This window comes from Corynebacterium sp. UMB0012 (genome assembly GCF_030216265.1).
Taxonomy (GTDB): domain Bacteria; phylum Actinomycetota; class Actinomycetes; order Mycobacteriales; family Mycobacteriaceae; genus Corynebacterium.
This window is the reverse complement of sequence record NZ_JASOKQ010000007.1, coordinates 57,672-115,004: the sequence shown is the minus strand read 5'-3', so window position 1 is coordinate 115,004 and position 57,333 is coordinate 57,672. Positions and strand designations below refer to the sequence as shown.

At 60.8% G+C, this 57,333-nt stretch carries 56 protein-coding genes and 1 pseudogene (1 of these 57 cut by a window edge); 17 read left to right on the top strand and 40 right to left on the bottom strand.

What is annotated here, in order from left to right; genetic code table 11:
• Positions 1–90: 90 nt before the first annotated feature.
• Both QP324_RS05375 and QP324_RS05370 read left to right on the top strand, forming a co-directional pair.
• Positions 91–1,181, top strand: a pseudogene (locus QP324_RS05375) (IS256 family transposase); the annotation flags it as partial.
• Positions 1,182–1,283: 102 nt separating this feature from the next.
• On the top strand, positions 1,284–1,967 hold the full coding sequence (locus QP324_RS05370; RefSeq protein WP_284814909.1) for a hypothetical protein: 684 nt from the start codon (positions 1,284–1,286) through the stop codon (positions 1,965–1,967).
• Positions 1,968–1,974: 7 nt separating this feature from the next.
• Here QP324_RS05370 and QP324_RS05365 read toward each other — a convergent pair whose 3' ends face one another.
• The 14 genes from QP324_RS05365 to hisD form a co-directional block, all read right to left on the bottom strand.
• Positions 1,975–2,865, bottom strand: a complete 891-nt coding sequence (locus QP324_RS05365) for a cation diffusion facilitator family transporter (RefSeq protein ID WP_049377580.1) — start codon at positions 2,863–2,865, stop codon at positions 1,975–1,977.
• 293 nt (positions 2,866–3,158) lie between these two features.
• On the bottom strand, positions 3,159–4,574 hold the full coding sequence (gene pyk, locus QP324_RS05360) for a pyruvate kinase (RefSeq protein ID WP_284814915.1): 1,416 nt from the start codon (positions 4,572–4,574) through the stop codon (positions 3,159–3,161).
• Positions 4,575–4,733: 159 nt separating this feature from the next.
• Positions 4,734–5,687, bottom strand: coding sequence for a prolipoprotein diacylglyceryl transferase (gene lgt, locus QP324_RS05355; protein ID WP_284814906.1), 954 nt, complete (start codon positions 5,685–5,687; stop codon positions 4,734–4,736).
• A 45-nt stretch (positions 5,688–5,732) separates the two neighbouring features.
• On the bottom strand, positions 5,733–6,563 hold the full coding sequence (locus QP324_RS05350; protein WP_179386685.1) for an indole-3-glycerol-phosphate synthase: 831 nt from the start codon (positions 6,561–6,563) through the stop codon (positions 5,733–5,735).
• An 84-nt stretch (positions 6,564–6,647) separates the two neighbouring features.
• Positions 6,648–7,286, bottom strand: a complete 639-nt coding sequence (locus QP324_RS05345) for a TIGR02234 family membrane protein (protein WP_239277390.1) — start codon at positions 7,284–7,286, stop codon at positions 6,648–6,650.
• Positions 7,283–7,645 (bottom strand): phosphoribosyl-AMP cyclohydrolase, encoded by a 363-nt coding sequence (gene hisI / locus QP324_RS05340; RefSeq protein WP_150851219.1) that lies wholly within the window; start codon positions 7,643–7,645, stop codon positions 7,283–7,285. Before hisI ends, QP324_RS05345 begins: the two co-directional genes overlap by 4 nt.
• Positions 7,645–8,412 carry an imidazole glycerol phosphate synthase subunit HisF gene (gene hisF, locus QP324_RS05335; protein ID WP_284814903.1) on the bottom strand — a complete coding sequence of 256 codons (768 nt, stop codon included), beginning with the start codon at positions 8,410–8,412 and terminating at the stop codon, positions 7,645–7,647. Before hisF ends, hisI begins: the two co-directional genes overlap by 1 nt.
• Positions 8,413–8,442: 30 nt before the next feature.
• Entirely contained in the window at positions 8,443–9,225 is a 783-nt protein-coding gene (locus tag QP324_RS05330; RefSeq protein ID WP_284814900.1) for an inositol monophosphatase, read from the bottom strand.
• 3 nt (positions 9,226–9,228) lie between these two features.
• On the bottom strand, positions 9,229–10,017 hold the full coding sequence (priA, locus tag QP324_RS05325; RefSeq protein ID WP_284814898.1) for a bifunctional 1-(5-phosphoribosyl)-5-((5-phosphoribosylamino)methylideneamino)imidazole-4-carboxamide isomerase/phosphoribosylanthranilate isomerase PriA: 789 nt from the start codon (positions 10,015–10,017) through the stop codon (positions 9,229–9,231).
• A 14-nt stretch (positions 10,018–10,031) separates the two neighbouring features.
• On the bottom strand, positions 10,032–10,664 hold the full coding sequence (hisH, locus tag QP324_RS05320; RefSeq protein ID WP_284765796.1) for an imidazole glycerol phosphate synthase subunit HisH: 633 nt from the start codon (positions 10,662–10,664) through the stop codon (positions 10,032–10,034).
• 3 nt (positions 10,665–10,667) lie between these two features.
• Entirely contained in the window at positions 10,668–11,918 is a 1,251-nt protein-coding gene (locus QP324_RS05315) for an MFS transporter (protein ID WP_284765795.1), read from the bottom strand.
• Between the two features lie 169 nt (positions 11,919–12,087).
• Positions 12,088–12,690, bottom strand: coding sequence for an imidazoleglycerol-phosphate dehydratase HisB (gene hisB / locus QP324_RS05310; RefSeq protein ID WP_284765794.1), 603 nt, complete (start codon positions 12,688–12,690; stop codon positions 12,088–12,090).
• The gene (locus QP324_RS05305) at positions 12,687–13,817 is read right to left on the bottom strand and encodes a histidinol-phosphate transaminase (protein ID WP_284814896.1); all 1,131 of its coding nucleotides are present in this window, start codon (positions 13,815–13,817) and stop codon (positions 12,687–12,689) included. The genes hisB and QP324_RS05305 overlap by 4 nt, the downstream gene beginning before the upstream one ends.
• The gene (gene hisD / locus QP324_RS05300; RefSeq protein ID WP_284814894.1) at positions 13,818–15,128 is read right to left on the bottom strand and encodes a histidinol dehydrogenase; all 1,311 of its coding nucleotides are present in this window, start codon (positions 15,126–15,128) and stop codon (positions 13,818–13,820) included.
• 126 nt (positions 15,129–15,254) lie between these two features.
• On the opposite strand from hisD, the gene QP324_RS05295 reads away from it, so the two are divergent.
• Positions 15,255–16,151, top strand: a complete 897-nt coding sequence (locus tag QP324_RS05295) for a YbjN domain-containing protein (RefSeq protein WP_284814893.1) — start codon at positions 15,255–15,257, stop codon at positions 16,149–16,151.
• A 9-nt stretch (positions 16,152–16,160) separates the two neighbouring features.
• On the opposite strand, the gene QP324_RS05290 is transcribed toward QP324_RS05295, so the two are convergent.
• Both QP324_RS05290 and QP324_RS05285 read right to left on the bottom strand, forming a co-directional pair.
• Positions 16,161–16,565 (bottom strand): hypothetical protein, encoded by a 405-nt coding sequence (locus QP324_RS05290; RefSeq protein ID WP_225746752.1) that lies wholly within the window; start codon positions 16,563–16,565, stop codon positions 16,161–16,163.
• 82 nt (positions 16,566–16,647) lie between these two features.
• Complete coding sequence (locus QP324_RS05285; protein WP_239277379.1) at positions 16,648–17,436, bottom strand: hypothetical protein; 789 nt, start codon at positions 17,434–17,436, stop codon at positions 16,648–16,650.
• 164 nt (positions 17,437–17,600) lie between these two features.
• On the opposite strand from QP324_RS05285, the gene QP324_RS05280 reads away from it, so the two are divergent.
• The 5 genes from QP324_RS05280 to QP324_RS05260 all read left to right on the top strand — a co-directional run bounded on the left by QP324_RS05280 (position 17,601) and on the right by QP324_RS05260 (position 23,412).
• Entirely contained in the window at positions 17,601–18,140 is a 540-nt protein-coding gene (locus tag QP324_RS05280; protein WP_239277377.1) for a TetR family transcriptional regulator, read from the top strand.
• 21 nt (positions 18,141–18,161) lie between these two features.
• Complete coding sequence (gene glgX / locus QP324_RS05275) at positions 18,162–20,360, top strand: glycogen debranching protein GlgX (protein ID WP_239277376.1); 2,199 nt, start codon at positions 18,162–18,164, stop codon at positions 20,358–20,360.
• A 13-nt stretch (positions 20,361–20,373) separates the two neighbouring features.
• Positions 20,374–21,705 (top strand): exonuclease domain-containing protein, encoded by a 1,332-nt coding sequence (locus tag QP324_RS05270; protein ID WP_284765787.1) that lies wholly within the window; start codon positions 20,374–20,376, stop codon positions 21,703–21,705.
• A gap of 80 nt (positions 21,706–21,785) precedes the next feature.
• On the top strand, positions 21,786–22,403 hold the full coding sequence (locus QP324_RS05265; protein ID WP_284814890.1) for a hypothetical protein: 618 nt from the start codon (positions 21,786–21,788) through the stop codon (positions 22,401–22,403).
• A 10-nt stretch (positions 22,404–22,413) separates the two neighbouring features.
• Complete coding sequence (locus QP324_RS05260) at positions 22,414–23,412, top strand: GTP pyrophosphokinase family protein (protein WP_239273611.1); 999 nt, start codon at positions 22,414–22,416, stop codon at positions 23,410–23,412.
• Between the two features lie 22 nt (positions 23,413–23,434).
• Here the strand turns inward: QP324_RS05260 and QP324_RS05255 are convergent, their stop codons facing one another.
• The 4 genes from QP324_RS05255 to ilvA are packed head-to-tail and all read right to left on the bottom strand — an operon-like array spanning position 23,435 to position 25,973.
• Positions 23,435–23,824 carry an RNA-binding S4 domain-containing protein gene (locus tag QP324_RS05255; protein ID WP_023021235.1) on the bottom strand — a complete coding sequence of 130 codons (390 nt, stop codon included), beginning with the start codon at positions 23,822–23,824 and terminating at the stop codon, positions 23,435–23,437.
• Complete coding sequence (locus tag QP324_RS05250; protein ID WP_284814888.1) at positions 23,825–24,064, bottom strand: hypothetical protein; 240 nt, start codon at positions 24,062–24,064, stop codon at positions 23,825–23,827. It lies immediately after the preceding gene.
• A gap of 2 nt (positions 24,065–24,066) precedes the next feature.
• The gene (locus tag QP324_RS05245) at positions 24,067–24,705 is read right to left on the bottom strand and encodes a YigZ family protein (protein WP_250409990.1); all 639 of its coding nucleotides are present in this window, start codon (positions 24,703–24,705) and stop codon (positions 24,067–24,069) included.
• Positions 24,705–25,973, bottom strand: coding sequence for a threonine ammonia-lyase IlvA (gene ilvA / locus QP324_RS05240; protein ID WP_284814886.1), 1,269 nt, complete (start codon positions 25,971–25,973; stop codon positions 24,705–24,707). The genes QP324_RS05245 and ilvA overlap by 1 nt, the downstream gene beginning before the upstream one ends.
• A 98-nt stretch (positions 25,974–26,071) precedes the next feature.
• Between ilvA and QP324_RS05235 the strand changes: the two genes are divergently transcribed.
• Together QP324_RS05235 and QP324_RS05230 are read left to right on the top strand one after the other, a co-directional pair.
• Positions 26,072–27,937, top strand: coding sequence for a choice-of-anchor I family protein (locus QP324_RS05235; protein ID WP_284814884.1), 1,866 nt, complete (start codon positions 26,072–26,074; stop codon positions 27,935–27,937).
• Positions 27,938–27,999: 62 nt separating this feature from the next.
• Positions 28,000–28,485 (top strand): hypothetical protein, encoded by a 486-nt coding sequence (locus QP324_RS05230; RefSeq protein WP_284814883.1) that lies wholly within the window; start codon positions 28,000–28,002, stop codon positions 28,483–28,485.
• A 50-nt stretch (positions 28,486–28,535) separates the two neighbouring features.
• Here QP324_RS05230 and QP324_RS05225 read toward each other — a convergent pair whose 3' ends face one another.
• Together QP324_RS05225 and dnaE are read right to left on the bottom strand one after the other, a co-directional pair.
• On the bottom strand, positions 28,536–29,726 hold the full coding sequence (locus tag QP324_RS05225) for a cobalamin-independent methionine synthase II family protein (RefSeq protein ID WP_284814882.1): 1,191 nt from the start codon (positions 29,724–29,726) through the stop codon (positions 28,536–28,538).
• A 72-nt stretch (positions 29,727–29,798) separates the two neighbouring features.
• Entirely contained in the window at positions 29,799–33,371 is a 3,573-nt protein-coding gene (gene dnaE, locus QP324_RS05220) for a DNA polymerase III subunit alpha (RefSeq protein ID WP_284814881.1), read from the bottom strand.
• 27 nt (positions 33,372–33,398) lie between these two features.
• On the opposite strand from dnaE, the gene rarD reads away from it, so the two are divergent.
• Positions 33,399–34,268, top strand: coding sequence for an EamA family transporter RarD (gene rarD, locus QP324_RS05215; RefSeq protein WP_284814879.1), 870 nt, complete (start codon positions 33,399–33,401; stop codon positions 34,266–34,268).
• On the opposite strand, the gene QP324_RS05210 is transcribed toward rarD, so the two are convergent.
• Genes QP324_RS05210 through lspA form a run of 5 tightly spaced genes read right to left on the bottom strand, consistent with a single transcriptional unit; the run spans position 34,255 to position 37,590 of the window.
• Positions 34,255–34,524 carry a permease gene (locus QP324_RS05210; RefSeq protein ID WP_284814877.1) on the bottom strand — a complete coding sequence of 90 codons (270 nt, stop codon included), beginning with the start codon at positions 34,522–34,524 and terminating at the stop codon, positions 34,255–34,257. The two genes, rarD and QP324_RS05210, sit on opposite strands and share 14 nt — an antisense overlap.
• 9 nt (positions 34,525–34,533) lie before the next feature.
• Entirely contained in the window at positions 34,534–35,577 is a 1,044-nt protein-coding gene (locus QP324_RS05205; protein ID WP_284814875.1) for an HNH endonuclease signature motif containing protein, read from the bottom strand.
• A 60-nt stretch (positions 35,578–35,637) separates the two neighbouring features.
• On the bottom strand, positions 35,638–36,174 hold the full coding sequence (locus QP324_RS05200) for a hypothetical protein (protein WP_239278932.1): 537 nt from the start codon (positions 36,172–36,174) through the stop codon (positions 35,638–35,640).
• Positions 36,171–37,097: an RluA family pseudouridine synthase gene (locus QP324_RS05195; RefSeq protein WP_284814872.1), complete on the bottom strand. Its 927-nt coding sequence runs from the start codon at positions 37,095–37,097 to the stop codon at positions 36,171–36,173. The genes QP324_RS05200 and QP324_RS05195 overlap by 4 nt, the downstream gene beginning before the upstream one ends.
• Positions 37,090–37,590, bottom strand: coding sequence for a signal peptidase II (lspA, locus tag QP324_RS05190; protein WP_284814914.1), 501 nt, complete (start codon positions 37,588–37,590; stop codon positions 37,090–37,092). The genes QP324_RS05195 and lspA overlap by 8 nt, the downstream gene beginning before the upstream one ends.
• Positions 37,591–37,622: 32 nt before the next feature.
• Here lspA and QP324_RS05185 point away from each other — a divergent pair, with 32 nt between their 5' ends.
• Positions 37,623–38,564: a hypothetical protein gene (locus tag QP324_RS05185; protein WP_284814870.1), complete on the top strand. Its 942-nt coding sequence runs from the start codon at positions 37,623–37,625 to the stop codon at positions 38,562–38,564.
• Here QP324_RS05185 and QP324_RS05180 read toward each other — a convergent pair whose 3' ends face one another.
• On the bottom strand, positions 38,565–39,215 hold the full coding sequence (locus tag QP324_RS05180) for a hypothetical protein (protein WP_049377625.1): 651 nt from the start codon (positions 39,213–39,215) through the stop codon (positions 38,565–38,567).
• 108 nt (positions 39,216–39,323) lie between these two features.
• On the opposite strand from QP324_RS05180, the gene QP324_RS05175 reads away from it, so the two are divergent.
• Positions 39,324–40,217, top strand: coding sequence for an asparaginase (locus QP324_RS05175; RefSeq protein WP_284814869.1), 894 nt, complete (start codon positions 39,324–39,326; stop codon positions 40,215–40,217).
• Here the strand turns inward: QP324_RS05175 and QP324_RS05170 are convergent.
• Positions 40,214–41,602, bottom strand: coding sequence for a DNA polymerase IV (locus tag QP324_RS05170; protein WP_284814867.1), 1,389 nt, complete (start codon positions 41,600–41,602; stop codon positions 40,214–40,216). The two genes, QP324_RS05175 and QP324_RS05170, sit on opposite strands and share 4 nt — an antisense overlap.
• A 304-nt stretch (positions 41,603–41,906) precedes the next feature.
• On the opposite strand from QP324_RS05170, the gene QP324_RS05165 reads away from it, so the two are divergent.
• The 3 genes from QP324_RS05165 (at position 41,907) to QP324_RS05155 (ending at position 44,468) form a co-directional block, all read left to right on the top strand.
• A complete protein-coding gene (locus tag QP324_RS05165) occupies positions 41,907–42,530 on the top strand; it encodes a metallophosphoesterase (RefSeq protein ID WP_239273598.1) in 624 nt (207 codons plus the stop codon).
• A 64-nt stretch (positions 42,531–42,594) separates the two neighbouring features.
• Positions 42,595–43,239, top strand: coding sequence for a GntR family transcriptional regulator (locus QP324_RS05160; RefSeq protein WP_198491687.1), 645 nt, complete (start codon positions 42,595–42,597; stop codon positions 43,237–43,239).
• Complete coding sequence (locus tag QP324_RS05155) at positions 43,236–44,468, top strand: MFS transporter (protein ID WP_239273597.1); 1,233 nt, start codon at positions 43,236–43,238, stop codon at positions 44,466–44,468. The genes QP324_RS05160 and QP324_RS05155 overlap by 4 nt, the downstream gene beginning before the upstream one ends.
• Before the next feature lie 71 nt (positions 44,469–44,539).
• Here the strand turns inward: QP324_RS05155 and ileS are convergent, their stop codons facing one another.
• Positions 44,540–47,710 (bottom strand): isoleucine--tRNA ligase, encoded by a 3,171-nt coding sequence (gene ileS / locus QP324_RS05150; protein WP_284814862.1) that lies wholly within the window; start codon positions 47,708–47,710, stop codon positions 44,540–44,542.
• A 288-nt stretch (positions 47,711–47,998) separates the two neighbouring features.
• Here ileS and QP324_RS05145 point away from each other — a divergent pair, with 288 nt between their 5' ends.
• Entirely contained in the window at positions 47,999–49,000 is a 1,002-nt protein-coding gene (locus QP324_RS05145; RefSeq protein WP_284814860.1) for an HNH endonuclease signature motif containing protein, read from the top strand.
• A 75-nt stretch (positions 49,001–49,075) separates the two neighbouring features.
• Here the strand turns inward: QP324_RS05145 and QP324_RS05140 are convergent, their stop codons facing one another.
• The 10 genes from QP324_RS05140 to murG form a co-directional block, all read right to left on the bottom strand.
• Entirely contained in the window at positions 49,076–49,297 is a 222-nt protein-coding gene (locus QP324_RS05140; RefSeq protein ID WP_049377639.1) for a hypothetical protein, read from the bottom strand.
• A gap of 99 nt (positions 49,298–49,396) precedes the next feature.
• Entirely contained in the window at positions 49,397–50,572 is a 1,176-nt protein-coding gene (locus QP324_RS05135; protein WP_239278942.1) for a DivIVA domain-containing protein, read from the bottom strand.
• A gap of 203 nt (positions 50,573–50,775) precedes the next feature.
• Positions 50,776–51,069 carry a YggT family protein gene (locus QP324_RS05130; protein WP_239278943.1) on the bottom strand — a complete coding sequence of 98 codons (294 nt, stop codon included), beginning with the start codon at positions 51,067–51,069 and terminating at the stop codon, positions 50,776–50,778.
• 76 nt (positions 51,070–51,145) lie between these two features.
• Positions 51,146–51,598, bottom strand: a complete 453-nt coding sequence (locus QP324_RS05125) for a cell division protein SepF (RefSeq protein WP_005324522.1) — start codon at positions 51,596–51,598, stop codon at positions 51,146–51,148.
• Between the two features lie 104 nt (positions 51,599–51,702).
• The gene (locus QP324_RS05120; RefSeq protein WP_284814857.1) at positions 51,703–52,401 is read right to left on the bottom strand and encodes a YggS family pyridoxal phosphate-dependent enzyme; all 699 of its coding nucleotides are present in this window, start codon (positions 52,399–52,401) and stop codon (positions 51,703–51,705) included.
• On the bottom strand, positions 52,401–53,132 hold the full coding sequence (gene pgeF / locus QP324_RS05115; protein ID WP_284814855.1) for a peptidoglycan editing factor PgeF: 732 nt from the start codon (positions 53,130–53,132) through the stop codon (positions 52,401–52,403). The genes QP324_RS05120 and pgeF overlap by 1 nt, the downstream gene beginning before the upstream one ends.
• A gap of 24 nt (positions 53,133–53,156) precedes the next feature.
• Positions 53,157–54,476, bottom strand: coding sequence for a cell division protein FtsZ (gene ftsZ / locus QP324_RS05110; protein WP_284768541.1), 1,320 nt, complete (start codon positions 54,474–54,476; stop codon positions 53,157–53,159).
• 313 nt (positions 54,477–54,789) lie between these two features.
• On the bottom strand, positions 54,790–55,461 hold the full coding sequence (locus tag QP324_RS05105) for a cell division protein FtsQ/DivIB (protein WP_239278948.1): 672 nt from the start codon (positions 55,459–55,461) through the stop codon (positions 54,790–54,792).
• Entirely contained in the window at positions 55,461–56,924 is a 1,464-nt protein-coding gene (murC, locus tag QP324_RS05100) for a UDP-N-acetylmuramate--L-alanine ligase (protein WP_239278950.1), read from the bottom strand. The genes QP324_RS05105 and murC overlap by 1 nt, the downstream gene beginning before the upstream one ends.
• Positions 56,925–57,333 carry the 3' end of an undecaprenyldiphospho-muramoylpentapeptide beta-N-acetylglucosaminyltransferase gene (gene murG, locus QP324_RS05095; RefSeq protein ID WP_284814852.1) on the bottom strand. 692 nt of this gene lie beyond the right edge of the window, so only the last 409 of its 1,101 coding nucleotides appear in the window; the start codon falls outside the window, past its right edge; it ends in the stop codon at positions 56,925–56,927.

Sequence of the window (57,333 nt, the reverse complement as noted above, 5' to 3'; positions counted from 1 at the left end):
TGAACTCGACGGAATACTTTCTAGGCATAGTTCAATCCTTCCTTAGCTGAGGTAGGAACTAAACCCAGGACGCTTCAAACAGACAATCACCGCAACGGATCGTATCCAAAGACCGTGGATTCTAACTACGGGCCAGTCACCGTTGATGTGCCAAGAGATCGGGCTGGCACATTCTTGCCGACTATGATCCCTAAAGGTTCTAGGCGCTTGACTGATGTCGATGACATGATAGTCAGCTTGTACGCCGGTGGGATGACAATTAGGGACATCCAGCACCATATGGCAACGGCGATGCGGGTCGATATTTCCCATGAGACGATTTCTGCGGTTACTGATGCCGTCTCGGATGAGGTCATGGTCTGGCAAAACCGCCAGCTAGACGAGTTCTACCCGGTCATTTTCCTGGACGCGCTGCGCATTAAAATCCGCGATGGCGGCCTAATGGTCAATAAGTCCGCGTACATGGCAATCGGCGTGGCTCTCGACGGTATCAAGCACATTTTGGGATTGTGGATTGCCAAAGAAGAAAGCGCTTCATCCTGGGCGCAAGTATGCGTCAATCTTTCTAACCGTGGGGTTAAAGACGTCTTTATCGTTTGCTGTAACGGGTTCAAAGGCTTGCCGGAAGAAGTAAAGGCAACCTGGCCGAACTCTATGGTGCAAACCTGTATCGTGCACCTGATTCGCGCAGCTAACCGATGGGTAGCCTACAGGGATCGTCGGGGTGTATCGGCCGCGTTGAAAAAGATTAAACCGCTAGAGACGAGCCCACAGCTCAGGCTGCTTTAGACGAACTTGAAGCCTCTGAATTGGCAGAAAAGTATCCACGCTCAGTCAAAGTCTGGCGGGATGCTTGGCAGCGTTTCGTACCGTTTCTGCAGTTCCCACCAGCAGCCAGCAAGGTCATTTACACGAAGAATTCGATTGAATCATTCAACAATGAACTGCGGAAAGCTACCCGCAACAGGGTGCAGTTCACTAACAATGAATCAGCGCTCAAGACGCTATGGCTCATGATCTGCAATATCGAAGACAGACGAGCTGCCAAGAGAGCGAAGCAGGGCAAACGAGTCTCAGCGACAACCGGCAGACTCATGGAAGGGACCCGAGTTTCCGGCTGGAAACAAGCCATTAACCAAATGGCCGTGGCCTACCCCGACAGCTTCGACAAATACCTATAAACCTAGCCCCACACACAAACAACTTGACACCCTCCGAACAGCAAGCATTGATAGATGCAGGTCTGCACTACATTTTGTCGGTGAAACCCCACCGTGCCTGAGGTGATTGAAACCTGGCGGCGGGAAATCCCTGGTGAAGCCTACGCCCACGGCCGGATCTGGACACAAGCCTCGGCAAGCGATGCGCGCAAACACACAACCCCGAATACGGTGACCCACTTCCAGTACTCCTATGATCGGGCCAGACACGGCCTGCGCGGAATCAAAGCGCAAGTCACAAAAGCCAAACGCGCTGTTGACGGCGAAATCGCCATTAAGCGCAACCGCTATTTCGATCTTTCCACCCCGAACAAGAAGGTCAACTACGCTCTTGCTGCCAAACACCGAGCCCTAGCCGGAATTAAAGGCTATGAAACCGACCTGACCGCTCTTCCCGCCCAGGAGGTTATCGGGCATTACCGCAGGCTATTCCACATTGAAAATGTCGTATCGGATGTCGAAATCAGACCTGAAAGCACGCCCAATCTATGCGAGGAAACAAAACTCGATCACAGCACATCTCAATATTGTGATGGCAGCACTAGCCGTGACCCACCTGATGGAGACCCGCAGTGGTCACTTCATCAAACGCCTCGTGAGAACACTCAAGAAATACCGCAGCTTTCAACTCGTCGTTGGCGGCGAAACCATTCACACCGCCGTACCATTCCCGCCCGACCTCACTGCCACCATCCAAGTAATCACCGGCCGCGAACTTCCGCACAAAATTGGCCTAAGTCAGGTTAGAAGGGAATCAGCACACCGTCTCGTGGGATTCGTGCTCTGGGTGCTCAATCTGGATGGTGGAGTGCTCGATACCGTGTTCGCGCAGGGCCTGCTGAGCGGCATCCAACAGCGGGCCGGTGCCGACGGTGCCGTCGCGCACGATATGCACGGTCGTGAGCACGTTCACGCCGTCCAGGCTCCACAGGTGCAGGTCGTGGATGTCAGCAACGCCCTCGACCTGCCGCAGCGCGGGCTCGATCGCACTGGCGTCGAAGTCCGCCGGGACTTGCTCGAGCAGCACGCTCGCCGAAAGCCGCATGAGCTGCCAGGCGCGCGGCAGCACCATCGCCGCGATCGCTAGGGAGGCGATCACGTCCGCCGCCACAAACCCCGTGGTCAGTACCACGATGCCGGCCACGATTACTGCGACCGAGCCGAGCATATCCACTAACACGTGCAAGAACGCGCCCTCCACGTTGATCGAGGATTTGCGGTGCCGGTTCAGAACCCACGCCGATAGCGCATTCGCCACCAGGCCGATCACCGCGATGATCAGCATCGTTTTTCCCTGCACTTCGGCCGGGCTCTGCAGGCGGCGCACCGCCTCGACGACAATCCACACCGAGATCGCCAGCACCATCACTGCGTTCGCCAGTGCAGCAAGCACCTCCACTCGTCGGTAGCCGTACGTGGCCTGAGCCGATGCTTGTCGGCGCCCAACCAACACCGCTAACACCGCGATGATCAACCCCGCAGCGTCGGAAAGCATGTGCATCGCATCCGCCATCAGCGCCATCGAACCCGCCAACCAGCCGCCGATCAGCTCCGCGAAGAAGACGGTGCCGGTAATGCCTAGCGCAATCAAGAGTGCGCGCAGCGGCGTGCTGGAGTGATCGTGGTCGTGGTGCTCGTGTGCCATGCACTCAGCCTACCCCCGTCGACGCTTATTGACAATTAAATGAAAATGAATGACGGTAAGCGCAGCCACTGAGGCCAAGTCGGCCTGATTTAGGTCATTGTGCAGTTGTCCTTTGAATGTGTAGAGAAGCTGAAACATGAACAACCAAAAAGTACTGCAGCCGCATGTCAGGAAAGCAACCGCTGAGTGTACACGAGGTAAATATAAATCTACATTTGTATAAATGTATATAGAAAAGCGCCGCGACCCGTGGAACATGTTAAAGGGTGGGTCGCGGCGCTCGTGCCAAAAATCTACTTCTTGGTTTCACCCAACAAGTGACACTGAATCATGTTGGTGTTGCCAGCAATTCCTGGAGGAGTACCAGCAATGACGACAATCATGTCACCTTCCTCGTACCTGTCCATCTCCAGCAATGCATCATCGATGGCTTCCATCATGTCATCGGTGGACTTAACGTGCGGGCTCAAGAAGGTCTCAGCACCCCACGTCAGAGCCAGCTGGGAACGAACCGCTGGGTCCGGCGTAAACGCCAACAGCGGAAGCTGGGAGTGCAGGCGAGCCACTCGCTTAGCGGTATCACCGGAGGTAGTAAAGGCTACGATAGCCTTTGCATTGAGGCGCTCGGCAATATCGCGGGCGGAATAGGACACCACACCACGCTTGGTGCGCGGAACGTGAGTCAGCGGTGGAACCTTGCCACCATCTTCAGCATTAGCCACGATCTTAGACATGGTGCGCACGACGTTCTGCGGGTCAATACCCACGGAAGTCTCACCAGAGAGCATAACGGCATCAGCGCCATCGAGAACGGCGTTAGCCACGTCGGAAGCCTCTGCACGGGTCGGGCGCAGGTTAGAAATCATGGAATCCAGCATCTGGGTAGCCACGATGACCGGCTTAGCGTTCTCGCGAGCAATCTGGATAGCGCGCTTCTGGAACAGCGGCACGCGCTCCAGCGGCACCTCAACACCGAGGTCACCACGGGCAATCATGATGGCATCGAATGCCAGCACGATAGACTCAAGTGCGTCTACCGCCTCAGGCTTTTCCAGCTTGGCAACGACCGGAACGCGGCGACCCTCTTCGTCCATAATCTCATGGACCTTATCCACATCTGCTGGGGAGCGGACAAAGGACAATGCCACGAGGTCAACGCCGAGATTCAAAGCGAAGCGCAGGTCAGCGATATCCTTTTCCGACAACGCCGGCACGGAGATATCCATACCAGGGAGGGAAACGCCCTTGTTATTGGAAACCGGGCCACCTTCGGTGACCTCACAGACGACGTCGTTGCCGTCGACTTCCTTGCAAACAACGGCAACCTTGCCGTCGTCGATCAGTAGGCGGTCACCTGGCTTGGCGTCCTTGGCCAGGCCCTTGTAGGTGGTGGAGACGCGGTCATGGGTGCCTTCGATATCGTCCACGGTAATGCGGACGATCTGGCCGTTATCCCATTGCTCCTCGCCGTTGATAAAGCGGCCAAGGCGAATCTTAGGGCCCTGGAGGTCCGCCAAGATACCTACGGCGCGGCCGGTCTTATCGGTGGCCTGGCGCACCCAGTTGTAATTCGCCTCGTGGTCTGCATGCTCGCCGTGAGACATATTCAGGCGGGCAACGTCCATGCCGTCCTGTACGAGGCGCAAGATGCCGTCCTCGCTAGCAACGGCAGGGCCGAGAGTACAAACAATCTTCGTTCTTCTATCCAGCATTATTGGCCTATTCCGTCGGGGGAAATTGAACACTCCCCAACCTACTCCTTCGAAAGGATTGGGGCCACAATTTCTCGGTTTCATTTTCCGAGCGGGCACCCCAAAATGCACCGTTTCCCACACAACCAAAACCAACCGGACATATTTGGGCGGTGTTTACGTCGATAAAGAACCCGGTTGCTGTCCATTAGATACCGCGTGCTCATCACTGTGCTCATCAGCATCCCGGCGCTCCGCCCAATATTTAGGATCCACCTCTTCGGGGGACTCTGGGCCCTGCCGGTGCCTATCAAGCACAAAGAAGACAATCGCGGCGATGATAAAAATCACAAGGGAGACGATGATATTTACGCGCACCCCAAAGATATGGGTTGCTTCATCGGAACGCATCCCTTCAATAAAGAAGCGCCCCAATGTATAGCCCATGACATAGAGGGCAAAGACGCGCCCGTGCCCCAACTTCCAGGCCTTGTGAGCCCACAAGAGGAAAAGGCAGACCAGGACATTCCACACGAGCTCGTACAAGAAAGTCGGGTGCACCGAGGTCATGACCTCACCCGTGGAGTGTCCGGAAACGGGAGCATAGCCGCCATTTTCATTGACACGATAATAGATGTCTAAAGCCCACGGAACGTCGGTCGGGCGCCCATAGAGCTCTTGGTTAAACCAGTTACCTAGGCGTCCAATCGCCTGCGCGAGGACGAGGCCTGGCGCCACCGCGTCAGCAAAGGGGCCGAGCGGCACCTTTTTCACTTTGAAAAGCACCCACAAAGCTAGTGCGCCCAAGGCTACGGCGCCCCAAATGCCCAGTCCGCCATTGGTGATCTTCAGCGCGTCCGCGGGATTGCAGCCATCGCAGAAGTACTTCTGGTTATCGGTAATGACGTGGTAGAGCCGCCCGCCAATGATGCCGGCTGGAATGACCACGATGGCGGCATCCCATACTGTGTCTGGGTTACCGCCGCGTGCGGTGTAGCGGCGTAAGGTCATTCGCAAGGCGACGATAATACCTACGATGATGCACAGCGCATAGGCACGAATGGGAATGGGCCCCAACTGCCACACGCCCTGCGGCGGAGACGGAATATTTGCAAGAATTTCTGTGTGCACGTAGCTAGTGTGCCTTATCCCCCACCACACCAGCTAGTTGGGGCCTTAATCTATCTTGCGCGCAGGGCACGCTGGATGCTGCCCGGCAGCCACCAAGGAACGCGCCAGCGCCGTAGGGTCCTGGGCCGCCATGACGGATTCGCCCACCAACACTGCATCGGCACCGCGTGAAGCATAGTGAAACAGATTGCGCGCGTTGTTTACCCCGCCTACTGCGATGCGCAGGATGGATTCTGGCAGGCCTGGGGCGATATCGTTAAACGCCTCGCGGTTAATGGCATCCGAAGCCAACGACCACGCATTGATGGCGATGACGCTACTTCCTGCTTTGATTGCGCGGTCGACCTCGGCGCAGTTGCGTACCTCGACAATGGCGGTCATACCGAGCGATTCCACGCGGTCTAAAAGCGCCTCCAGGCGAGCTTGCTCTAAGAGCTCTACCTGCAGCGGAATAGCATCGGCCCCAAAGCACCTGGCTTCATGAATTTGATAAGGGTCCACGATGAGATCGCGCGACATCATGGGAATATCAATCGCAGCGCGGGCAGCTGCCATGTCTTCTAAAGAACCGTGGAAGCGGCGGAAATCAGTCTGGCATGCCATGAGATGTACGCCGCAATGTTCAAAGGTGCGGGCCCATTCCGCCATCTGTTCCGCAGAGCCAACATGAGCGATTTCACCGCCGTAGGGTACGGCGCGCTTGAGCTCCGTGATGACCGAGCAGCCTGTGCGTAGCAACGCGGCGCGGGCATCCCGGGGAGGTTCCATGTCCCGCGAGCGCGCCTTTACCTCTTTAAAGGACACACGGGCTTCCCGCGCAGCAACGTCCTCCAAGACTCCTGCAACAAGGTGGTCAACGGCAATGGGCGTAGGCATCAGCACCTCCCTCCACGGGCGATTAAAATCACATTTAGGTTAACCCGCTAGCATGCCGTTCCGGAAATTACACAGGAAACGGGGCTATTTTTTGTCCATATCGGTGGGATCGATATCACTATCAAGTGCGTCCCACATCACGCGTCCAGAGTCGGAGGAGGTTTCCAAATCCTCCTCCAACTTTGCCTGCCGTGCCGCTGGGGTTTCGTATTTGCTAGATGCCTTCGCCTTATCTACGCCCGGATTGCGTGCAAGCATGACCGCACCGAAGAGGGCTGTTGCCGCACCTATTAGGGCCAGAATTGGCCCCAGGGAATGCACCTCGGTGGAAACAACTGTGGCCCAGTCAGAGATCTGGGCAGAGTCAACGGCGTTTTCATTGGCTGAGGCCCCCTGCAGGATTTTCTGCGCGCGCTCGGCGTCCGCGCCCGCAGTCAGCAGGCTCACCGGGGTCCATGCACTGACCGCGGCCGCGAGGGCGCACACTACGCCCACCACTCGCCTACCGACGCGCCGCAGCGCCATCCCCGCGACGGCACCGGCTACTAGAACTAGGGTCAGGGCCATGATCTCCAGCGACCAGGCCGAGCCGATGATGTCATTGGCTGCGGAGCCGGCCTTGTCGTCCTCGCTGGCGGCTACCACCCACGTAGCACGAGAGGACAGCCACAATACGATGGCTCCTACAGCGATAAGTAGTGGTCCAAGGCGTCTAGCCTTCACGGTTGCCCTCCTAGGAGATCGGTGGCGTCAAAGCACGTGCGGTCACCGGTATGGCAGGCGCCGCCGCGCTGCCGCACGGTCAGCAGAATAGTATCTCCATCGCAGTCAAGGCGAACGCCCAGCACCTCTTGGGTATTTCCAGAAGTTTCTCCCTTGACCCAATATTCATTGCGCGAGCGCGAAAAATATGTTGCCTTGCGGGTAGCGAGGGTATGGGCCAAAGCGTGGTCATCCATCCAGGCCATCATCAGCACCTCACCAGACTCAGCTTGGGCAATGGCCGGCACCAAGCCTTGGTCATTGCGCTTGAGCTGCTTGGCGATGTCCCCGTTAAGTTCATAGTTGCCCGGGGTACTCATCAGCGCACCTCGTAGCCCGCAGCATCAAGTGCGTCTTTCACGTCGCTGATTTCTACTTCACCGAAGTGAAAAATGCTTGCTGCCAAGACGGCATCGGCGCCAGCAGCGACGGCCGGTGGAAAATCTGCGGCGTTTCCCGCGCCGCCAGAGGCGATAACGGGAATGGTCACCGCTGCGCGCACGGCGCGCAGCAATTCAAGGTCAAATCCTTCCTTTGTGCCATCGCCATCCATCGAGTTGAGGAGGATCTCCCCTACGCCCAGTTCTTCGCCGCGGCGTGCCCATTCGATGGCGTCGATCCCAGCCGATTCCGTACCACCGTGCGTGGTGACCTCAAAGCCGGATGGCGCATACTCTTCGCGGCACCGGCGGGCATCAACAGACAGCACGATGCATTGAGCCCCGAAAATCTCAGCCATTTCGCGCAGCAGTTCCGGATTCTTAATGGCCGCGGTGTTTACTGAGACCTTATCCGCCCCGGCGCGCAATAATTCTCGGACGTCATCAACGCTGCGAACTCCGCCGCCCACCGTCAATGGAATAAATACCTGGTCTGCGGTGCGGCGCACGACCTCGAGCATGGTGGAGCGCCCTTGTGTAGAAGCAGAGACATCCAAGAAGGTAAGTTCATCGGCTCCTAGGTGGTCATAACGCGCGGCCAGCTCCACTGGGTCGCCCGCATCGCGCAGGTTGTCAAAGTTAATCCCCTTGACCACGCGGCCTTGGTCCACGTCTAGGCAGGGGATCACGCGTACGGCTACAGCCATGGCGGCCGCCTCCTTTTCGGGTATTTAGTCTTAGCGGTGAAAAGTACCGGTATGACGAGACAAGATATCCACGATGGTGGCATGAACCTGCGGGGTGCCTGCCACCATGCCGCGCGACTGCGCAGTCCACGGATTTCCTTCCGGATCGGTGACAACGCCTCCAGCGGCCTGAATCTGCAGTGCTCCCGCGGCGTTATCCCATGGGTGCGGAGAGAAGTTAATCGCGCCATCGAACACGCCCTGCGCGACGAAGGCATTATCAAGGCCCACAGAACCGGTCATTCGCGGGCGCAGTCCGGTCTCGCGCAGCTCGTGGAAAATTTCGGTGGGCAGGTGCGAAGAGCACCCCACGTGACCGCGCGCCTCATCAAAACCCATCGCATCGTCCCCTCCGCCGAAGCCAGTGGTTGGCCCACCTACCGAGCGCAGTGGGGCGCCATCGCAGGTGACCAAACGGCGCCCCAGGAGCGGGAAGTCAGATACCGCGGCAACAGGCGCACCCTCATGAATGAGTGCCACCAAGATGCCGGCCATGGGGTTTCCGGCAGAGTAGTTTGCGGTGCCATCGATCGGATCTACCACCCACACGGTATCGAGCACGCTGCCGCCTGATTCTTCTCCATAGACCGGGATGCCGGTCATCTGGGTCAAGATATCGCGCAGCTGTTGCTCGATGACGAGATCTACCTCGGTGGCAAAATCTCCCTGCCCCTTAAAACGGGCGGGCGCAGCTCCGAGGCCGGAGCGAAAAATGGGTTCTACTTGGTCTACGGCCGCCTCCGCGAAGGCCACCAACTCGCGGGGTTCCATCATGACTTAGTTGTCCTCAAGGTCGAAAGGGTCAATGGTTTCTTCCGCCGGCAGCGGCTCAACCTCGGCCACCGCAGCGAGTGCTTCGTCGAGGGTGAAATTCCCCTCGTACAGGGCCTTGCCAATAATGGCGGAATCGATGCCCTCATTTACATAAAGCGCGAGCTCGCGCAGGTCTTCCACGCTAGAAATGCCACCGGAGGCGGTGATTTTTGCCTCCGTCGCCATCGCTACCTCGCGCAAGAGCTCAATATTAGGTCCGGTGAGCGTGCCGTCTTTAGATACGTCTGTCACCACAAAGCGCTGGCATCCGGCGGCATCGAGGCGCTCGAGTACCTCCCACAGATCGCCGCCATCGGAGACCCAACCATTGCCAGCGGTACGCCATTCGCCGCCATCTTCGCGCACGGCAAGGTCCACGGCGACCTTATCTCCGTAGCGCGCGAGGATGTCCTCGATCCATTCCGGCCGCTCTAGAGCAGCCGTGCCGATGCTAATGCGCTGCGCACCGGTAGCCAGCGCGCGCTCCACCGCCGCATCGTCCCGAATGCCACCGCTAAGCTCCACATTTACCCCCAGATCGCGAGTAATCATCGCCATTTCCTCGTGGTTGGAGCCCCGGCCGAAAGCCGCATCCAAATCCACAAAATGCAACCAGTGCGCACCCTGGGACTGCCACTTTTGCGCGGCATCGCGCGGGGAACCATACGAGGTTTCGGTGCCTGCTTCGCCTTTATCCAAGCGCACGGCTTGGCCTTGAGATACATCGACTGCGGGCAAAAGCGTAAAAGTCATATCCATCATCCTACCTAGAGCGTGCGCATCCAGTTTTCCAAAAGCTGTGCACCGGCGTCCCCGGATTTTTCAGGGTGGAATTGGGTCGCCCACAGCGCACCGTTTTCTACCGCCGCGACAAACCTATCTCCTGCGTGCTCGGCCCAGCTCACCAGCGGCGGGCGGGTAATTTCCGTTTCCAATTCCCAACGGCGAACGCCATAGGAATGCACAAAATAAAAGCGCTCGTCTTCGGCCACTCCAGCAAACATATCGCTGCCGACGGGTACCTCTACGGTATTCCACCCCATATGCGGCAACACCGTAGAGTGCAGCTTTTCGACGGTACCGGGCCACTCGCCGCAACCGGTGGAGTTGATGTTGTGTTCTACTCCGGCGTCGAAAAGCACCTGCATGCCTACGCAAATGCCCAACACCGGACGCTCCCCCGCCAAGCGCTGACCGATGACCCGTGGTCCTTGCACCGCCCGCAGCCCGCGCATGCAGGCAGCAAAGGCACCCACGCCGGGGACAAGCAGACCGTCCGCTTCCACCGCTTCCTTGGGGTCCGCGGTAACGGTGACGTCCGCGCCCACTCGTTCTAGTGCGCGCTGTGCCGAGCGCACGTTGCCCGCTCCATAATCCAATAATGCGACCGTCTTTGCCATGGGCTACACCTTACGCATACGGCGCAGACGCGTCCGGATATCGTTGGTTTCGCTCACTCGGGTGCGCCCGAGTACAAAGTCTGCCACCGTCATAAGCAAGCCAACAACGAGGATGGCCACGCCGGCCCCAAACGCCCCCGCATAGCCGTAGCCGGCGACCAAGGCGCCCAAAAGGGTCGAGCCCAAACCGGTGCCGCCGTCATAGAAGATATTCCAGATGGCCGAAGCCTCCGAAACTCGTTCACGCGGCAGGCGATCAAACATCGACAGCAAGGCCTCATTTTGCGCAATACCAAAGGCACCGCCGAAGAGGAAGGCGCCCAACACGAGCCACCATACAGAGCCGTCGAGATAAAGAGGAACGGCAATGGCAAGCACACCCACGATGGCCATGATCTGGCTGGGGATGTAGAGCCGGCCAGGAGTGCCCACGCGGTCTGCCACCATGCCCGCAAAGTAGCGGAAAATCATGGCAGCGCCGCCCACGATGGATAACATGATGCCGGCCAAGCTGGCGCCGCGCTCGGCATCAAGTTCTTGCACCGCCGGCGGCAGGAAGGATGATACGGCGCCATAGCTCATAGAAAACGTCGTCAGCGCCAACGCAGGGACGAGCACCAGCTTCCACGTAGGAACGCGGATAAGGTTCGGCTCCTCTTCGGTATCGGAGGCGAGCGTGACCTTGATCTTGGGAATGCGCAAACACATGCCAAAACCCACGAAACCAATGATGCCGGCGGTGATATACGTCGAGGCATACCCCAGCTTTTCCGCCATGATCAATCCCAAGGGCAAAAAGACCATCTGGCCCAGGCCAGTAAAGACACCAATCATGCCGGTAGCCTTGCCCAGCAGGCGTACGGGCGCTAGTTCCGCAATGAGCGCGGACTCAGAAACGGTCAGCGCACCAAAGCCCACGCCGCGCAGAGCGGAAAAGAGCAGGACAACCCAAGCATCGGTGCCCAAGAGGTGGCCGAAGGCAGGTACACCCAAGGTAAAGGCAGAAAGCGCCATCACGCGGCGGTAGCCCCACCGGCGCAAGAGCCACGGGGAAATGATCTGGGTCAGCACGGTAAAGGCCATGAAGATGCCCGTGGATGATCCCGCCAAGGTAGCTGAACCGCCGGAGTCAATGACAGCTAGCGGCACTACGGGAAGGAGGATGGACCAAGCACCGAACGCCGCGGCAATGGCCACCATGGTGGCGGTGTAGCCTGGGATCTTCCAGATATTGGTTTCTTGGGTTGTACTCATTTACCAAACGCTCCTACCATCCACGAGATAGCTGCTACCACAGTGATTGCGGCCAAAAGTGAGGCTACGACTGTCATCGCCTTCGACCCCTGTTGGTAGGCAGACCATGCGCCTCCTACCAACATGCCGGCTACGAGGAAGAGGACCAAGATCATAAAGTGCATGCGTTCTAGAGTGCTCCCTTCGTCGATGGAATTCCAGTTTGGCGTGGGTCTAATTCCACCGCACCGCGCAGCGCACGCGCTACGGCCTTATACTCCGCCTCCGTAATGTGATGCGGATCGCGCCCATAGCGCACGTTGAGGTGGAGCGTTACCGCAGCGTGGGTGGCGAGCGTTTCAAAGAAGTGGCGGTTGATCACCGTGGCGTAATGCCCACCGATGATCTGCCACTGCAGGTGCTCTGGTTCGCCGTTCATGACAAAATAGGCACGACCGGAAAAATCCACCACCGCTTCCACCAAGGCCTCGTCCATGGGCAAAAGCTGGGAGCCAAAGCGGCGAATGCCGGCCTTATCCCCCACCGCCTCACGCAGCGCGGTGCCGAGCACGATGGCGGTATCTTCCACAGTGTGGTGGGCATCTACCTCCACATCGCCCTCAGCCTGCACGGTGAGATCCAAGCTGCCATGAGTAGCAAAGGCCGTGAGCATGTGATCGAAAAAAGGCAGTCCGGTGGAAATATCGCTGCGTCCCGTGCCATCGAGGTCAATGTCCACAGAAATCTGCGATTCCGACGTTGCCCGGTGGGCGCGTCCTACGCGGTTGCTCATGCTTCGCTCCTTTCTCCTGCGAGCGGGGAATCCGCCACTACTGTATCCGCAAGGTCCTCAGCTACGGCCAAAAAGGCCGAATTTTCTTCTGGCAGCCCCACCGTCATGCGCAGGTGGCCTGCGATGCCAACATCGCGAATGAGCACTTCCTTATCCAAGAACTGTTGCCACACGCGGTGTTGGTCAGCAAAGCGCCCGAAGAAGAGGAAGTTGGATTCGCTCGGCAGGACGGTATAGCCCAATTCGCGCAGGCGAGCGGCCACCCGCTCGCGTTCGGCGGCGATCTTTTCCACGGTGGCGAGCGTATCCGCGCTATGGCGCAGCGCCACCGTCGCCGCTGCTTGGGAAAGCACGGACAGGTGGTACGGCAAGCGCACCAACATTACGGCCTCCACAAAGGCCGGGTCCGCCACAAAGTATCCGAGACGGCCGCCGGCAAAATCGAAAGCCTTAGACATGGTGCGCGAGACCACCAGCTTCGTCGGGTATTTATCCAGCAGCGTCACCGCAGAAGGCGAGGAAGAAAATTCGCCATAAGCTTCATCGACGATGAGGATGCCCGGGGCGGCGTCGGCAAGCGCAGCAATATCGTCCACGCTGGTCACCCCGCCAGTGGGGTTATTCGGCGTAGTCACAAAGATGATATCCGGCTGGTGCTGCGCCACGGCTGCCAGCGCCCGGTCCATATCGATGCGGAAATTCTCATCGCGCGGGCACTCCACAAACTGCGTATGGGTCCCATCCGCGAGGATAGGGTGCATGGAATAAGACGGGGTGAAACCGAGCACGCTGCGGCCTGGACCGCCGAATGCCTGCAACAGCTGCTGCAAAATCTCATTCGAGCCATTGGCCGCCCACACCTGCGCATAGCCCACGCGCACGCCGGTTTGTGCAGAAACGTAGTCCGCCAAGGCCTGACGCAACTCCACCGCGTCGCGCTCCGGATAGCGATTGAGTGTGGTGGCAAGGCGCCGGGTCTCCACCACTAAGTCATCCACTAGCGCCTGCGAGGGAGGATAAGGATTTTCGTTGGTATTGAGCTGGTAGGCCACGTGGAGCTGCGGCGCCCCATAGGCAGACTTGCCGCGCAGCTCCTCGCGCAGGGGAAGATCATTCAAGTGCGTCATTTAATTCTCCTCGAATCGGGCGCGGATAGCCTCGCCGTGAGCGGGCAGCCCCTCGGCCTCCGCAAAAGCGATTACGTGCGGGGCAATCTCTTCCAGCGCAGCTCGGTCATATTCAATGAGGTTGACCGGCCGCATAAAGGTATGGGTAGAAAGACCGGCAGAAAAGCGCGCCGTACCAGAGGTGGGCAATACGTGATTGGAACCAGCCGCGTAATCTCCGAGCGGCACTGGAGCAAAGTCCCCTACAAAGATGGCACCGGCGTGCTTAATCCGCTCGGCCACCGCGCCGGGCTCTGCGGTGTGGATCTCCAGGTGCTCAGCAGCGTAGGCATTGGCCACCGCCACCGCTGCATCCAGGGAATCGACCAACACAATTCCGGATTGCTCGCCGCCTAGAGCTTCGGCCGCTCGCTCCGCATTAGCGGTGGCGCCGTAGCGCGCTTCTACCTCCGCCTTCACACGCTGAGCCAGGCTTGGCGATGCCGTAATGAGCACGCTCGCGGCCATCGGATCATGCTCGGCCTGGGAGATAAGGTCATAGGCCACATACACCGGATTCGCGGTGTCATCAGCGATAATGGCGATTTCGGTCGGCCCAGCCTCGGCATCCGTGCCCACCACGCCGCGCACCAGCCGTTTGGACGCGGTGACGAAGATATTTCCAGGGCCGGTAATCATGTCCACAGGGGCTAGTTCGGCGTCATCATCGCCGTAGGCCATCAGCGCGATGGCCTGGCCGCCTCCTACCGCCCAGACCTCATCCACACCCAGCATCTGGCACACGGCCAACACCGTGGGGTGAGGCAGGCCACCGCACTCTTTTTGTGGCGGCGAGGCTACCACCAAGCTTTCCGCGCCGGCCGCCTGCGCTGGCACGGCATTCATAATCACCGAGGACGGATAGACCGCCTTGCCTCCCGGCACGTATAGTCCAACGCGCTCGACGGGGCGAAAGACCTCGGTCACCGTGGCACCTGGCGCCAGCTCGGTGGCGTGCGCGGCCGGTTTCTGCTCGGCGTGAACCTTGCGGACCCGCTCAATGGAGGCCGCAATCGCTTGGCGCACCTGCGGGTCTAGTCCGGAGGCGGCCTTCTCCAGCTCCGCTTGGGGCACCCGCAGGTGGGTTGGGCGCACGCCATCGAATTGCTCGCCATAGTCCAAGGCGGCCGCAGCGCCTTCTTGACGTACTCGATGAACCAGCGGCGCCACCTTGTCCACCACGGCGGCGACGTCGGTGCCACCGCGCGGCAAAACTCGCCGCAGCTGGGCGGGGCGCAGCTCTTGGCCGCGCAGATCGATGGTGCGAAGCATTCCCGACTCCTCTTCTCCCTATCGGATTTCTGTTATTAAACCAATATCCTAATGGTCAAACGCCAGCGAGGGGGCCGGTTTGGGCTATAGACTCGGTGTCAACACAGCTTTAAGGTGGTGGCAGCGATGAGCGAGATTGAGCCCTCTCTTCTGCTCGCGCATGCCCACACCATTGCCCGCGATAATGACGTGTCCTGCTGGGCTCTGCCTACTGGCGAGCTTCTCGTTCCTCATGCGGCCGGTGGCTCCACCTTCATCTTTATAGACCAGCTGGAAGAACCGGTGCTCCACCTGCACACCAGCCCCCGCGGCGGCGTCGATCTCAGCGAGATCTCCGAGCTCGCACACCTAGCCAACGAGTGGAACCACGATTGCCTCTCCCCAGCCGTCATGGTTGATTATGACCAGCCTGACTGCGTGAGCGTTTCCGGTCATAGCTATCTGCCGGCCGATACCTCCCCCAGCCGCGAACAGCTCGCGGCATTCCTCCTACCGGCGCTGCGCAATGCGGAGGTCCTCATGGATCTGCTCGCCCAATCCCATCCCGGCCTCATGCGCGAAGCCTCACCGGAGCTTGCCCCGCTTGCCGACGCCCCCTTGGAACCCTTCACCCTCGATAGCCTGGCCGAGATCCTGCCGCTTATTGGCATCCAGCGCTTCCAAAGCGACGGCGCCACGGCGATCTACGCGTGGGTCAATGACGTTCTTTTCGCCTTCGCACTGGACAACGGGCCCAGCCTCATTATCAAAGGGCATTGGGACCCCAGCCTGGACGAGGCGGAATTTACCCGGCTCTTCCTCATTTGCAATGACTGGAATCGCGCCCACCACGGCGCCGTAGCATTTTGCCACCACACCGCCGAGGGCCTGCAAGTGCGGATGGATGCCGCCACCATTACCGCCGCGGGACTTACCCGGCCGCAACTATTTAGCACCATCGGCCGCGGGCTCAAGCACATCCTGCACGGCATCGATGACATCGCACACGAAGTAACCGGTGCCTCGCCCGTCGAATGGCCCTAGGCGCGCACATCACCAATCTTCATCGGCGCTGACAAAGGCCGTGGACCAATAAGCAAACATCGCCATAAAGGGCGCCACCGCCCACGAGATGGCTGGGGAAAAATTCGGGGCGAACTCTACAACTTCCCCTGGGTTTTCTGGCGGATGCGTGGCGGTGACCCCGCCAAAGACATAAAAGGACGCTGCCCCAGCCAGGGCACACACGCCGACCCACAGGAGCATCGACAAGCCCCGCCCTTGCCGGCGCAGGTACGCGCCCAACCCCAAGAACAAACCAAGCAGGCCGGTAATGAGGGCAAAGGTAATAAAGGCGATGAACTGAACGCTTCCCATCGCATCGATGGCATAGCCACCATCGTCTACCTCATGGCCGGTAAGCGTCGGGCGGAAAAGCCCCCACAGCGCACCGGCCACGCCATAAACCAGGAGCGCACACGCGAGTAACCCCGCACCAAAACCTAGGGTGCGGGGTAACCGGCGCTTTAACAGAGACAACTTAGTTACAGAAGGTCCAGTTACCATTCTCGCGGCGGAAGCGGACCGTGGAGGTCTCGGTGCCCTCAGAGTTGGACACGCTCACGGTTGCAGAAGCATCGTCGCCGTTGACCACAACGTCATTGACGGACTGCAGCTTGGTCGACTGCGGGATGGACTCCAACTGGCTAGCGAACTTCTCTACCTCGGCGTTGCCACCGCCCTGCTGGCGCATGGTGTTGGCGTACTCGGCAAAGGACTGGTTCGGCAGGCTATCGACGTACTGCTGGTACTGGCCAAACTCCTGGGACTGCTCATCGCGGACTGCCTGGCAGGCGTGCTGCGGCATGTAGTTGAAGTATTCCTTCACATTATCGATCTCGTGCTGGCCGCGAACCAGCTGCTCGATGGCCTGCTTATCGGCATCATTAGCGTTCTGGCCACCTTCAATCGGCTTGATGTCCTTCGCGCCAGCGAAAGGATCCTCACCATTGTTCAGCGGGTTAGCCAGCTGATCTGGCCCCTCGCCAGCGCCGTCCTCGCCCTCCTGGCCTTTTGCACCTGCAGCGGCGTCCTTCTTTTCACCGTCCTTATTCTGATCCTTTTCTTTATCCTTGTCCTTGTCCTTGGACTTATCGGCGTCCTTGTCCTCGGACTTATCTGCAGACTTATCCTCAGAAGACTTGGATGCCGTGGTGGCGGAAGCCTTCTTGGAATCGTCATTGTCATCCGAACCACACGCAGCCAAAGCCAGCGGGGTGACCAGCGCAACTGCGATGAGGGACTTCTTTGCAGGGGTCAAAAAGGACAAGGGAAAGCTCCTGAATCAATCTTGCGAATGTGAAGCCACCCCAAGAGCGGCCTCTTATTTGTCTTCGCAATACTAACAACCCGACGATGGAAATGACATTGAGACTCCGTTAAAAGAACCTGTGAACTACCGTCCCGCCCGGCCAAGTCCGTACAATTGCCAAGGTGCACATAAATCGCGAGAGTATTATCGGCGCCGCGCTTTCCCTGCTTGATTCCTATGGGCTTGGGGACGTCACCATGCGCCGCGTTGCTTCCTCCCTCGGCGTTGCCCCCAGCGCACTCTACTGGCACATTGCCAATAAGCAAGCGCTCATTGCAGCCCTAGCAGAGGAGATTATCTCCCCCGTTTCTGGGGAGTCTCTCGAAGACATCAGCCTCAACCTCCGTGATTTGCTGCTCGCCCGCCGCGACGGCGCCGAGGTAGTCATTGCCGGCCTCTCCCTCCCGCAGGCCCCTGCCTGGGACCGCCTCTTGACGGCCTTCACCGCTGCCGCCACGCGCAGCACCCTTGCTGCCGACAGCGCCCACCGCGCCGCCGCGCTCTCCGCCATTCACCTCGTGCTCGGCGCCACCTTAATGGAACAGTCCCAACGCCAGCTTGCAGAAACCACCGGTGAGTCTCCGGTCACAGATTATCGCGCAGACCTTATACGCGGCGTACGCATTATTAACGCTGGACTTACGCACGGCGCCGGCGCCTAGAAAGTGGTTATGCTCGTGGGCATGAACACTCCCGCCATGGACGCAGTCCCCACGCCCACCGAGCGCTACGGCCGCCAAATCTGGCCCGGCAAACCCACCCCACTGGGATCCACCTTTGATGGATCCGGCACCAACTTCGCCCTTTTTTCGGAAGTAGCGGACAAGGTCGAGCTCTGCCTCATTGATAAGGAAGGCAACGAAGACCGCATCGAAATGTCGGAGGTCACCGCCCATGTGTGGCATATTTACCTCCCCAATGTCACCCCTGGCCAGCGCTACGGCTACCGCGTCTATGGCCCCTATGAACCAGAAAACGGCCTGCGCTGCGACCCTTCCAAGCTCCTTGTCGATCCTTATGCCCGCGCCTTCGACGGCGAATTCGACGGCGATGCCTCCCTCTACTCCTATGACATCCACGCCGAGGAACCCGGCACCGGCCGCAACGAAGAAGACTCGCTGGGCCACACCATGTTGTCTGTGGTGATTAACCCCTTCTTTGACTGGCGCAGCGACCACCGCCCCCATATTCCCGATAACGAAAAGGTCATCTACGAAACCCACGTTAAGGGCATGACCATGACCCACCCCGACGTGCCGGAAGAGCTCCGCGGTACCTACGCGGGCATGGCACACCCGGCCGTCATTAACTACTTCAAAGAGCTTGGCGTTACCACCGTTGAGCTCATGCCCGTCCACCAATTCCTGCAGGACGATCGCCTGCGCAACCTAGGCCTGCGTAACTACTGGGGCTATAACACCTTCGGCTTTTTCGCCCCACACCATGACTATGCCTTTGCTAAGAAGCCAGGCGAGGTGGTCTCCGAGTTCAAGACCATGGTCCGCGCCTTCCACGAGGCCGGCATCGAGGTCATCCTCGATGTGGTTTATAACCACACCGCCGAGGGCAACCACATGGGCCCGACCATTGCCTTTCGCGGCATCGATAATGGCGCCTACTATCGCCTCGTCGAGGGCGATGAGGCCCATTACATGGATTACACCGGAACCGGCAATTCCCTCAATGTCCGCCACCCGCACTCGCTGCAGCTGATTATGGACTCACTGCGCTACTGGGTTACGGAGATGCGCGTCGATGGCTTCCGCTTCGACCTGGCGGCGACCTTGGCGCGGGAGCTTGACGACGTCGACAAGCTCGCCACCTTCTTCGACCTAGTACAGCAAGACCCCATTGTCAGCCAGGTCAAGCTCATCGCCGAACCCTGGGACATCGGCCACGATGGCTACCAAGTGGGCAACTTCCCGCCCATTTGGAGCGAATGGAATGGCAAGTACCGCGATACCGTGCGCGACTTCTGGCGCGGCGAGCCCGCCACCCTGGGTGAATTCGCCTCCCGCCTGACCGGCTCTTCGGATCTCTATGCCGATAATGACCGCCGCCCCACCGCCTCCATCAACTTCATCACCGCCCACGATGGCTTTACCCTGCGCGACCTTGTTTCCTATAACGACAAGCACAACGAGGCCAACGGCGAGGACAACCGCGACGGCGAATCCTTCAACCGCTCCTGGAACTGTGGTGAGGAAGGCCCCACCGATAACGACGATATCCGCAAGCTGCGCCGCCGCCAGACCCGCAACTTCCTGACCACTCTCCTGCTTTCCCAGGGCACTCCTATGCTCTCGCACGGCGATGAATTCGGCCGCACGCAAGACGGCAATAACAACGTCTATTGCCAGGACAACGAGCTGTCATGGATGGACTGGTCCATGCTGGAGGAGGAAAAATCCGCCGCGATGCTGGGCTTTACCAAGCGCGTCCTGGCCATCCGCAACCACCACCCCGTCTTCCGCCGCAAGCGCTTCCTCGCCGGCGGCCCGCTCGGCGCGGATGTGAAGGAACGCGATATCGCCTGGCTGGTTCCTTCGGGCCGCCTGATGACCCAGGACGACTGGGACCACGACTTCGGCCGCGCCCTTATGGTCTACCTCAATGGCAATGCCATCACGGAAACCACCTCCCGCGGCGAGCGCATCACCGATGATTCCTTCATCATGATTTTTAACTCCCACGACGGCGAAATCGAGTTCACCCTGCCCACCAAGGATCTCGGCGCTACGTGGCGGCTGATGGTCGATACCGCCGATTCCGGCGGTTACCCCGCGGAGGAAACCCTTATTGAGGCAGAGGGTACGATCACGGTGCAGCCGCGTTCTACGCTGATCTTGCGTCAGGTTGAACCGCCCGTTTTCGATTCCTAGAGAAAGGCCCCTCGTGTCATTTCCCGCGCACGGCGTACTCATCGATGTCACAGCGGATAAACTCGTGCTCCACCGCACCCTGCTGGCTACCAGCCTCGGTGCCCCCGCCACTGAAGATATCCCGCTTGAGTCCATCGACACCGTGCACGTGAGTGAACCGACCCCCACCGGCTTCGGCGCCCTAGACTTGGGCGCCGCCGGCACTATCGCCTTCGCCCCGCACCAAGACCCGCAGGCCGTCGCCCGCGCCATTTCCGCCGCACAGCGCGGCGAAGCACCCTCTTCCGCCGCCACCATCCCCGGCCTTGATTTCACTGCCGTGGACGTGGAAACGGCCAACGACAACTGGGGTTCTATCTGCCAAATAGGCGCGGTGCGCTTCCGCGATGGCCAGGAGACCGCCTCCCGGTCCTGGCTGTGCACCCCTCCACCAGGCCTCGAGCACTTCGCGGATATCAACGTCTCCATCCACGGCATTACCGCGGACGATGTGGAAGGGGCGCCGGCTTTTGCCGACGTCGCCAAGGAGCTCTTCGATTTCCTCGGCGGCGACGTGCTTGTCGCGCACAACGCCCAGTTTGATTCCACCGCACTGCGCTCCGGCCTGCTTACTGCTGGCGCCGAGGTGCCCACCGTGCCGCTGGCCTGCTCCCTCGCGCTGTCCCGCGATGCCTCCAAGGCCAAGGTCATTTCGGTACGCAACCATAAACTGCCCACCGTCGCCGCCCACCTGTCTGCGCCGGACTTCAGCCACCACGACGCCACCGAGGATGCCCGTGCGGCCGGCGAAATCATCGCCCGCTTGGCCGAGCGCTTCGGGCACACCGGCAGCATCCGCGACCTATTCACCGCACGCGAATTCACCTTGGGCCGCCTCGATTCCGAGGCCATCCTGCCTGTCCTACGTGCCCACACCGCCCCCACCTCCGGCGCGGATCTCGGCGCTGGGACCGACTTCCGCGACCAGACCCGTGCGGCCGGCTCCGCACAGAAGAAGTCCCGCGGGCCCGCCCCGTGGCAGTCCGTCGCCACCCCGGACACAATCCCAGAGCCCAACCCCGACGCCGACCCGGAAGGCGCACTCTACGGCCAGCACGTCACCCTCACCGGCGATTTCGAGCCCTTTGATAAGGGCGTGCTGTGGCAGGGCATCGCCGAGCGTGGCGGCCAAGTGGCAAAGAACGTCACCAAAAAGTCCACCCTGCTCATCGTGGGCGAATGGGCCAAGAAAACCTCCAAGGAAAAGCGCGCTGAGGAGCTGCAGGCCAAGGGCCAAGAAATCGACATCTGGCCGGCCGATAAGCTCTTTGCTGAGCTGCAACTCGACGCCGAGCCGCCCTTCTAGGCCCACCCGGGGAACCAAACGGGGATTTCTCCAGTCCAATAAAGGCGACCGCACCCTACCGCCACACTGGAGAAACCGCCGTGACCGTCGCCCTGCGCCCGCCTCGTCCCACCACCGCAAACCTTCTGCCTGCGCTCTTTGCCCGCTCGTGGCTGAAAGAACAGCGGCTTTCTGACGACGGCTTCTGCGACTCCCTCGCCACCATCCAGCTCTCCCCCAGCCTGTCCATGGCTCTGGTCTTTCCTGGCAAGCAGACCTTTCGCCGGCTCAGCCACCGCGGCCTCGCGGACATGGATATCTCCGCGCGCCGCGCATGGAACCACGCCTCCCATAACCTGCAGCGCGCCGCACTCGATTCGCAAGGGCTGCGCTTTTGGACCCGCCCCGCCGCCTGCGAGCTTCCTTCCGCCGCCCGTTTCGGTGGCTTGCAGGTCCGCTCCCACGGCGCACCGATTTCCTCCTGGGTTGCCCACCCAGAGACCTTTACCGTGCTGGACAAGCACATGCGCCGCCTCCTGCGATCGCACTCCCTGACCTACCTAGTGCCGGACTCCGCCACGCTCTTTGCCTTTGCCCACCTGCCGGACACCTATGCCCGCCAGCTGGCCGCCGATGCCGTCGCGCGCGTGCCCCGCCATCGCACCGTGCTCCACCCACGCCCGCTAGTATGGTCTAACGGATTCCCGCGGGAGTTATGAAAGGAGCACTATGCCGGAAAGTAGGATGTCACGGCTGAGCAACCAGTACCACGACTGGACGCGTAGCCACCCCACCGCCGCGGTGGACTTCCGGACCGCCATCGAGGACCTCCTCAATGACGCCGGCATCATCTTCGACCGCGTCTCTACCCGCGTCAAAACCTGGCCCTCACTGAAGGCGAAGGCCAAAAAGCGCCGCGAGAACGGCGATTTTGTCTATCCCCAGCCCTGGCAAGAGATCCACGATGTGATGGGCGTGCGCGTGACGGTGTATCACTCCACCGCCATTCCCCAAGCGCTCAACGTCTTTGGGGAGTCTTTCCACGTGGAGCGCTCCGTAGACAAGGCGGCCGAGACTCGCATTTCGGGAGGTTTCGGCTATGGTTCCCACCACTTGGTGCTCACCGTGACCGAGGATAGCGCCGTCGCGATGGAAGAGCTGGCGAGCTATGTTGGCTGGACCTTTGAGGTGCAGATTCGCACCGTCCTGCAGCATGCGTGGGCGGAGTTTGAGCACGATATCCGCTATAAGCAGGGCCCCAACCCGCCCTCGCCGGAGGTAGATCGCCTCTTTACCTTGGCCGCGGGCCTCATCGAACTCGCCGACCAGCAATTCGATGAAATCGCCGCGCTCAAGGCCCCCGATACAGAAACCGACAAGGATGTCGAGCTTACCGCCGAGACCCTGCCGGGCGTGCTCGCCATCATTTTGGGTAACCGCTTCCCGCTCTCACGCTCGGAGCACTACCGCTTCTTGGCGGAGCTCCTAGAGCAAAACGGCGTGCGCCACCTGGGCCAGCTTGAGCAGTTGCTGGATGACACCGCCATTGCCCACGTCCACGACGCCATGCGCTACCGTTTCCGCCCCGGCCAGGTGCGGCTTATCGACGACCTCCTGCTCAACAAATTTGGCAAGCAACACATCGAGGCCACCGCCGAATCCGGCGACCGCCCGGGCCGCAAGCGGCGGCTTACTGCGCGCCTGAAAGCGCTACGCGCCGCCCACTAGCCGCGCAGTATGTTTCGGTAACTTACCGGAAACCGCCGCGGAATTTCTCCATGTCGCGGCGTTCCTTCTTCGTCGGCCGGCCAGCACCGCGCGGGCGCACGGGAACCGACGGCATAAACTCCTTGGGCGGCGGCGGTGGCGCGTGGTCTGTATAGCAGGTGCGCGCGACGGGCGCGCCGACGCGCTTGGCGACGGTCGCTAAAACCTCGAGGTCATGCTCGTGGTGGTTGCGCCATACGCGCACGCGGTCGCCCGGCACCACCTGTTGGGAGGGCTTGACGGCCTCGCCGTTGATCTTTACGTGCCCGGCGCGCACGGCGGTCGCGGCCGCAGACCGGGTTTTAAACATGCGAACGGCCCACACCCAGGCATCGATCCTGACGGGGCGGCCGCTAGGTTGCGGTGCCGGCATCTAGTACTGGTTGTGGTTCTCGTTGACGATCTTCTGGATCTTCAGCCAGTTATAGCCGCCACCTGCAACGGCAACGATGGCACCAAGCAGCATCCAAGCCCAGAAGTTAACCGAAAGCACGCCGAGCACTACGCCCACACCGATGCCGCCGGCCACGCATACGACAGCGTTGCGGGAGTGCTTGCGCACCTGCTGCTTGCGCTGCGCAATGGGGTTATTCGGTCGTTGCTGCATACTCATGGTCAGGATCCTACCTCAACCCACGCGCTGCCGGCCTCTGCCGCCTCGAGCTGGCCCTGCGAGATCGCTGCCAGCGTTGCTTCCAGCTCGTCCAGCCCGCCTGGGTGCACGGCCACGGTAAAGGTGACCGCGGCCGCATAGGCGGTATCGGTTATCTCATAACCGCGCCCACGCAGGTCCGCCTCTACTCGCCCGGCCGTCGCGTGTGGGCACTCCACCGCATAAAGCTCCCGGCGCGCCCTGGTTACCGCGCGCACCTTCTCCATGGCCTCACTCACCGCACCACCATAGGCATGCACCAACCCGCCGGCCCCCAACTTGATGCCGCCGAAGTAGCGCACGACTACCGCGCACACATCGAGCATGCCGGAGCCCTTCACCACATCCAGCATCGGTTTTCCGGCCGTGCCGGAGGGCTCGCCATCATCGGAGGAGCGCTCCACCGGGTTTGCGCCATCGACGTGGTAGACGTAGGCAGAGCAATGGTGACGGGCGTCGGGAAAGCGGCTGCGGGCGGCGTCGATAAACGCGCGGGCCTCTTCCTCATTAGTGACGCGACCAATCAAGGTAATGAACCGGGACCGCTTAATTTCAATTTCGTGTTCAACCTGGCCTACTGGGCGACGATAAGAATCCTGCATTAGGCCACGAGGAATTCATACTCGGGGGTGCCGGGCTTGAGGTACTGCACCGAAATCTTGGATTCTCCCATGCGCTCTAGCAGGCCCTCGAGATCTTCGGCACGGCTAAGCTGCAGGCCCACCAGCGCGGCGCCCGTCTCGCGGTTATTGCGTTTGAGGTACTCAAAAAGCGTGATGTCATCGGTCGGGCCCAGAATCTCGTGCAAGAAATGGCCCAACTGGCCCGGCTCCTGCGGGAAATTCACCAAGAAATAATGCTTCAGGCCGCGGTGGACCAGGGAGCGTTCCATGATTTCGGCGTAGCGCAGCACATCGTTATTGCCGCCGGAAATTACGCACACCACCGTTGAGCCTGGTTCCAGGTCCAATTGGTGCAGGCCTGCTACCGACAGGGCACCGGCCGGCTCCGCAATGATGCCCTCATTTTGATACAGATTGAGCAGGTCCGTACACACCGCACCCTCGGACACGGTGTCAAAGCTCAGGCGCTCGCGATTGGCGTCCAAAATCTCATAGGGCAGCGCGCCCAAGCGCTTTACGGCCGCGCCATCGACGAAGGGGTCGACCTCCTCCAGCGTGACCGGGCCGCCGTGGTCAAACGCCGCTCTTAGCGACGCCGCCCCTTCCGGCTCCATGCCCACCACCCGGGTGTGCGGTGCCATATCCGCCACGTAAGAGGTGATGCCGGAAATCAGGCCACCGCCTCCCACAGGAACGACGATGGTATCGAGAGACTTGCCCTTAGCTGAAAGCTGCGCCAGAACCTCCGCCGCGACCGTGCCTTGTCCGGTGATGGTATCGCGGGCGTCGAACGGCTCGATGAAGGTGGCGTCGCGCTCGGCGGCGTCGGCATGCGCGGCCGCGGCTGCTTCATCGAAGTTGGTGCCGACCACCACCAGCTCCACCTGGTCGCCGCCATGGACCAGGATGCGGTCGCGCTTTTGCATCGGCGTGGGCTCCGGCACGAAAATCTTGCCTGCAATCCCCATCGTACGGCAGGCATAGGCCACGCCCTGCGCATGGTTGCCGGCCGACGCCGTAACAATTCCCCGGCCGCGCTCCTCCTGGGGAACATTCGACATACCGTTTAACGCGCCGCGAATCTTATAGGAACGCACGTCCTGCAGATCCTCGCGCTTGAGATAGACCTCGCAGCCCGTCTCGGCCGACAGCCGGGCGCAGTACTGCAGCGGAGTCGGGGCGATTTCCGAGCTAATCCGCGCCTGCGCCTGCTGGATATCGGATGCATGGATGGTCGAATCAGTCATGTCTTGACAGTCTACCCATTCACTGGAAATTCACTGTCCTTTAGTTGCACCGTTACCTCCATCAGCAATAGTGGACATAACCACAAGAAAGGAAATTTATGCTCAAGCGCATCTCTCTCTGCGTTACCTCCTCGCTCGTCCTCGCCTGTGCCCCGGCCGCCCACGCCCACATCGTGGATAACGTGCTGGAACACTCCGCCCCCAACGCCGCACTACAGCTGACCCCCATCGGTTCCCATGAATCCGGCGTCCTGGGCAAATCCGCCGCCGAAATCGTCGCCTACCACGCTGCGTCCCAGCGCATCCTCACCGTCAATGCGCGCTCCGGCGAGGTCGATATCCTCGACGCCTCCGATCCCACCCAGCCGCGCAAGATCGGCGCCATCTCCGCCGGCGGGGACAAGGAGATCAACTCCGTGGCCGTGCGCCCCGATGGCCTGGCCGTCGCCGCGGTACAGCAGGCGGACAAAACCGACAACGGCGAGGCGCTGTTCTTCAATGCCGAAACCGGCGAGGAGCTTGGGCGCGTAGGCGTTGGCGCCCTGCCCGATAACGTGCACCTCACCGCCGACGGCCGCCACGCACTGGTTGCCAACGAAGGCGAGTCTTCCGACGCCCTCAACGCCGAGGGCACGGCCTACCTCAAGGACCCAGAGGGCTCCATTTCCGTCATCAGCCTGCCCGAGCACGTCGCGGCGCCCGCGCTTAGCGACGTCCGCACTGCCGACTTCACCGCCTTTGACACCGCCGACCTCGACCCTTCGATCCGTGTCTTTGGCCCCTCCGAGCACCATAACCAGCCTTCGCGCGACTTCGAGCCGGAATATATTTCTTCCGCGGGCGGCAAGGCCTATGCCACGCTGCAGGAAAACAACGCCATCGCGATCATCGATATCGAGTCCGCCACCGTGGAAAAGGTAATCCCCGCTCATATTGCAGACCACTCCCAGGTACCGCTGGATCCGTCCAATAAGGATGACGCCGCGGAACTGCGCACCATCCCGGTCAAGGGCCTGTCCATGCCGGACTCCATCGGTGCCTTTGAAGCAGAGAGCCAGACCTATTTCGCCACCGCCAACGAAGGCGATGCCCGCGAGTGGGGAGGCTATACCGACGAAGTAGAGCTCAAGGACCTGGTAAAGGACGGCAAGGTCTGCGACGGCCTCGAGCTCCCCGAGGGCATTGAGGATAAGAAGTTTGCCGGCAACCTCAAGCTCACCAACGCTTCTGGCTGGAACGAAGAAAAGGAATGCTTTGACGGCCTGTATTCCTATGGCTCACGCTCCTTTAGCATCTACGACGCCGAGGGCAACGTCGTCTTCGACTCCGGTGCGGACTTCGAAAACATCACCAAGGATATGCCCGGCCTTAACTTCAACGCCGATAACGAGGATCCGGATTTCGATGACCGCTCCGATAACAAGGGACCAGAGCCGGAAGCCTTGACCATCGGCAAGGTTGGCGATCGCACCTACGCCTTCATCGGCGCAGAGCGCGTGGGCGGCATCTTTGTCTACGACGTAACCACCCCCGCCGAGGCACAGTTTGTCACCTACGTCAATAATCGCGATTTCTCCGTTGGCTACGACGAGGACGATGTTGCTGCCACCACCCAGGCCGGCGACCTCGGACCAGAGGGTCTAGCCTTCGTTCCCGCTGCAGATTCCCCTACCGATGACGCACTCCTCATCGCCGGCAACGAGGTCTCCGGCACCACCACCGTGTTCTCCGTCAAGGACCTGCTTGCCGACGCCTCCGATAACACCGATTCCCCCTCCACGTCTGCGGGTTCCACTGGATCCAGCAGCGCCAGCAGAGGCAGCAGCGTCGCTGCCGGCGTGGGCATCGTGGCTGGTTTGGTAGGTCTTGGCGCCCTGATCGGCGGGGCGCTGGGATTCCTGCCGAAAACCGTCGACGAGTTCTATGCGCTGTTGCCGGCGCAGGTGCGCAAGCTTTTGCCATAGACCTTCCGGGGTTTACCTGCTAAATTATTTGAGGCTAATACCTCTCACTCTAAAGGAGAACCATGCGCAACCGTCTCAGCATTTCGCTCGTCGCCGCCACCGCCGTGGCAGCGGGCCTCGTTGCACCAGCTACCGCTTCTGCCGCAGAAGATAAGGCGAAGGAGATTTCGGCTGAATGCCAGGCCGAGGTCGACAACGCCAAGGAAGAACACCTCAAGAAGATCGAGAACGGCGAGCTCGGATCTTCCGCCCGCACCCCGCAGGAGCTTATGCAGGGCATTGCCAATGGCTACGGTTCTTCCGGAATGCCCAAGGAGCCGGACTGCGTAGCCAAGGAGGCGGAACAGCGCCAGATCGAGGCACTTGAGCGTCTGCCTATTTGGGGCTCTTCCACCCCAGAAAAGTTCCTCGAGGTCATGAGCTGGGTGACCGTAGCCGCCAGCCTCGTCGCTGCGCTGCTGCAAGCTTTCAACATGGTTGCCACGGTGAACCCGGCTGTGCTGGAGCCGATGAAGAATGCCCTCAAGCAGCTGGGCGTGCGCTTCTAAGCACTGAATAAGTGAGCCGCTCCGGAGTTCCGGAGCGGCTTTAGGCGTTTTTAGAACAGTTCTCGGGTAGCGATATCAGCGCCTTCTACCAAGGATTGCAGCTTCGCCCATGCAATCTGGGGGTGCAGGCGGCCGCCGAGGCCGCAGTCGGTCGACGCGATAACATTTTCCGGGCCGACCACCTCAGCGAATTGAATAATGCGATCTGCCACGAGGCGCGGATGCTCTACCGCGTTGGTGGAGTGAGAGACCACACCCGGGTAAATCACGGTACCCTCCGGCAGCGCGTGGTCCTGCCACACGCGCCACTCATGCGCGTGGCGCGGCGAAGCGGCCTCGAAGGAGAATCCGCCGACCTCGGCACGCAGGATTTCCTCGACAATATCCGCAAAGGGCACGTCGGTAACGTGCGGGCCGTGCCAGGAGCCCCAGCAGATATGCAGGCGCGTTTGTTCCTTGGGCAGGCCAGAGATGGAATCATTGAGGACGTCGATACGCTCGCGAATAAAACCGCGGAAGTCCTCGACCGACGGCTCCGGATTGATTTGGTCCCAAGCCTCGGCCAGGTCGGGCGCGTCGAATTGCACAGTAAGCCCAGCATCGGTGATGGCCTGGTATTCGGTGCGCATGGCACGGCCGACGTCGGCAAGCAGCTCATGCTCATCGTCGTAGTAGCGGTTGGTCAGGCGCGCTGCCGAGCCGGGCGAAAGGGCGGCGATGAAGCCGGGGGTGCCGGTTGGGAGGGCGTCGGCAAGCAGGCGAACATCGGCGGCAACCTCGTCCTGGCCGATGTAGGTTACAGGGCCGGTGAACTCTGGGTTCGCCACCTTGGCGCGGCCGGTGAAGATGCCAGAATCCGGATCATTATAGGCCTCCGAGAACAACGCGCGGTCGCGGCGATCAATAAACGACGTCAGCCGCGGCTCACCCGGCTTAGATCGCACCACCTCGGCCGATTCCCAGCGGTCGGTATCCGTCATCGTCAGCCCGCCCAAGCGGCTAAACGAATAATTCCACCACGCGCCATAATCCACCGCGCCAGAGGTGATATGGCCGTACTCGCCCTCGTTAATGATATCGAGTCCGAGATCGAGCTGCCGTTTGACGACGTCCGCCACCGCAGCCTCCAAAATCCCCTGAAACTCCGCGTCCGGGAGCTCGCCGCGCTGCAGGTTGGCTTCCAGCAGCTCCGGGGTGCGCGGCAGTGAGCCGACGTGGGTGGTGCGAATCTTGTTAACCATCAGGTTTCCTCCATCAATATAGACTGTGCTGTCTAGATTAGTGGAGAGCGCCTGCCGCCGCCGAGTTTAAATTCAGCCTAATATGCCCGCGCCCATGGTGGCCTTGAGGTCGCCCATGAGGTTTCCCGATCGCTCCACACGCAGGTGGTCGCCGAGGATCATGGTGGTGGACTCGGAGCCATCGACAAGCTCGAGGTAGACATCCGACTCACCCTGGTTTTTGAGCAGGACCTGCTTGAGGCGGGCAATGTTTTCCATGGTGCACTGATCCGTGCGCATGGTCAGGCGCAGCGGCAGGCCGGCGCCACCGCCAGGGCCCAGCTCCGGCACGCGGATATCGGAGCAGAACAGCGAGCGGCGCTCATCGCGCACCTTGACGTTCACGCGCGCGAGGATGATATTGTCCTCGACAATCTGCGGGGCGACGAGCGAGTACACCTTGTTGAATACCAGGATTTCCACCTGCGCGCCGTTGTGGTCTTCCACCGTGACAATGGCCCACGGCGAGCCATCGCGCTTGGAAAAGCGACGGTCCACGCCCGAAATGATGCCGCCGATGATGAGCTCTTGGCCGTTATGCACCTCGTCGTTGAGGATCTTGGTCAGCGGCGTATCCGTCTGCGCGGCCAGCGCCTCCTCGAAGCCATCGAGCGGGTGGCCGGAAACATATAGGCCCAGCATCTCGCGCTCGAGGGCAAGTTCGTGTTTGCGATCCCAGTTGTCTTCCGGGATATCCAAGGCAAAGGCGTTGGAAGCCGCGTCGTCCTCTCCCCCGCCGATTCCAGCGAAGAGATCGAACTGTCCCTTATCCGCGGCCTTCTTGGTGGTTTGCACCGCATCCACCGCGTCCTCGTGGATGAGCATGAGGCCCTTGCGCGGGTGGTTCAAGTCATCGAAGGCGCCGGCCTTAATCAGCGCTTCTGTCACGCGCTTGGTGCAGGCGGCGAGCTCGATCTTGTCCAGGTAATCACTAAACGAGGTAAACGCGCCCTTGTCGTGGCGGGATTTGATGATGGATTCCACCACTTCCGAGCCGACATTGCGGATAGCGCCCATGCCGAAGCGGATATCCTCTCCCACCGCTTGGAAGTCCTCTTCGGACTCGTTGACGGACGGCGGCAGCACCTTAATACCCAGGTGGCGGCAGTCCGAAAGGTAGATGGCGGACTTATCTTTCTTATCGCCCACCGAGGTCAACAGCGCGGCCATATATTCCGGTGCATAGTAGGCCTTGAGGTAGGCCGTCCAGAAGGACACCAAGCCGTAGCCCGCGGCGTGAGACTTGTTAAACGCGTAGGACGCGAAGGGCTCGATGGTGCCCCAGAGCGCATCCATGGCGGACTTGGAGTAGCCATTTTCTTGCATGCCGCCCCAGAACTTGTCGTACTGCTGGGCCAGCACTTCGGGCTTCTTCTTACCCATTGCCTTACGGAAGCCATCTGCCTCGCCGGCCGTGTAGTTGGCGACCTTCTGCGAGATACGCATGATCTGCTCCTGGTAGACGATGAGACCGTAGGTCTCATCCAGGATTTCCTTGAGCGGCTCTTCCAACTCCGGGTGAATCGGGGTGATTTCTTTCCGGCCGTTCTTACGGTCCGCGTAGTCCCAGTGGGCGTTCACACCCATCGGGCCCGGGCGGTAGAGCGCAAGGGAGGCCACAATATCCTTAAAACCGGTCGGCTTCATGCGCTTGAGCAGCTCTTGCATGCCGCCGGAGTCGAGCTGGAAGACGCCCAGCGTATCGCCGCGCGAGAGCAGATCATAGACTTTGGAGACCTTGGGGTCGTCGGCATGCAGCTGCTCTAGGTGGACTTCTTCGCCGCGGTTGCGCTTGATGTTTTCAATCGCATCGCCGATAACGGTGAGGTTGCGCAGGCCCAAAAAGTCCATCTTCAGCAGGCCGATGGCCTCGCAGGCCGGGTAATCCCAGCCGGTGATATAGGCACCGTCGGCCGGGCGCTTCCACATGGGGATGTGGTCCATGAGGCGAACCGAGGCCATAATCACCGCACAGGCGTGCACGCCCGCCTGCCTGACGACGCCCTCCAACCCCCGCGCCGTGTCATAAATCTTCTTCACATCTGGGTCGGATTCCACCATCTGGCGGACCTCGGCGGCCTCGGAGTAGCGCTCGTGGTCCGGGTCCGTGATGCCCTTGAGCGGAATGTCCTTGGCCATGATGGCAGGCGGCAGCGCGCCGTTGATGCGGTCGGCCATCTGGAAGCCGGGCTGGCCAAAGTGCACCTTGGCCGAGTCCTTAATGGCCTGCTTGGTCTTCACCGTGCCGAAGGTAATCACCTGCGCCACCTTGTCCTCACCCCAGCGCTCGGCCGCATAGGTGATCATTTCGCCGCGACGGCGGTCATCGAAGTCGATATCGATATCGGGTGCGGACGGGCGTTCTGGATTCAAGAATCGCTCGAAGAGGAGATCGTGTTCCAGCGGGTCGATATTGGTAATGGTCAGCGCGTAGGCGACGAGCGCGCCGGCCGCCGAGCCACGGCCCGGCCCCACACGAATGCCCACGGAGCGCGCGTGCTTAATGAGCTCGGCCACAATGAGGAAGTAGGACGGGTAGCCTTTCATCTCAATCACGGAGATCTCATACTTGGCGCGCTCGATATACTCCTCCGGAACATCACGGCCGGGGAAGCGCGCTTGCAGGCCCTCCATCACCTCATGGGTGAGCCAGGAGGTTGGGGTGTGACCCTCGGGGACGTCGGCAATAGGCATGCGATCGTGGGTGTGTTCTTCCCAGATTTCGCCGTAGTCTTGCACGCGCTCGGCAATCCACAGGGTGTTATCGCAGCCGTCTGGAATCATATCGTCCCAGGTCTCGCGCATCTGCGCGGCCGACTTAATGTAGTAGCCGGTGCCGCCGAACTTGAAGCGGTCCGGGTCCATGAAAGTTTTACCAGTCTGCACGCACAGCATCGCCTCGTGCGCCGGCGCCTGGGACTCCAACACGTAATGGCAGTCATTGGTCACCAGCGGGGGCAGGTCTAGCTTGCGGCCGATTTCTAGCAGGCCATCGCGCGTACGCTTTTCGATGTCCAGCCCATGGTCCATCAACTCCAAAAAGAAGTTGTCCTTGCCGTAGATGTCCTGCCACATGGCCGCGGCCTCCAGCGCCTCGTTGAACTGGCCGAGGCGCAGGCGGGTCTGGACGTCGCCAGAGGGGCAACCGGTGGTGGCAATGATGCCGTCGGCATGCTCGGCGATGAGCTCGGCGTCCATGCGCGGCCATTTGCCCAACTGACCTTCGTAGGAAGCCAGCGAAGACAAGGTAAAAAGGTTGCGCAGGCCGGTGGCGTTCTCCGCGATCATCGTTTGGTGGAGGTAGGCACCAGAGGCGGAGACGTCGTCGCGCTTTTGGTCCGGCGTGCCCCACAGCACGCGCTTTTTGTTGAAGCGGGATTCGGGCGCCATATACGCCTCGATGCCGATGATGGGCTTGACGCCGGCGCCGGTCATGCGGCGGTAGAAGGCATCAGAGCCATACATATTGCCGTGGTCGGTCATGCCGACGGCCGGCATTTCTTGGCGGACCACCTCGTCTGCCAGCATATCGACCTTGGCCATGCCGTCCAGCATGGAAAACTCGGTGTGGTTGTGCAGGTGGACGAAGGAGGAGTTTTTGGCCATGCGGCTCATCATAGCGGGGCGGTCAAAATGGGCTATTATTTTGTGATGCTCTACACGCTCGCCGCCTACATCATGTGGGGATTTTTCCCCGCGTTCTTCCCTCTGTTGCTGCCGGCATCGCCGCTAGAAATCCTGGCCCACCGCGTGTTGTGGACCGCGGTTTTAGTCACCGGATTTTTGCTCCTCGGCGGCCGGTGGCGCGAAATGGCGCGCATGGACAAGCGCACGTGGGGTTGGCTCGCGGCCGCAGGTGTATTCATCACGGTTAATTGGGGTACCTACGTGGTGGCGATTAATAGCAACCACGTGGCCGATGCGGCGCTGGGGTATTTCATCAATCCCTTGGTGTCGGTCGCCCTCGGCATGGTGTTTTTGAAAGAGCGGCTGCGGCCGTGGCAGGCCGGCGCGGTGGGCGTTGCGGCCATCGCGGTGCTGTATTTGACGTTCTTTACCGGCCAGGCGCCGTACATTTCGCTGCTATTGGCGTTCAGCTTCGGCTTTTATGGGCTGCTCAAAAAGCAGGTTCGAGTGTCCTCGGCCGTCTCGGTCGCAGCGGAGGCGCTCGTGATGTCACCGTTGGCGGTGGGATACATCCTGTGGCTAGAAACAAGCGGCCAAGGCACGGTCGCCAGCGAGGGCGTCGGCCACGCGCTGCTTTTAGTCAGCGCCGGCTTGATTACCGCGCTGCCGCTACTCTGCTTTGCAGAGGGCGCACGGACGCTGCGCTTATCGACGATCGGCATGCTCCAATACCTCACCCCCATCATGCAGATGCTGTGGGCGCTCTTTGTCACCCACGAGCACTTTTCGACGCACCGCTGGATCGGCTTCGGCATCATCGGCGTGGCGGTGGCGATTTACGTCGCCGACTTGGTGCGCATGGCTAGGAGCGCCTAAGTTCCTCGCGAGCGGCGCGGGCACGGCGACGCGCCGCCTGTTCCTCTTCTGCTCGCAGCGCCCAGCGCGGCATCACCGCGACGAGAAAGATGCCATAGGCACATACGATCCCGGAAAACACCAGCGTCATCGAGGTGCCGCCGGTGACAAGGCTGATAAGAAGCGCGATGCCGGAAACCACCACCGCGACCCACGCGGCGATATAGCCAAATTTGTAGTTGGGCATCCACTGCGAAAAGGGCTGCTGTGAGGACATAGGTCTAGCCTACGCGGTAGTCGTATTCGCAGGCCCGGTATCGACGAGGTCCGGTGGGGGCGGATCCCAAGGGTTGACCCAGCGCACGCCGCGGGCCGTGCGCTCGAAGCGGCCATTGCGCGGCAGGCCGGTGCGATGGTCATCATTGCGGCCGTTGTGATAGGCGCAGGCGGTGGTGAGGTTCTTCGCATTGGTCCACCCACCACCAGCCCAGCTGAAGATGTGGTGGACCTGGCACTCATCGGCAGGCTTATGGCAGCCCCTGACCGGGCATGTGGGATTTTCCGCCGCAGCCATCATGAACTGCTTCCAGGTGGCCCCACGGCGCATGCGGTACAGGTTCACTGGGCCCTCTACGGGGTGGAGCAGGGTGACAAATCCCTCCTCGGCAAGCGCGCGCTGGGCCAATTCGGAGCCCGTAATCTGCGCGCCATTGGTCATGGTCAGCACTACATCGTCGCTGCCATGGGCCACGCCAACCAACTTATCCAGCGGCACCACAACGTTGGTGCGCACGGTGGAGGTGGCGGCACTGGTACCGGTGCGGAAGAAGGAGGCGACGTCGGCAAGCGAGCCGGCATGCTGGTGAAGTTCTGCAATCAGCGCGGAAGGGCCAGTGATAGACAGAGTCCACGGCTTTCCGGCGGCGCGGCGCCGCAGCCGCACCCCCGGCTTGGGTTCGCGCGGCGCGCGCATCTCGCGCAGCTTCTTGCGAGCACGCCTTTCCATCTCCCGCGTATCACACGCGATATGGGTGAGCTCGGCGCGCAGGGCCCAGGCGCGGGCTTGGGTGGGCGCGCGCCGCGCATGCTTTTCGATGACCTCCAGCGTCGGCAGCGAATGCCGGTTGCGGCGGGCCCCGTCCACCGCGCGGCGTTGGCGGCGGCGAAAGTTGGTGGTCCCGAAGTAGACCTGCGCGAGCTGCGCAATAGTGTCAGCCGTGGCATCGGGCATGCCGGCGGCGGTAAGGTCCGCGGCGGAGGCATCGGCAGCCTCGGCGAGGATATCCATCGCCGAGTTGAGTGCCGCTATATAGGCCCGAATGTGTTCCATGCCCTAGATGCTAAAAGCGCTGGGCGGCCACCGCGCGCCATAGGGCCCAGGAGGGCGATATTAGCTGGGAGGGCGGATGGCGAAGCTGCCCCAGGCGGCGTCCGCGGGTGCGGGTTCGACGGCGGCGACGGAGGGGGTGGAGGCGACGTCGGCAAGCTGGGCACCCGACCCCCACACCACAGCGGCGCTCACCGCGGAGGGGCGCTGCCCATAGGAGGCATCGATGCGGTCGAAGGCGCGTTGGATGACGGCGGCGCGATCCTCGCCGGCGGTGGGTTCGGGCACGTCGATGGGGGCGGTGGAACCGATAAGGATGGCGTCCATGCGCGGGGCTGCGGCAACGGCGGCCGCGGCGGCTACGGGCGGCAGGTCCTCGTCAAAGGTGACAAGGGCGTAGGCAGGCGCGTCTGGAATGTCGCTGCCGGACACGCGCGCAATATACTCCGCGCGCGATTCGCCATCCGGGCCGAGCTGGTCTCCTTGTACCTGCGAAGAAGCCTGGGTCCCTAGGGCGCCAAAAAGCGCGAGCGCGGCCAAGAAAAGCACCGCAAGCACCGCCAAGGCCGCTAGCCGACGCCGCCGGTAGACCTTCCTCATCCCCGCAGAACCTCCAAAGCGTGCTCGAGATCGGCCGGGTACGGCGCCGCAATCTCGAACCACTTGCCGGTGCCGGGGTGAGTAAAGCCGAGTTTTACCGCGTGCAGCCACTGGCGCTTAAGCCCAAGGCGCTTAGCCAGGTTGGGATCCGAGCCGTACATCGGATCGCCCACGCACGGGTGGCCGGTGGCGGACATGTGCACGCGGATCTGGTGGGTGCGGCCGGTCTCTAGGTGCACCTCGATGAGGCTGGCCTCGCGGAAGGCCTCGATGAGGCTGTAATGGGTGACGGCCGCTTTGCCGTCGTCAAGCACGGCGAATTTCCAGCCCGACTTGGGGTGACGGCCGATAGGCGCATCGACGGTACCCTCGATGGGATCCGGCAGGCCCTGCACCACGGCGTGGTAGGTCTTTTTTACGCTGCGGTACTTAAAAGCATGCTTGAGCGCGGAATAAGCGCGCTCCGAGGAAGCCACGACCATCACGCCAGAGGTGCCCACATCGAGGCGGTGCACGATGCCCTGGCGCTCGGTCGGCCCGGACGAAGCGACTGTATAACCGGCCGCGCGCAGCCCGCCAATCACCGTCGGTCCGTCCCAACCCACGCTGGGGTGTGCGGCCACGCCCACCGGCTTATGCACGCAGATAATATCGGCATCGCTGTAGAGCACGTCCATGCCCTCGACCAGCTCTTCGCGCGGCAGCAACGGCTTTTCTGGCTCCGGCAAAAGCACCGAGACCACGTTGCCGGAGGTCAACCGCTCGGACTTGCCCAGCTCTTGGGAATCGATGGTCACGTTGCCCTCGGCGCACAGCTGCGCGGTGGCGCTGCGGGAAAGGCCAAGGAGCTTGGCTAGGGCGGCGTCGGCACGCATGCCTTCTAGGCCTTCAGGAATGGGGAAGCTGCGCATCTGCCTATTCATGCTCGGCCTTCCTTTCCTCCAACACCATGGCGATGATGAAGATCACCACGCCGCAGGTAATGGCCGCGTCCGCAATATTGAACACGGCGAAAGAGCCGACCGAAATATAGTCCACCACATGCCCGAACCAGAAGCCAGGGGCGCGGAAGATGCGGTCGGCGAAATTACCCAGCGCGCCACCGGCGATGAGCGCTAGGCCCACCGCCTGGCCGGAGTGGGTAATGCGCGGGGCGGCAATGGCCACGCCGAGCACAAAGACCAGCTGGATGGTGGTAAAAAGCCACGTCGATCCCTCCCCGCCCATGGAAAAGGCGGCGCCAGGGTTAAAAAGCAGGGTAAACCGGAACCAATCCCCCATGACCGGCAGGGGCTCGCCCTCTGTAAGGATGGAGAGCATTACTTGCTTCACGGCTTGGTCCACCAGCGCCACGGCGATGACGACCGCGGCGATAAGTCCTGTCTTGCTCCTTCGTTTTTGACTCACCCGCTCTATTCTAAACGGGAGCGTCCGGTATTTTGGTAAGCGTGTTTCGAGTCAAAGTTTTTGCAGCCCTGACCACAGCCGCCGTAGCGCTTACGGCGTGTTCCTATGAAAAGCCTGGACCCGCGGTAGAACAGCCCGTTGGCCTGACTATCGACGCCCCACGCGTCACCGTGGACAATCCCGGCACCGGGGAGAAAAAGCTCCTGGAATACCGCGATATCGACTCCACGCAGGACGTGAACTACCGCGTTACCGAGGGTTTTTCGCAGGACCTGCTCAAAAAGTCCGCGGCCGAGAAGTTTCGGGCTTCCGACGTCGAATCCACCACCACTACCCTGCCGCTATCGGCCAAGGTAGATAAGGCCAGCGAGGATGTCGAAGATCAGCTGCCCGCCACCCGCAATGCCTTTGTCACGGCCGGTGCGCCGGAAACTTCTGGCGACACCGACGTCTCCTCGGCCGAGGGATTCCAATTTGGCTGGCGTGGCCAAGACAATGGCCAGATGAATTCGCTGCGCTTGGCCGCACCCCAAGACGCCACGGATGAAGCCCGTGGCTCCGTGGAACAGGCGATTATGAAGCTGACGGCCCTACCCGTGGTTTTCCCCACCGAGGAGGTAGGCAAGGGAGCGAGCTGGACGGTGGATTCGCGCGTTACCGGCGAGTCCACCCTGCTGCAGACCACGCGCTATACGGTCGCTTCCATCGAAGGCGACCAGGTCAAGCTCAACGTGGAGGTAGAGCAGCGGCCGTCGCTAGGCGCACTGTCCTTTGAGGGTCAGGCCCAGGGCACGGAGTTGGAGGACAAGGAGCTCAAGGTTGTGGACTCCAGCACCCAGTCCAAGGGCAACATCACGGTAGACCTGAGCAAGCCGCTGCCCGTGGGCGGTAACGTGTCTTTCGACACGAAGGTCATTTATGGCGCCGCCGGCTCGGAACTGCGCGTGGTGCAGTCGAGCCTGACGGAGCTGAACTTTTCCTAGTTACTCGGCCGGGGCTTCTACAGGGGCCTCGGCTGGGGCCTGCTCGGCGCCGGCCGCGGGGGCGTCGCCTTCAGCCGGGGCAGCGTCGCCCTCGGCCGGTGCCGGGGCAGGTGCGGAGGCACCGGCGCCGGTATCCGCGCACATCTCCGGAACCTGCTCCGGCGGCACGGTGTTTTGGATGAGCGTGCAAGCCCACGCCTTGGAGAGCTTCCAGGTGCCATCTTCGTACACGAACTCCACCTGGTCAGCGGTCTGCTGCTGGCCGTCAGCGGTGGTGAAGTTCACGGTGGTCAGCACGGACTGCGGGTCATAGCCCGGAAGCACAGGATCGACGACCTCGAACTCGGCGCCGGATTCCTGCTTGGACTGTGCCATGGTGTCAAAGATTTCCGGTGCGGTCTCGCCGCCCTGCACGGTGGCGGTCTTTTCCTGCTCAGAAGCGTTCGGATCCGTGGCCTTGGCCAGGATGGCATTGAGATCCGCCGGGGACGGCAGCGCTGGGGCGGCGGAATCGCCGTCGGAAGAGGCGGATTCCTGCGCCTCGGTGTTGGTGGCGGCGGTATCGTCCTGCTCGTCGTCGGAAGAGCAGGCGGCCAGGGCGGTGGCCGCGGTCAGTGCGAGGCACGCGGCGCTAAACTTGCGGAATTTCACTTCTAACTCCTCACGTCTGGGTTCTAAACTCCCATCAGTTTACAGCTGCACCAGCTTTTTCCGGGCTGCGCCCGCCGCGTGGGCGGAGATTTCTTTAACCTTGAGTGCATGACCCAACTTGCTTTGATCGCCACCGGCGGCACGATCGCGTGCACCACCGTGGCCGATGGTTCCCTGGTTCCCACCGTCTCCGGCGCAGACCTTGCCGCTGAAATCGACGCCGAGGTAGTGGAGTTTCGCCAGCTCGATTCGTCCTCTATTACTTTGGCGGACCTCGATGAGCTCATTGCAGTAGTCAACGAGCACACCGCGCGCGAGGATATCGGTGGCGTGATCATCACCCATGGCACCGACTCCATGGAGGAAACCGCGCTGGCGTTGGAGGTTTTCTGTGCAGGGGCAAAACCCATCGTGCTTACGGGCGCGCAGCGCGCCTACGATCACCCCGCGGCCGACGGCCCCACCAATCTGCGCGCTGCCCGCGAGCTTGCGGCCAGCGGGCGCCCTGGGGTTTTCCTCTGCTTCGGCGGCGAGACCATCCCGGCGCGCGGTGCGCGCAAGCGACACACCAGTGACCTGCGCGGGTTTGAGTCACTGCGTGTTCCTGGCACCACCCCGCGTTTGAATCCTGCCCCACTGGCGTCGCAGCGTATCGAGATCATCCCCGCCTATCCGGGAGCGGGGCGCCTGCTGGTCGACGCCGCCGTAAACTCCCCCACTTCCGGTCTCATTGTGGAGGCCATGGGCTCGGGAAATATGGGCGAGGACATGGGCCGCGCGCTTGCCGACGCCCTCCACGCCGGCCTCCCTGTCATCATTTCTACCCGCACACCCTATGGCCCGACGGCGCTGGCTTACGGTGGAGACGGTGGTGGCGCAAGCCTGGGGAAACGTGGCGCCATCAACGCCGGATGGTTCCGACCGAGCCAAGCGCGAATCCTGCTCGCGGCGGCGCTAGCAACCGGCACCGATCCGGCGGAGCTTTTTGCCCAGGAGGGCTAGTCCTCGCTGGTCAGCCAGTCCTGCCAATCCAGCGAGTCGAGCGGGTCTGCTGGCACGAGCGCGGGATCGTCGGCCGCGAAGGATGTGGTGCGGCCGGGACCCGTGGTGCGGGTTTCAAAGCGCACGCTCACTACCCCGTGGCCGGCGCCTTGAATCCAACCGTGGCCGTAATCGGGGTGGAAAACATCCTGCGTGGCGTGCCACTGGTTATCGGTTTCTTCTTCCACCGTCACCGTAGGCGCTGGAATGGCCGGTGTTGCGTCGTCGCTCACCCCAGTCTCATAGTCCGTATCCGCCGGTGCAGGACGCACGATCTCACGGTCGAGCTCCGGAAAAAGCACGTCTTGGCGAGCGGCCTCTAGCCCTGAATAGCTCACCCCTACCAGGCGGATGGGCCCCAGCTCATCGGGGTAGCGGGCAAGCTTGAAGGCGGCAGCGGTAAGCACGGCGGCGTCGTCAGTCGCGTACGGCAAGGTAGTTGAGCGTGACTCGATATGAAAATCCGCCATGCGCAGCTTCACCGTTACGGTGCGCGCGCCGCGCCCGTCCTTAAGCAAACGACGGTGAGCGCCCTCCGCCGCGCGAGTGATGGCTGCATCGACCTCGGGGGCGGTCTGCAAGTCTTTCGGGTAGGTGTGCTCGGTAGAAATCTGCTTAGAAATAGCACGCGGCGCCACCTCACGGTCATCAATGCCGCGGGCCAGCTGCCATAGCTGCAGCCCCACCACACTGCCGATGGAAATCTCTACTTCCTTGCGCGTCATTGCCGCTAGCTGCCCAATGGTTTCTACGCCGATGGACTTGAGCTTCGCCCCGGTCACCGGTCCGACTCCCCACAGCTTGTTCACCGCAAGGGGGTGCAACATATCTAGCTGGCGCTCCGCTGGGATAACAAAGGTGCCATCAGGCTTCGCTTCGCCCGATCCGATCTTGGCAAATTGTTTGCCCGATCCCGCCCCAATGGAGCACGGCAGACCCGTCTCTTCCCGAATGAGCGCGCGCAGCTCATCCGCCCAGCGCTTGACCTCCTCCGCGCTCGCCCCCTCCAAGGAGGCGGGTTCCATAAAGGCCTCATCGATAGAAAGCTGCTCGATTACCTCCACGTGTTGCGCGATGATGCCAAATACACGCCGCGACGCCGCCGCATACACCGCCCGGCGCGGCTGCACTACCACCGCGCGAAGCCCAACAAGCTGCTGCGCGCGATACATCGGCATGGCCGAATGCGCGCCGTACTCGCGCGCCTCATAGGAGGCGCCGGCCACCACGCCGCGCCCACTGGTGCCTCCCACCAAAACGGGACGCCCCTGCAGCGTAGGCCGGGTCAGCTGCTCGACGGAGGCGAAAAACGCGTCCATGTCGATATGTAAAACCCAGCGTTGCATGCGGCCCAGTCTAATAGGCGCACCTCCACATGCACTCCTGGGTGTTTGCATGCCGTTAATTAAAGCTTTAATTTCCTTCCATCTCATCGCCACCCGCCCGCAAAGTCATCTATTTAGGTTTTCAAAGACACTTTCTCTAGAAAGTAACCCTCAGCCTATGAAGCCTCCATAGTTGCACACGGAGTCCACAACTCGCCTCACTCCTTACTGTCCGAGCCGAAGATATCGACACCACAGCCCTGAGGAAACAATCGCCATTGCACGTATTTCCCCTCGTCTTGGCAGCACAACCGAAAGGCCGCACATGCCCGCTAGCATCTTCGTCTTTTCAGATCTCCACTTAGGTCTCCCTGGCGCTCCTGGGCTGGACTGGGCCCTGCAGGCACTCGAGGTTGCCGCCAATAGAGGGGCCACGGCGTGCGTGTGCTTGGGCGATATCATTGACCGCAACGCTAACTCGGCCGAGTTTGTGCCTCAGGTCCACACCGTTATGACCCATGCTGTCACTCTGTTCAGCGAAGTCCACTTCATTTCCGGCAACCACGACACCCACCACAACCTGGACTTCCCGCCCGAGGTCACAGTCCACGGCACGCAGGTGCATACCTTTCGCATAGGAAATACCACGGTTCTAACCGCAGCGGTGGCCACCGATCCGGACCCGCGCCACCTCCAGCTTCCTCCCCGCCGCAGCAACCGGCCCGTCCTCGGCCTCCTACATTCTTCCGTCACCGGTGAGTTTTCTAAAGGCACCTGCCTGCCGCTTTCCGTGGCTGAGCTACAGGCCTCCGAGGCCGATGCCTGGGTCCTTGGGCACGTCCACACCCCGCACACGCTTGCCGACACCCCCTTCATCGGCTGGGTCGGCATGGGCCACGGCTTACTCTTCGACCCTGATACGTGCCACGTCACACGTTTACATTACTAGATTCGTTCCCCACAAATCCCACTCATATTTTGCTTGCATACAAGCTTGCATGCAAGATGGATGCATGTCCAATGAACGAATGCAGCCCGCCGCGGAGCGCGCCTATGACTTCGTCAAAGAGAAGATCATTGATGGCTCCTTCGAGCCCTCGCAGATGCTTTCCGAGGCCTCCCTGGCTACCGAAATGGGAATTAGCCGCACCCCAATGCACGAGGCGTTCCTGCGCCTAGAGGTCGAAGGCTTTCTACAGCTCTACCCCAGGCGTGGTGCGCTCATCGTGCCGATCAGCCCGCAGGAAATTCGCGAGGTCTATGAAGCACGCTTGCTCGTAGATAGGCACTGCGCTGAGAAAATCTGCGCCATGCCTGACACCGAGCGCGCGGACATCGCTGATCAGCTAGACGCGACCATCACGGAACAAGACGCTGCGTTGGATGGCGCAGACCTGCATGCCTATACGCATCTTGATGCGCGTTTCCACCAGATCATCATGGATGGCGGTACCAATACCCTGCTGGCTGGGCTGGGACACCAGCTGCGCGAACGCCAGCAGCGTTTTACCGCTACAGCCATTGGCCGCAACGTAGCCCGCGCCCGCACCTTCGTGGATCAGCACCGCACGCTTGCCGATGCCCTCCGCGCCGGCGACCTCGACGCCTACCTTTCCGCATTGGACACCCACCTAACCAACTCGAGGAATCAACTATGACCGAAAAGTTTGCCAAACACTCATGGTTTCCCGTCGCTGGCAGCATGGTTGCTGTCGCGTGGGGCGGCAATGAGTTCACCCCTCTCCTAGTTATGTACCGCGAGGAGTCGCACTTCTCGCAGGTCACCGTCAATGGCCTCTTGGCCGCCTATGTGCTCGGCATCGTGCCGGCGTTGCTGATTTCTGGCCCGCTTTCGGACTACATTGGCCGCCGCCCCACGATGCTGCCTGCCGCGCCGCTGTCACTGTTGGGTTCTTTCCTTTTATCCATCGCGCCGAACGAGCCGCTCGTCATCGCCGTGGGCCGCATCATGTGCGGCTTGGCTTTGGGCATCGTCATGGCTGTCGGCTCCACATGGGTGGCAGAGCTCATCACCCGCGCTGGCGGCGATCCAGCTGCCGGGCCGCGCCACGCCTCCATGTGCCTGACCTTAGGTTTCCTCATCGGCGCCGGCCTCGCATCGGTACTGGCCCAATGGGGTCCGTGGCCCACCCACTTGGCGTATATCCTGCACATCCTCCTCACGGTTGCCACCGCCATCTGGTTGATGAAGACACCGGAGACTCGCCCACCGCGTGGCGCCACGGTAAAAGACACCTTCCTTGACTTAAGCATCCGCGACATGCTGCGTATGCTGCACATTCCCTCCGCAGCACACCGCCGCTTCGTGCGCATTGTCCTGCCGGTCGCCCCGTGGGTCTTCGGCTGCGCTGGCGCCGCCTATGCCCTCCTGCCCCAGCTTTTGTCCAAGTCCGCTGGCGATGCCCCCATCGCTTTCTCGGGCCTGATGACCGTTATCACCTTGGGCTGCGGCGTCGGCATCCAGATGCTCGGCAAGGTCATCGATACCAGCCGCTCCGCCCGCGCTTCCGCAGTTGCCATGGGCGTTATCACTGTGGGCACCATCCTCGGCGCGGTTGCCTCCCATACTCGCTCCCTGCCGCTCGGAATCGCCGGCGCAGCTGTCATGGGCGCAGGCTACGGCCTCGCCCTGGTCGCCGGTCTCTCCGAGGTCCAACGCATCGCCCGCGCCGAAGAACTCGCCGGCCTCACCGCCGTCTACTACTCGGTGTCCTATACCGGCTTCTTTATCCCCATGGCCTTCAGCGCACTCGCACCGCTGGTCGGCTTTACCACCCTATTCCTCATTGGCGCCGTGCTCGCACTGTGCTGCCTCATTAACGTGGTCCTCGGCTGGCGCGCCCACCTGCCTGGCCCGGTCCGTTAAGTCCTATCACTCATAAAAAATTGCCCAGCCGCACTGGCTGGGCAATCATTTTTTAGGTGGCAACGTACGCGCTACTGCTTGACGACGGTAGCGCTAACCCCCTTCACCACCTCGTGCACATCCGCACCATCGAGCGCCTCGGTGGTCACCAGGAAATCGGTGGCGAGCACTTCACCGGCGATATGGTCGGCGTGACGCTCCGCCCAGGCCTTCTTCTCCTCGGGGACAGAGAGTACGGCCGCGATGCGATCCGAGACCTCGAACCCAGAAGCCTTGCGGGCATCCTGGAGGCCGCGGATAACGTCCGCCGCCCAGCCTTCGGCCTCGAGCTCTTCGGTCACCTCGGTATCAAGTACTACCAGGCCGTCAAGACCTTCGATACGCGCGGTCGACTTCGGATTCGCTGCCTGCAGGCGCTCGGTGTACTCATCCGGGCCAAGCACGATATCGCCGTCCACTACAACCTCATCGCCGCGGCGTTCGTAGTTGCCCGCCTTGAGGTTCTTGATGGCACGCTGCACGTCCTTGCCCAACCGCGGGCCGGCGACCTTCGCGTTACAGACAACCTGGAAGGTGCCAACCGAATCGACGTCGTCAGTAAGCTCAACTTCCTTGACATTGACCTCGTCGCGAATGATATCGGCAAAGTCTGCCAGGCGCTGCGCCCCGTCGAGGGCCACCGTCAGCTTCGGCAGCGGCAAGCGGTTGCGCAGCTTATTGGACTTGCGCACCGAGGACGCTGCCGAGGCCACCGCGCGGGTCGCATCCATCGCAGAGACGAGATCTGCATCAGACGGGTAATCCGCGGCCTGCGGGTAGTCTGCCAGGTGCACCGAACGCTCACCGGTAAGCCCGCGGTAGATAACCTCCGCCACGTGCGGTAGCAGCGGTGCCACCACGCGAGTCACAGTCTCCAGCACGGTGTACAAGGTATTAAACGCCTCAGGATGGGCGTCCTCGCCCTCCCAGAAACGATCGCGTGAGCGACGGACGTACCAGTTGGTCAGGACGTCGGCAAAAAGGCGCACCTCTTCGGTTGCCGTGGCGATATCGGTATCAGCAAGCGCCGCTTCAACATTGGCCACGACATCGTGGGTCTTAGCCAAGATATAGCGGTCCAAAACATGCGCGGAGCTGGTGTCGAACTTTGCTTCCTTCTCTGCGTAGAGCTGCAGGAAAGTATAGGCATTCCAGATAGGCAGGATAGCCTGGCGCACGCCCTCGCGAATGCCCTGCTCGGTCACGATGAGGTTGCCTCCGCGCAGGATAGGCGAAGACATCAGGAACCAACGCATGGCATCCGAACCATCGCGATCAAAGACCTCGTTGACGTTCGGATAGTTGCCCTTGGACTTAGACATCTTAAGGCCATCGTTGCCCAGCACGATGCCGTGGGCCACGACCTTCTTATACGCCGGGCGATCAAAAAGCGCGGTGGACAGCGCGTGCATCACATAGAACCAACCACGCGTCTGACCGGAGTATTCCACAATGAAGTCGGACGGCGAGTGGGTTTCAAACCATTCCTTGTTCTCGAATGGGTAGTGCTTTTGCGCAAACGGCATCGAGCCGGACTCAAACCAGCAATCCAGCACGTCTGGCACGCGGCGCATCATCGACTTACCGGTCGGATCATCCGGGTTCGGGCGCACCAACTCGTCGATGTGCGGACGGTGCAGCGACTCCGGACGGACACCGAAATCGCGCTCCAGCTCGTCCAAGGAGCCGTAGACATCCATGCGCGGATAGTTGTCATCATCGGACATCCACACTGGGATAGGTGCACCCCAGTAGCGGGTACGGGAGATATTCCAGTCGCGTGCTCCCTCGAGCCACTTGCCAAACTGGCCATCCCGGATATGCTCCGGTAGCCACTCAATCTCCTTGTGGTTAAGCTCCACCATGCGATCGCGGAACTCGGTCACCTTCACGAACCACGCCGGCAGCGCCATGTAGATAAGCGGCTCGCCCGAGCGCCACGAGTGCGGATAGGAGTGCTCGATGGTTACGTGTCGCACCACTCGCCCAGCGGCTTTCAAGTCCTTGATGATGTCCTTATTTGCATCAAAGACCAGCTGGCCTTCATACGGCGGAACCTGCGAGGTGAACTTGCCATCCTCATCCACCGGGATAACCAGCTCGATGTCGTACTGGTTGGTGGTATTCATATCGTCTTCACCAAACGCAGGAGCCTGGTGTACCACACCGGTGCCGTCCTCTGTGGTGACGTAATCAGCGATCAAGACCTGGTAGGCATTGCGCAGATCCGGGAAGAAGCCGAAGATAGGCTCATAGGTAAAGCCCTCGAGTTGCGCGCCGGTAAAGGACTCCAGTACCTCGGCCTCACCCAGTTCCTTCTCCAAGGTGGACAGCAGGTTTTCCGCCATGATGAAGGTACGGCCAGCGAAATCGCCCTCCGTAGCCTTAAAAAGCACGTAAGAAACCTCTGGATGAACCGCCAAGGCCTCGTTCGAAGGCAAGGTCCAGGGGGTGGTGGTCCAGGCGAGGAAGGAGGCGTCGGCAAGCGCAGGGTGCTCCGCCAACGTCTTTTCTGCCGCGCTTCCCTCGCGCGCGCCCTCCACGGGGAAGGTAACCGTCAGGGTCGGATCCTGGCGCATCTTATAAGAATCATCCAGGCGGGTCTCCTGGTTGGACAAAGAAGTGTGCTCCGCCCAGGAGTACGGAAGAACTCGGAAGCCCTTGTAGATGAGGCCCTTGTCATAAAGCTCCTTGAACGCCCACATGACCGACTCCATGTAGTTGATATCCATGGTCTTGTAGCCGTTGTCAAAGTCCACCCAGCGGGCCTGGCGGTTGACGTACTCTTCCCACTCGTCGGTGTACTCCAGCACGGATTTAGCGCAGTATTCATTGAACTTTTCCAAGCCCATGTCCTCGATCTGCGCCTTTTCAGTGATACCCAGCTGCTTTTCCGCCTCCAGCTCAGCGGGCAGACCGTGGGTATCCCAGCCGAAGACACGAGGCACGAAATTGCCAGCCATCGTGCGGTAGCGCGGGACGATATCCTTCACATAACCGGTCAGCAGGTGGCCATAGTGCGGCAAACCATTGGCAAATGGAGGACCATCATAGAAGATGTACTCTGGGCAGTCCTTGGTCTTTTCTAGCGAAGCCTGGAAGGTATCATCCTGCTTCCAGTACTTCTGGACTTCCTCTTCCATATCTGGGAAGCGGCTGGAGCCACCCGTCATGTCGACCTTGGGGTAAATCTTTTTCGCCATAATTATCCTTCACTCTTAACACGGTGCAGGGACGCGCCAATAAGGCTCGCGGTACCACCCTGCTTGAGCCCGCAGGCTCCGCTTCGTTTCGGTGAAGGAGTTGACGGTCCCACCCGTTCAGTTCTACTGGGCCACACTGGCTGTTCTTCTGAATTGCTCCCCGGTGATGGCCGGATCACTGCGTGTAGGCCACAGTATAGCGCCCCTGAATCTTCGAGCACAATAAGTTATCCACAGGCTAAAAATTTTCCCTTGTGAGGGCTTGCGGGGGGAAATAAATTGTGAGTCGTGAACGCGCTAGATACTTACCTCGCAGCCATGGCACCCGGGATGGACATCGTCCTCGGGTGCGCAGGCATGTCCGAGGAGGACCTCTGCGCGCGAGGTGCCGCTGAAAAGACGGCCCGCGAGTTGGCATTGCTAAAAGAGGCGTACTGCGGCACGACCAAGTTCACGAGGAAGCGTCGTCGTGCTATCGAAGGTGCTCAGCACAATGGGCATTCCATTGTTGCTCTATCCATCATTGAAAAGTATGCGCGCAAGATGCCCACGCTTTTCGACGCCTGGGTTCTCCGCGAACAACTATGCACCACCAAGGCCACAGCAGCGGCACTAGAAAAGCTGGCGCAATCCAAGGTTCCGAAGAAAAAGCGCAAGGTGAAGCCTGGTATACGCATCATCAGACGCAAGGATGCGCCGTGGACGCTAGCGATCGACGGCTCGTCTTCGTTTATTGCGGATCTTCACGCGGCGGTGGAAAACCAGGATAGGAAGCCGTTAGATGTAGTGGAAGATACGTTTTTCGGAGGAGATACGGCGCAACGAAGCACCGTGGTAACCAATGTCATCGTGCGGCTTGAGGACTACGTGCGCATCGTCAACGGTGATGGCGAGGAAATCACCTTGCAGATGACCAACGGAGCAACGCTTACGGGAGCGCAGTATGTGCGCCGCACGTTAAAGGAGCATGGGCTCATTACCCTGGTGAGCCCCTATGAAGGCGCGGTGAACCTGTACCGCACGGAGCGCTTCGCCAATGCTAAGCAGCGGTTGATGGCGGGCGCGGAAAATCCGGTATGCCCATGGCCGCGGTGCGCTAAGCCTGCCGATGAATGCCAAATTCACCATCTGGAGCCGTGGTTGCACGGTGGATTGACCAATATCGCGAACTTATCCACAGCTTGCGCGTACCACAATGGCGCCAACGATGACGATCCCAATGCCCCTCCGCTGCGCGGGCGACTTGCCCGAACCAACGGACAGATCCGGTGGCAACCGCCCGACTGCTAGAACCCGACTGCGAAATAAGGCGCCTAGTGCGCCTTATTGGCATGCCTGCTACCGAAGGCTTGGGGTCTCGCGGCGTTAGTCCTCGCGAAAGGCTGCGCGCAAAGCCTCCTGCTCAGGCGATTCAGTTGCCTGGGCTTTGTCAGCGCGATGCTTATGCGCCCAGTCCAGGATGAAACACACAAGTCCGAGTCCAGCAGCGGCAAAAACGATATACAACGACCAATCGGCTCCCGAGATAACGAAGTTGACCAAGGCCACGAATGCCACGAGGGCGAGAACTAAAGCGGCAACGAGCACAATGGTTCCTTTCGGTAGGAGCGGGCTAAGACACTACGGTCTAAAACAACAATAGCGCCCCCGCCGCGGTGGCGGGGGCGCTAAGAAGAACGGGGTGGCTTAGTTGTTGCCAGCCTCGCCGTTCGGTGCGGCGGTGCCGCGGGTAGCCAGCTCTTCCAGCTGAGACTCCAGCAGGGTCTTCAGGCGAGTACGGTACTCACGCTCGAAGGTGCGCAGCTCGGAGATGCGAGCCTCCAGTGCGGTCTGCTGCTGCTTGACGGTGTTCATAACCTCGGTGTGCTTGCGCTCGGCATCGGCCTGCAGCGAAGCAGCCTTCTCCTCGGCCTGACGGATTTGTGCTTCGGCACGGGAAGAAGCATCGGACTCGGTCTGCTTTGCCTTAGCCTCAGCGTCAGATACCAGCTTCTTGGAGCGGGAATCTGCATCCTGCAGCTGGGCGTCGTACTTCTTCTGGGCGTCAGCAAGCTGTGCCTTGGAGCGGGAATCGGCGTCGGTCAGCTGCTTCTCGGCGGCGGTGCGCGCCTCGGACAGCATGGACTCGGACTCTGCACGAGCCTCAGAGGTCAGGCGATCTGCCATCTCCTGTGCCAGACCCAGAACGCGGGCAGCCTGCATGTGGGTTTCTGGGGTAGCCAGGCCATCGGCGGTCTGAGCAGCACCAGCGCCTGCGATACCCGCAGCCGCTGCACCAGCCTTGGAAGAACCAGCTGCAGAAGCGGACTTCTTCAGCTCGTCGTTTTCCTTCTTGGAGGCCTCGAGTTCCTTCTTAGCCTGTGCTGCCTCCGCGCGGGCTGCCTCTGCATCCTTCTTCGCCTGAGCAGCCTCCTCGCGGGCTGCCTTCAGGTCTGCAGAAGAGGAAGCAGCAGCGGAGCCAGACGCCTGCGCCTTAGAAGCCTCAGCCTGGGCAGCCTTAACCTGCTCCTGTGCCTTCTTGGTTTCTTCCTTGGCACGGGAAACCTCGGACTTGGAGTCCGCCAGCTTGGTTTCGTACTCGGCGCGCAGCTTGGCCTCAATCTCCTTGCGCAGCGCAGCCTCATCGGTACGGGTGGAAGCCGCAGTTGCGGTACCAGCAGCACCGGCGCCAGCACCCGCCTTGGCCTGGGAGTTCAGATCGCTAACCTGCGCCTGCAGGTCTTCGTTCTCATCCTGCAGCTGGGCAAGGGCGTCCTCTACGAGGTCGAGGAACTGATCCACCTCGTCTTCGTTGTAGCCGCGCTTGCCAATTGGCGGCTTGCTGAACGCGACGTTGTGAACATCAGCTGGTGACAGTGGCATGTCTTCTCTTCCCCTTCAGGTTGGTACAACCCCGGAGCTTCCAGGGCCTTAGGAGTGCGGTTCAGGTCTAACTAAACCTTCCCCACAAAGGTACATGTGGTTCATAATACGGGTTATCGCGATTTATCGTAACCAAACGCCCACAATAATCGACGCCCCGCCGAGTCTCAACGTTTACCACAGGTTTCGAGGCGACGGGGGTGCTAACTCAGGAAAATTATCCGCAAAATCATTGTGAGTATCGAGAGCAAGACGAACAGCACAAGCACCGATACATCAAGCGCTACGCCACCCATTTGCAGAGGCGGGATCAGGCGGCGCAACGCTTTGACCGGCGGATCCGTAATTACAAACAGAGGCTCCGCTACAACCATGAACCAGCGTGGAGGGTTGAACTGCCGCGAGAAGGACTGGATCATTTCAATAATTATGCGAGCGATGAGCACCCACGTATAGATCCGCACGAGCAGGATAAGAATAATTCCGAGTTGTGTCACAATAACCGAGCCTATCGAATAAACCCCCGCAGATGCCCAATCGGCACCCCACGGGGGCTAAGTGAGACCTGCTGCTTTAGCGCAAGCCTGCGGCGCGCTCGAGCTCGTGCTTTGCAATGTCCGCAGACTTAGGCACGATAGAAAAGACCTTGCGCTCGGTGTCCATGCCCTTGGTGAGGTTGAGCATACGACCCTCCAGGCCGAAGCAGAGGCCGGCAGCGAAGTCGATGAAGCGCTTGGCGGTGGCCTTTTCTGCGTCAGTCAGCTCGAAGACAACGGCATCACCGTCACGGAAAGGTTCGCCCACCTTGGCTGCATCATTGAAAGACGTCAGCGAAATAGCCACGATGGTCGGAACGAATTCCTCCTGCACTGGGGCCGGCTCATAGGACTGCGGGGCGCGGCGAGGCGCGTAGGCCGAGGAGCTATTTTCGGAGTAACGCGGCTCCTCGTTGTAGTAGGCATCGTCCTCTTCGATGTCCACCGGGCCCAGCCCGAAGAAATCCTTCGTCTTATCAATGAATGACATTTTTGGGTCTCCCTCTGACCTAAATTTGTACAAGTCTAAACGCGTAAAATGTGTCTGGTGTGACTCATGTGATTTACGCTGTGAAATGCGCTTTTGCGATATTTTTAACCTACTGGTCGCGGTCCCATGATACTGGTTCCGACACGCACGATATCGCTGCCCGCAACAATTGCCTCGGCCAGGTCCGCGCTCATTCCAGCAGACATTTTCAGCGGTCGGTTAAGCTCAGAGGATAGACGATCTACCTCTCCGCGGACGTTTCGAAATACCTCGCCAGCATCGGCATCAAGTGGCGGAACCACCATGAGTCCGGCAAGTTCTAGGTGCTGCGCTTTTTCCACGGCACGCACGAGCTCATCGAGCGCCTCAGGAGAAACACCGCCGCGAGCACCATCACCGTCGGCGGAGACTTGAATAAATACCGGCAAATTGCTTTCACGCTCGCTTCGTTCCTTGGCTAAGGAAACTCCCCGCTCCAGCGCGTGGGCGAGCTTGAGGGAATCAAGCGAATGCACGCTGGCTGCCCATCGGGCTACGTGGTTGGCCTTCTTGGTTTGGATTTGGCCAATCATGTGGAAACGCAGCTGCGGCAGCTCGGTTGCCTTGGCGCGGGCTTCTTGTTCCCGGTTTTCGGCGACGTCGGTAACTCCTAGCTCTGCCAGCAGGGCAATATCGGCAGCTGGGTGAAACTTCGTCACCGGCAACAGCTGCGGTGGTTTTCGCCCTGACTGCGCTGCTAGCCGTTCAATCTCGGCACGGGTGGCCGCTAGGTTTTGTTCTAGCTGTGCCTTTCGGTCTGACATTACTTAGCCTCCAACCAAATTAGTCCAGCCTGGCGGCCGGTGACGCCTTCGCGTCGATAGGAAAAGAAGTCTTCGTCTTCGATGGTGCAGCGCGGGTCGGATTCAATCGCGGTGATACCTAGCCCCATAAGCTGGCGAATCAGCCCTGCGCGCACATCGATGCCCCACGTACCCTTCGACGTCCGTGTCTTGGAGCCGGGCAAGCGACGCTCGACGTCAGTGGCCATTTCCTCGGGCACTTCATAGTTCTTTCCCGAAGCAGCCGGCCCCATAACCACCTGAATGCGCTCGGGCTGTGCGCCAAGCTTCTGCATTTCGCGCACGGTATTGACCACAATGCCGTTGCGGGCGCCAAGGCGGCCGGCGTGGGCGGCGGCGATGACGCCAGCGGCGACGTCGACAAGCAGCACCGGCGTGCAATCCGCAACGAGAACGCCCAAGCCCAAGCGGCGCTGGGTGGTGACAATTGCGTCTGTGGCTGGCACGAGCTCGTCCTGTGGACCATCAACGACGGTGACGGTATTGGTGTGAAGCTGTTCCATCCACACGATATCGTCCAGACCGGTCACGCGCTTCAGGCGCTCGCGGTTAGCGGAAACCGCGTCGGGGTCATCGCCGACGTGGTGCCCCAAGTTAAAGGAATCGTATGGAATAGCAGACGCCCCGCCAGCACGGCTAGTAAAAACCATGCGGACGGGGCGGGTGGTGCGATGTTCCTCGTTTACTGGCATGCACACCAGCGTAGCGCTTTGCGCTTAGCGCATGAAGGAAGGCACGTCCAGATCGTCGTCACCGTCATCGTCACGACGCTGGGACGGGCGGGACAAACGGTAGTCATCGCGGCGCTCCTCGCGGGAGAAACGGTCAGAGTTGGTGAACAGACCGCTAGATTCTGGGCGACGCTCCTCGGCAGGGCGCTGCGGGGTGTAGCGCTCTCGCTCCTGGCCGGCGCGCGGCTCGTAGGAGTGGCGCGGGGAGTAGTCATCCTGTACCGGCTGAGCAGCGGCAGGCTGCGCCGGTGCCGGGGTGACGGGCTCTGCGGCTTCGCGCTGGCGATTGTCAAAAAGGGAGCCCGGCTTGCGCTGTTCCTGCTCAGGCTGCTGCTGCGCAGCGGCCTGGGTCATATTGGCCTCGGCATCGAAACCGGTGGCAATGATGGTGATGCGGATTTCATCGCCCAGGGTGTCATCGATGATGGTACCGAAGATGAGGTTGACGTCTTCGTCAGCGCGCTCTTCCACCATGGAGGCAGCGGCGTTTACTTCGTGCAGGCCAAGATCGGAGCCACCTGCAATGGAAAGCAGCACGCCCTTGGCGCCTTCCATCGTGGATTCCAACAGCGGGGAGTTAATGGCTTGCTCAGCAGCGGTCATGGCGCGGTTATCACCGCGGGCGGAACCGATGCCCATCAGCGCGGAGCCAGCGTCAGACATGACGGAGCGAACGTCCGCAAAGTCGACGTTGATCATGCCCGGAATGGTGATCAGGTTGGTAATACCCTGTACACCATTGTGCAGCACCTCATCGGCAGCGCGGAAAGCCTCGACGATGGAAAGCTCTTCCCCACCGAGCTGCATCAGGCGGTCATTCGGGATGACGATGAGGGTATCGCAGACCTCGCGCAGCTCCTCAATACCGGCCATGGCCTGGCGGGTACGGCGAGCGCCTTCGAACTTGAACGGGCGGGTGACAACACCGACGGTCAGCGCACCCATCTTCTTCGCGATAGACGCCACGACCGGAGCAGCACCGGTGCCGGTGCCGCCACCCTCGCCGGCAGTCACGAAGACCATATCGGAGCCCTCGAGGGCGTCTTCAATTTCGGACTTGTGATCTTCTGCGGAGGTCTTGCCTACCTCAGGGTTAGCGCCGGCACCGAGGCCGCGGGTGGCCTCACGGCCAATGTCGAGCTTGGTGTCTGCATCGGAGAAGATAAGGGCCTGGGAGTCGGTGTTGATGGCGACGAACTGAACACCCTTGAGGCCTTCTTCGATCATGCGGTTGACGGCGTTGACGCCGCCGCCGCCGACGCCGACGACCTTGATATCCGCGAGATTGTTATTGGAAGAGATCATGTGAGTAGGTCTCACCTTTCGCTACTTTAAGTCTGCACGTGCATTAAACGAGGAATGTAATGCGCTCCGCCGAAGGCGAATCGCGTTCCTTTCCATCTTTAACGACAGCGGTGTAATTTTCACGCACATTTTCCGCGTGTCGAGACCCTCAAGTTCCACTTTAGGGTTTCTCACCTGCGGTTTTATAAGTCACACCCGTATCATCCGCCCCATGGTTCAGGTACTAAAAAGAGCCCGTGCAGCGCACACGCCTAAGCGGTGCTGCACGGGCCCACAAGAGCGATAAAAAGCACCTGCGGGGGCACCCGTCGCCCTATCCGCGTGTGGTGACCAACTCAGGGTTGGAAATATTCCACTCGCGGCCTTCCATCTTCAATACTGTGGCAAAGGCATGCGCCTTGTCCTCATCGTTGGAATCGCTGGCACCCCAGAAGACGCGCCGGCCATCTTTAGTGGTGAAAGTCAGCGAGTACTCGCCCGCTACTTCGAGCTTTGCTACTTGGTTGCGGACATCGTCGGAAAGCGCTGCGATCGCCCGCACGGCATCCTGAGTTTGCGGGGAGCCACTATCGACGGAGCCGGTCACCTCAACCGCGCCCGCCGGAGGCTCAGCGGAGGTAAATTCCTCGCCCTTATCATCGATCAGGTAGGGCTTATTATCGCGCTTTACAAACGCCACGGCCTTGTGCTCGGACACGTTGATGGTCAAGGTCGAAGGGAAATCGCGGGAGACTGTCGCCGAATCGACCCAGTCCAATCCAGCAACGCCGGAAGCTGCCTCACGCGCGTTCACGCGTAGCAAATTTTCGCCCTTGGGAACCCCAGAGGCCTCCTCCACCTGTGCGGGATCAAGCTGGTGGACACCTTCCACCTGAAAATTGCGTACCTTCAGGACGGGAACTGTCCACATCACGGCGGCCGCTATGAGGGCCACAGCGACAATTGCGGCGATGACCCCAGCGATGAGCTTTGCGGATACACGCACTAGCTTGCCCGCAATTCATCGAGGATTTCTGCTGCCACCATGGTTACCGAGCCAGCACCAATGGTCAGCACCACATCGCCCGGCTCCACCACCGACACGACGTCGCGGGCAGCGGCGGAAAAATCCGGCTCGAAGATGACCTGCATATCAGCGGGCATCTTATCGGTAATGATGCGAGAGGTAATTCCCTCCACGGGCTGTTCGCGGGCGCCGTAGATGTCGAGTACTACGGCGGCGTCGGCAAGCGAGAGTGCTTGGGCAAACTCGGCGTCGAATTCCATGGTACGTGAGTACAGGTGCGGCTGGAAGCAGGCGATGACGCGCCCGCCGTGGCCTTCAGCCTCGACCTTGGCGCGTGCGGCCCGCAGCACTGCCGCAACCTCGGTGGGATGGTGGGCATAGTCATCAAAGACCCGCACGGGTTTGCCCTGCTTGTCGACGCTCCCCCGGTACTCAAAGCGCCGGCGCACACCGCTAAAGACAGCCAATCCCTCGGCGATGGCAGCCGGGGCGCCGCCGGAGAGCACACCGGCGATCAAGGCACCCATGGAATTGAGCACCATGTGGTGGCCTGGGATCTGCAGCTCGTAGCGCACGGTTTCAGAAACGCCAGGAAGGTCGAGCTTGACGGTGGTGTCCATGCCTTCCGCGGTGGTCTCTTCGCGGACCAGCTCGGCGGCCAGCGGCACGGTAGAGGTAAAAGACTTCTCCGGCGAGCCGTAGGCCACGACGTTGATCCCGCGCTCCAGCGCCCGCTCGCCAGCCCGGGCAGCGTGCTCGTCTTCGGCGCACACAACGAGGTAGCCGGTCTCCGGGGTGACCAAATCAGCAAAGTCATCGAAGACTTGGATATACGCTTCCTCGCTGTGGAAGAAGTCGAGGTGATCGGGCTCGATGGTGGTGAGGACCGCAACGTCGGGGCTATAGCGCAGCAGGGAGGCATCGGATTCATCGGCCTCGGCAACGAAAGCTTCCCCGGTGCCACCGTGGGCATTGGTACCCGCGCGATTGAGCTGGCCGCCGATGGCAAAGGAAGGATCGAGACCAGCGTGCTGCATCGCGCTCACGGTCATCGACGTGGTGGAGGTTTTGCCATGGGTGCCAGCCAGCAACACCTGCTTGTGGCCTTCCATCAAGGCGGCGAGCAGATCGGAGCGGCGAATTACCGGGATTTCGTTATCCTTTGCGGCCACTAGCTCCGGGTTGTCTTGGGGAATGGCGGCAAAAGAAGTAACCACGACGGTGGGCAGTTCACCAGACAGTCGCAGGTTATCCGCGGCGTGACCGATGGCGACCTTGGCGCCCATGGTGCGCAACACCTCAACCGGGGTGGAGTCTTTGACATCGGAACCTGTGACCACTCCGCCGCGAGCGGCGAGGATTCGCGCGAGCCCTGACATGCCGGAACCACCAATGCCGATGAGGTGGACGCGGCGCAGATCGTAGTGTGCGGGATCAGTCATTTACTTATCCTTCCTTCCAGCCGCGTCTTCGGCCTCGGATACGCGGGCGGCGATGCGGTCTGCGATGGAATTTGCCACGTCTCCGGCGCTGGCATGGGCGGCGGCGTGCGTCATCGACTCGAGGCGTTGCGGGTCATCGAGAATGCCGCGTACCTCGGAGATGAGTCGCTCTGCGGTCAGCTCCGCATCCGGAATCTGGATGGCGGCGCCTGCCTCGACCACCTCGCGGGAATTGAGCGCCTGTTCGCCATTGCCGTGCGGCAGCGGAACGTAGATGGCCGGCAGGCCTGCGGCGGATACTTCGGCAACGGTCATCGCGCCGGAGCGGCACACGACGAGGTCGGCTACCGCAAGTGCGGAGCCCATGTCCTCGATATACGGCAGTGCGGCGTAGTTCGGGTGTTCTGCG

Coding starts and splice junctions, on each gene's coding strand:
- QP324_RS05365 (WP_049377580.1), bottom strand. CDS start 2,865: ATGGCACACGAGCACCACGACCACGATCACTCCAGCACGCCGCTGCGC.
- QP324_RS05350 (WP_179386685.1), bottom strand. CDS start 6,563: ATGCCTACGCCCATTGCCGTTGACCACCTTGTTGCAGGAGTCTTGGAG.
- hisI (WP_150851219.1), bottom strand. CDS start 7,645: ATGAGTACCCCGGGCAACTATGAACTTAACGGGGACATCGCCAAGCAG.
- hisF (WP_284814903.1), bottom strand. CDS start 8,412: ATGGCTGTAGCCGTACGCGTGATCCCCTGCCTAGACGTGGACCAAGGC.
- QP324_RS05330 (WP_284814900.1), bottom strand. CDS start 9,225: ATGATGGAACCCCGCGAGTTGGTGGCCTTCGCGGAGGCGGCCGTAGAC.
- priA (WP_284814898.1), bottom strand. CDS start 10,017: ATGACTTTTACGCTTTTGCCCGCAGTCGATGTATCTCAAGGCCAAGCC.
- hisH (WP_284765796.1), bottom strand. CDS start 10,664: ATGGCAAAGACGGTCGCATTATTGGATTATGGAGCGGGCAACGTGCGC.
- QP324_RS05315 (WP_284765795.1), bottom strand. CDS start 11,918: ATGAGTACAACCCAAGAAACCAATATCTGGAAGATCCCAGGCTACACC.
- hisB (WP_284765794.1), bottom strand. CDS start 12,690: ATGAGCAACCGCGTAGGACGCGCCCACCGGGCAACGTCGGAATCGCAG.
- QP324_RS05305 (WP_284814896.1), bottom strand. CDS start 13,817: ATGACGCACTTGAATGATCTTCCCCTGCGCGAGGAGCTGCGCGGCAAG.
- hisD (WP_284814894.1), bottom strand. CDS start 15,128: ATGCTTCGCACCATCGATCTGCGCGGCCAAGAGCTGCGCCCCGCCCAG.
- QP324_RS05295 (WP_284814893.1), top strand. CDS start 15,255: ATGAGCGAGATTGAGCCCTCTCTTCTGCTCGCGCATGCCCACACCATT.
- glgX (WP_239277376.1), top strand. CDS start 18,162: ATGAACACTCCCGCCATGGACGCAGTCCCCACGCCCACCGAGCGCTAC.
- QP324_RS05260 (WP_239273611.1), top strand. CDS start 22,414: ATGCCGGAAAGTAGGATGTCACGGCTGAGCAACCAGTACCACGACTGG.
- QP324_RS05255 (WP_023021235.1), bottom strand. CDS start 23,824: ATGCCGGCACCGCAACCTAGCGGCCGCCCCGTCAGGATCGATGCCTGG.
- QP324_RS05250 (WP_284814888.1), bottom strand. CDS start 24,064: ATGAGTATGCAGCAACGACCGAATAACCCCATTGCGCAGCGCAAGCAG.
- QP324_RS05245 (WP_250409990.1), bottom strand. CDS start 24,705: ATGCAGGATTCTTATCGTCGCCCAGTAGGCCAGGTTGAACACGAAATT.
- ilvA (WP_284814886.1), bottom strand. CDS start 25,973: ATGACTGATTCGACCATCCATGCATCCGATATCCAGCAGGCGCAGGCG.
- QP324_RS05235 (WP_284814884.1), top strand. CDS start 26,072: ATGCTCAAGCGCATCTCTCTCTGCGTTACCTCCTCGCTCGTCCTCGCC.
- QP324_RS05230 (WP_284814883.1), top strand. CDS start 28,000: ATGCGCAACCGTCTCAGCATTTCGCTCGTCGCCGCCACCGCCGTGGCA.
- QP324_RS05225 (WP_284814882.1), bottom strand. CDS start 29,726: ATGGTTAACAAGATTCGCACCACCCACGTCGGCTCACTGCCGCGCACC.
- dnaE (WP_284814881.1), bottom strand. CDS start 33,371: ATGGCCAAAAACTCCTCCTTCGTCCACCTGCACAACCACACCGAGTTT.
- rarD (WP_284814879.1), top strand. CDS start 33,399: ATGGGCTATTATTTTGTGATGCTCTACACGCTCGCCGCCTACATCATG.
- QP324_RS05210 (WP_284814877.1), bottom strand. CDS start 34,524: ATGTCCTCACAGCAGCCCTTTTCGCAGTGGATGCCCAACTACAAATTT.
- QP324_RS05205 (WP_284814875.1), bottom strand. CDS start 35,577: ATGGAACACATTCGGGCCTATATAGCGGCACTCAACTCGGCGATGGAT.
- QP324_RS05200 (WP_239278932.1), bottom strand. CDS start 36,174: ATGAGGAAGGTCTACCGGCGGCGTCGGCTAGCGGCCTTGGCGGTGCTT.
- QP324_RS05195 (WP_284814872.1), bottom strand. CDS start 37,097: ATGAATAGGCAGATGCGCAGCTTCCCCATTCCTGAAGGCCTAGAAGGC.
- QP324_RS05175 (WP_284814869.1), top strand. CDS start 39,324: ATGACCCAACTTGCTTTGATCGCCACCGGCGGCACGATCGCGTGCACC.
- QP324_RS05170 (WP_284814867.1), bottom strand. CDS start 41,602: ATGCAACGCTGGGTTTTACATATCGACATGGACGCGTTTTTCGCCTCC.
- QP324_RS05165 (WP_239273598.1), top strand. CDS start 41,907: ATGCCCGCTAGCATCTTCGTCTTTTCAGATCTCCACTTAGGTCTCCCT.
- QP324_RS05160 (WP_198491687.1), top strand. CDS start 42,595: ATGTCCAATGAACGAATGCAGCCCGCCGCGGAGCGCGCCTATGACTTC.
- QP324_RS05155 (WP_239273597.1), top strand. CDS start 43,236: ATGACCGAAAAGTTTGCCAAACACTCATGGTTTCCCGTCGCTGGCAGC.
- ileS (WP_284814862.1), bottom strand. CDS start 47,710: ATGGCGAAAAAGATTTACCCCAAGGTCGACATGACGGGTGGCTCCAGC.
- QP324_RS05135 (WP_239278942.1), bottom strand. CDS start 50,572: ATGCCACTGTCACCAGCTGATGTTCACAACGTCGCGTTCAGCAAGCCG.
- QP324_RS05125 (WP_005324522.1), bottom strand. CDS start 51,598: ATGTCATTCATTGATAAGACGAAGGATTTCTTCGGGCTGGGCCCGGTG.
- QP324_RS05120 (WP_284814857.1), bottom strand. CDS start 52,401: ATGTCAGACCGAAAGGCACAGCTAGAACAAAACCTAGCGGCCACCCGT.
- pgeF (WP_284814855.1), bottom strand. CDS start 53,132: ATGCCAGTAAACGAGGAACATCGCACCACCCGCCCCGTCCGCATGGTT.
- ftsZ (WP_284768541.1), bottom strand. CDS start 54,476: ATGATCTCTTCCAATAACAATCTCGCGGATATCAAGGTCGTCGGCGTC.
- murC (WP_239278950.1), bottom strand. CDS start 56,924: ATGACTGATCCCGCACACTACGATCTGCGCCGCGTCCACCTCATCGGC.